Consider the following 57,671-nt stretch of genomic DNA (forward strand, 5'->3'; position numbering starts at 1 on the left):
TGAATCTAATCTACTTTCTCATCCTGAAACTTACACACGTCGCTTGCGGGATTTTTTGGGTGGGAGCGGCCGTTATGACGGCGGTATTCATGCAGCCCGCAGCGAAATCGTTGGGTCCGGACGGAGGCAAGTTTATGCAACAACTCGCTAAAACCAATTCGTATCCCTTCGTGCTCAATGCGGCTTCCACGTTAACCGTCGCTTCCGGCTTTCTGTTGTATTGGAAAATATCGGACGGTTTTCGGTCGGAATGGATATTCTCCAAATACGGAATCCTACTGTGGATGGGCGGAATTTTCGCGTTAGTCGCCTATTGCATCGGTTTTACGATCACTCGTCCCTCGAATGAATGAACTCGGCGCGACCCTCCAGCGGGAAGGTCCGTCTCCGGAGCTCCTCTCCCGAATGTCTATATTAGGAAATCGGATTACTCGGAGCACTCGGTCCGTCGCGTCTTTGATCGGAACCAGCATTTTGATCATGGAAATGGCTCGTTATGTTTGACGTTTCGATCGATACGCTCCGTTCGTTTTTTCCTTTTCGAAAACGAATTGGAAAAACGAAGGATTGAAAAATTATGTTCGAGTGGAACGAAAGGGGAGCAGTAGTTCCTTCCGCTTTGAACCGATTCTTTCGGGACCAACGTATTGTTTTTAGCCGTAGTCTGATTTTTGTTTTTTTTCGATTCGTTGTTTTTGTTTGCGGGTTTGGGAAACCTAGGAAGATTCGGTGATCACACGGACGTTTATCGATCGATTCAAACTACGATCGCGAAGGTAGATTCGGTTTAAAATAAAAGCGCTTCCGGTCCACGATTTGGACGAGGATACGAAAAAGAAAATCCGCGCTCCTATCGTTTGAATGTGTACTGGTATAAGAAACATATCCTCGGTCAATTTTCGAACACCTCCTTCCCGATCGATATGATTGGAAGGGAAAAATCCGTTCGACGTAAAAAGATTCGGTCGAGCAAGGGACGGTTTCTTTCAAGAAAATTGCGAATATGTTTTTCCGGCTCCGGTGGGAAACACAGATACGAATTCAAATTTTTCAATCATGGGGGAAAACGCCCGCAACGAAAGCGGGCCATTTTTCCAAAAAGTCAATCTACCTCCCGATCATTCGATCCGTTTAAACGTCATTCGCTCTGAACCCTCGTATCCGCTTCCGACGAATTGGCTGCACAAAATGGAGAACGGGAATCGGCCGGAATACGAGATCGTAGTTACCGTGAAGCCGAATCCCGTCGAGGGAAGGGAGAAACTTTGTTCTCAGTGACGCGGCGTCTGTTCTTTTACGATATGAATCATGAAGTTGTCCATACCCGTCAACACGGCGTTCCAACCGGCCCAAAGCGAAAGTGGGAAACCTTGTCCCGCCAGGAACGGTCCTCCGTACAGCCCTTGTACGATCGAGTTGTTTCCTCCCGCGTTTCTTCCCGAACCTCCGGATCCACCACCGTAGAACGCGAACCAACGAGCATGGCCGTCGGAGGAAAGTTGTGCGATCATCGTATTTCTGCTCGAACCGCTAAAAGCTACCGCCGGAGAGATTCCTTCCAAATCGGAGAACGCAACGTCCGCGGCGGCCGTAAGCCAATACGTATTGTCCCCGTGTGTGATTCCCGTCTTACCCGCTAAGCCCGTTTCTGCCCGAGGACAGGTAAACCAGTTTACGTGTCCGTTGGAATCGAATTCCAATACAAGCGAGAGATTGTTCGTAGCGGGACGCAGACAAGGGAGAATCGGCGTTTTCCCTTCCAGAGTATTGAGTGTGCCGAATTTGATTCGTCCGGCTATACCCACGCCGCTAAGTCCGTTCGGACTGGGTGTGATCGATTCCAAATACGTGTCGTTCGCCACGCTGTCCGTACTTCCGATCCAGTTAAACCAAAGCGGATATCCGTCCGAACTCAACTTTACGATTCTTGCATCTTTTGCAGTCGAGCTTGCGGGAGGGAAGACGGGATTCGTCAGTCCGACGGGAGCGGGTCCGTTACCGACTACGTAGATTCCGTCCGAACCGTTCTGCGTCATCGCCGCCGCGCTTCCGTTCATAAACGTATACCAGACGGGAGTTGCAACGGGACTTGCACTGATTCTATATTTGATCGTAAGAATGTTGTTGGATCCGGCGGTAAACGGTTGCAGAGGAGCGTCTCCTAAGGAAACGTTCTGACTCACGTTGCCGGTTAGAATCAATTCGTATTTTCCTTGCGGATCTTCGACGGGTCGAGAGATGTTCACGACGTTATCGTCGCCCGCTCCCCCGATGTAGGTCCACCAAACGATTCTACCCAAGGCACAACTACTGACGGTGCAAGGACTTTGCGGAGAAAGTTTCATCAGAAACATGTCGGTTCCGCCGGAATACGCGCGGAGAGGAGCGACGTAGTCGAGCGAATAAGGGGCCAACAGTTCGTTCGTGTTGCCAGCGATCAAAATCCCCCCGTCTACGTCCCTTTCTATGTCCACGATTTCTATGACCGCATTGGTGTTGAATACGTCGTTCGGAGTGAGAAGTCGTACGGCTCCGCTCGAATAATTTCCGATCGTTCCCCATTGGGCCACACGCTGCAGTAAACCAGTACGAAATCCTCCGGTTCCTCCGGACTCCGGAGTCACCGGTGTTTTAGAACTTCCGGCGACCAAAAAACTTCCGTCTTCAAGTGCGCAAGTCGCCAGTTGTTTCACCTCTACCATATTACTCGGTATGTATTGTGCTCCGCCGTGAAACGTTTCGTTTCCGATCGGAGGAGGAGTAGGTAGCACCTGATTACAACGTAACGCGTTGAAGGAAGTCATCGCCGCTCCCGGAATCAGATTGGCGACGAAAGTCCATGTGCGCGGATAAACAAACGGAGATACGGGAGCTCTTCCCGCCCAAAGAGGAATGTTTCCGTTGGGAAATCCGCCCACGGCGATTCCGCCGTATAAGGTTTGTGCGATGACGTCGTTTGATCCGTCGTACGGAAAGTTAGTGACACTTCCGCCATTCGTGGAGCGTCCGTAAAACGCGAAGAAGTTTACGTTTCCGCTCCCGTCCAGACGTGTGATCATCGTCTCAGCGGTGTTAGACGGAGAATGCGGAATCGCGGGATTGATTCCCTGAAGGGAATCGATCGGCGCGTAAGCCTTACCCGTCACCAAATAACCCGCGTCCCGGTTGAAGGTTACGGCTAACGTGTCGGAGTGCACGTAGTTGCCGCCTTGAAGACAGGTGATCCATTCCGCTCGAAGATCGGCCTTTAACTTTACCACGACGGGAGTCGGCTGATTGAACGCTCCGGGTTTACACTGTGTGATCGGGTTTTGACCGTCCAGACTTGCGACCGTTCCTCCGACGATCTTTCCCGCAAGAACGACTCCTCCGTCATCTACCGCGCTTTGTGAAATTCCGCGTAACTCCATATCTCCCGGTCCGGTCGGATAACCCGGACCGAAGGGTGCACCCGGTCCGCCTACGTACGTATAGGCGATCGGTACGAGGTCCGTGGATAACTTCACGATTCGTACGTCGTCGCTTCCGGGAAGCGGAGGGAAGGCGGGAGAGGATAATCCTTGCGGGGAAGGTCCTTTTCCCGTAATAAAATATGAGTCGATTCCTTTGGCGATACCCTGTGAGGAGCCGTTGAGAAAGGTCATCGCAGCGCCGAACCTGTCTTCACCCGTCCAAACCACGGTTGCGACTACCGCGTTGGGTCCGGGACCGGAATACGGATTGATTACGACTCCGTTGGTCGGTATGGGTTGATCGGAATTTCCGGTCAATAGATGGGCTTGAAAATCCGTGATCGTAAGGCCGGTCGCTTGATCGTTTCCGGGACCTCCGAAAAAGGACCACCACTTGACGGAGCCGTTCGGTGTTATTGCGATGAGCAACATATCGTTCGCGCCTCCGGCATAACTTCTTTGCGGAGCGATTCCGTCGAGGCCTAGATTGGGATCGATCGTACCGTCCGCGTGTCCGAGTATGAGCAACCCTCCTTCCTCGTCTCGTTCCATCGCGATCAGATCGATCTTATTCGCTTGGTTCGTTTGTACGTTATAGGAACCGATTTCCTTTAACCACGACACTTTGCCGTTCGGTCCGAGTTTTGCGATCATTCCGGTTCCGGCTCTATTGTCCGATTTTCTGCCTTGTCCGGCGAGAAAAAGACTTCCGTCTTCCGTCGCACATAGCGCGTGTACGTTTTCCATGGCCCGATCCGTCGCGTCCGGTCGTTTGACGTAGGTGTGATACGAAGCGCTGTACGGAGGATTGGAACCGCCGAATTGATTACAACTGTATGATCCCGTTCTGGGAGCGACATACCGAGAAAGCACGTTATGCGTCGTTAGCGCGTCCCGTTTGAAAGGAGCGGGCGCGAGTCCGCTTAACACCTCGATGAAAGAATCTTTCGATTGCTCCCGTTGGTTGCAGGTCGGGAAAATAAGTATAAGGCTCGCTAAAACTAAGAACGATCCGATGTGTACACCGGTTTGTTTACGTTCCGAAGTTCCATACGAGTTCGGTTTGGTTTTGATCATCCTGTCGATCCTCCTGGCGCTACCAACAGAGGCGTTTGGGTTTTTCCCGTGTTTTTTCGGTGTCGGAAATGAAATTCCTCTCATTGGGAATGAAATCTGCTTTATGGGGAATAAAACCATTTTCGATCCGATTTTTTCGATAGAAAGGTCTGAGTATTTTATAATTTTTTAATATTCTTATGTTTATTCTTGTGTTTTCGTTTCGTTTCTTGCCTTTTTGCGCGTTTACGCGTTAGGGATCGAAGCGGGGTCAAGTTATTGTTTTCTCTTCGAAGCGGCGTATAACGTGCGATGCGTCAATAACTTGACCGGAGCCGAGAGCCCGCCCCGCGCAGCGGGAACGCCCGGGGTTTCGCAGTATCGATAGATAATTCGAGAGTAACGCGCGTTTGGCGGTAAATTTCGAGCGGATAAACGTGACAAACGGGATAGTTTTGCTTTCGGTAAAGTCACGAATGGGACATGGCTTTTTTTCGGGAAGCGTGTGAGACTATGGACTCAAGGAGTTGTACATCATGGATCTTTCCCATCTATTGCTTTCTTTGAGAGTCAATCTGGCGGTTTTCAGAAGTATTTTCTTTCTGATCATTCTCGTTATCTTTTCCACTTGTAATTTCGATTCGAATCGTTTCGACGATAGAAAGCCGTCGGTTCTTTCGGGAGCTTGTTCCGGCCCGGGTTGCGGCTCCGACGGGACCAAGTCGATTCTGGATTCTTTCGTTTCGGTTTTAGGGTTTAAGGTCGGTGAAAGTAATCTGGCTATAGGAGACGCGGATCCGAAAGCCTGCAATCAGAGGGAAGACTTTTTTCATACGGAACAACCTCTTCTTTATACTTTCCTGAGCAGCGGTTTCGGTGAAATCGACTTTTTCGTCCAAGGAATCACCGCCTTGTGTATCGCAGACGTTCCCGATTCCGGAAGTACGGAATACGTCCTTACCAGTCAGGAACTTCCCGCTTTTCCGGGCGCCGGTCCGAACATCATGATCCAAAGGGTGAACCGTTTCGGTCATTTGGTGAAAAGCAGATTGATTTCCGGAGTCGGCACACAAACGGTAATCGCCATCGAACGCGACGTTACGGGTGACGGTGGTTTTATCATCGCCGGCACTTCGGACGCGGACATCCCCGAAATCGACGGGATCTCACCTATTCTGCGTTATGCGGGAGGCGTGGACGGTATCGTTGTTAAACTCAATCGCAACTTCGACGTACAGTGGTACACGTTTTTGGGCGGATCCGGAAACGAAAACCTAAGAGGTCTGATGCAGACTTCCTGGTACGGTTATATCTTGGTGGGAGACGGAAATTCGGACGTCACTCTAGGAGACATCAAACCGGTTCAGCTTCACTCCGATCCGATTCAAACCACAAACACGGACGGTTGGGTGGTATCGCTCAAGTTCGACGGCACGGTCGGTTGGCACACGTTTTTGGGCGGAGCTTATCCGGATACTTTTTATACGGTTTCGAGAGAATTCAATAGTACGAGTAACAAGTTCATCGTCGCAGGTATCGCCGGCGGCGAGATTCCCAAAATCGGAGAAATTTATACGAAGGTAAAACATTCTCCCGGAGTCAACGACGACGCTTTTTTCGCACAGTTGGATTGGGGAGGAAATCTGATCTGGTTTTCGCAATTCGGAAGCACGGGTCAGGAAAGAATTTTCGCGAGTGCGATGGGAAGCGGTAGCGAACTCAACGCTCCCGACCAAACCTACCTCGTGGGAGAATTGGCCCAGGGTTCGCTTCCTTTCGGAAATTCCTCCCTCCCTCCGGGACCCGGCAGTACCGAAAGTTTGGCTTGCAGCGATCTCACCGGTTCGGAAGCTCTGATTATGGCCGTTAACAATCACGACGGAGATCCTATGTGGTACACCTGCGTGGGAACTCCTCGCAAATTGGATCGTGCGACTTCCGTCGTGAGCAATCGATTCGGAACCTCCTTTATGGTCGCCGCGCTGATGCAGGAGAACGTCCCCGAACTCGTCAAAGACCAATGGACCACCTTACTTCCCGCGGTCCAACATTCGAACGTAAACACGAATACGAACGGTCAATTTTACTGCGACACGTTCATCGGAAATTTCAATCTCTACGGAAGAGTGGAGATGTATACTTTCTTCGGAAGTCCGTACGGTTGCGATTGGCCCATCGGAAACGACGCGATTGCGGATCATTTCGGTTCGGTCGCCTTAGGTGCGGTGGGAGCCGGTCCTTTGTATTCTTACGGTCCGGTATCGACTCCGCCCGTTCAACAATACGCCTTTCCGTATCGTAGAAATCTACTGATCAACTTGGACAGCAAGGTTCTTAAACCCTGCACGAAGGAACCGATCAACCCGGAATGCATCTCTATTTTCTGATGATTTTTTTCGCGGCTCTTCCGGCTTGGTTCCTCTCCACGTTGGAAGGTTGGATCACCGTCGATTGTACAAGGGCCGCGGTCTCTTCTCCTATGGAATGTACGGTGGGCGAACGTTTCGCTTTCTCGTCGCGTAATACACGTTATGCGACATGGAAGGCCCGTTCCGCCTCCTTACATCGACACGATCGACGGGGCAGCAGCGTTTCGTATCAGCTCGTACTTTCCACTGCTTCGGGAGAAGTTCCGGTTTTACGTTCCTCCACAGGCAGCGACAAAATCGAAAGAATCGCTCGCGATCTCAACGCGGCGATCGGGGCGGGTTCGACTCGATTTTCCGCGGAAGCGCCGCCAGATTCCCTTTTCTGGTTCGCTTCCTTTCTGGTATTCCTTTTCGCGGGCGTCGGCGCCTTGATCGCGTTAGTCGGTAAACGTTCCGGTAAATCCTAAACTTTACGGATTACAACTTCCGTCGAATTCGTAAGCGCCGATGGAAAATCCGTTGGAGCCGACGGGCACCGGATCGGGTGCGACGTTGATCGTTCTTCCTGCAAACGAGAAGTCGAATTGAGTCAAAAAGCCAGTGACCGCCGGAGGAGTTTGTCCTCCGAAAACAGAGTTACAACGCGACATCGTTCCGGGTTTGAATACGTTCCACGGGGCACTCGGGGTGACGTAGTTCGGATTGTGTCTAAAATTGGTTTGGCCTGCGTTCGTCAGAAACGTGGCGCATCCAGGAACGCTTTCGAGAGGAGCAGGTTCCGCGGCACAAAGCCCGAAGGAGCCGGTAGAGGTTCGTACGACGTCCGTACAACCGTCGAAATTATTTCCGCGAATGACCGAATTCCCTCCTACCGCGTTGGTCGTGTCGTAGTTGATACAATAACTTTGAACGGTCGCAAAACCGTTCGCGGAAATCTGGTTGTTGACCAACGTAACGTCGGTTAACGTAGCGTTCGCCTGTTGAATGATCCCCACGGATCTTTGGGTGCCGTCTCCGCCGTATATGGAGTTGTGCGCCAACACCAAATCGGGCGAATCCACTTCCAAGGCCATCACTCCGTAACTGTTCACGGCGTTTACGGGAGGGGAAGCGATGACGTGGTGGGATTGGATGAGGTTGTTCGTGATGTATACTAGTTGCGTGGCGGAGCGAACCAGATTGGAAATCCAAATGCCGACGGAAGCGTCGTTTGGGCTGACTCCCGAATGGGAACCTCCGCTGATCGCGTTGTTCGTAATGATCGCGTTTGTGTTGTTGGACAGAAGGATTCCCGCGGACATTGAATTGCCGCTTCCTCCCAAGATGTAATTTCCAAGGATATGAACCCTCGGAATCCCGATGGCCGTGATTCCCGAATTGACGCAGAGAAAACAATAACCTCCGCTGGAAGTGGAACCTAAGATGGTATTCTCGGAAATCAAAATCCGATTTCCACCCACGTTGATCGTATCGAGCAGGATGCCCGCCGAATTACTGTTAAACGGATTCGTCAGAATCGTAAATCCTTTGATCACGATGTCGAAGTTGGTGTTCAAACCCACGGTGTTGAATATGGGGGAACAGGAGGAAGCGATTCCCGTATTACCGCAGGCTCCCGCCGGGATTCGATCGCGGATGGTGGTCGTAAACGTTCTAGGATCGCGGACGGTGAACGTGTTGTTGAATCCGCCGATCAGTTGTACCCCCGAAGTCAGTTGAATTCTTTGGAACATCGCGTTAACGTCGTACGTCCCTTGTGTAACGAGGACGGAACAAACCCCTCCCGGAATACATTGACTTGCTGCGTACGTTATGGAATTACACGCGGTGCCTATCGTCGCACAGGCTCCTACCGAGTTGAGTCCGGTCGGTGTAACGTATTTTATATTTCCCGGAGAAGCCACGGTAAACGTGGCGGGTCTTGAAATTTGGAACGGTCTTCCCGTTCCGTCTTCCAAACAACCGGAAAGTTGAATACATTGATTGGAACCTCCCGGCCAACTGACCGCCGGGGAAAGGGTCACTTGATTTCCGACCGTATTGATCGCTCCCACGGCGGCTTGAAGATCTACGTTGCAGGTAGAAGGAGGAGCCGGGGTGGGAGCGGCCAAAGCGCAACTTCCGGCTTGTACCGGTTTGGAAAAAGTAACCACGATGTTGTCCGAATCCAACAACGCCGTTTGGTTCGGAGGATTGGTGGAAAGAACGCTCAAACAATTCACATTCAACGTAACTGCCGCGTTGTTCACGGTTCCGTTCGGAGGAGGGACCGCTTCCACAAAACAAGTATGACCCGCCGGACTTCCGAGCACTCGGACCGAGTATGATCCTTGATCCGGCACTTGTGCGCTGAACGTATACGCACCGTCTGCGGTGACGTTCAACGTATCCACGGCGCCGTTTCGGATGGAAAGCGATCCGGTGGAAGGTACGGCGATTCCGAATACGTTTAGATTCAACGGAAAAAAGGAGGTCCCACAATTGATCTCCACGAGGTTGGCGTTTTGTGAGATCGTCCCGGTCGGATTGGTGATCGCACAGGTCTGCGCGGGTACGGTTACGGGTTGTGTAAGGATCGACACGGTGAAGTTGGAAAACTCAGTCATCTGAGTAGGGAAAGAGTATTCACCGTTAGACGAAATTGTGATGGTTTCCGAATCCTGATTTTGGACGGTTAAGGTTCCAGGATTGTTTAGACCCAATACCTTGACCTTTAAGGAAACGGAAACGGGATCGTTGAGGGAGGTTTTAGAAAAAAGGCGGAAGAATAATGAGCTTTCCGTAATGGAAACATTCTCCGGTCTCGGAACACAAAAGAGGAATCCTAAACATAAGAATAGAGTCAGCGGTCGGGTCAAACCCGCAAAAGCGAAACTCTTTTTGGAAAACCGGAACGATTCCATTCGGTTACCTCTCTGGTTATTTTATAAAACGAACACTTTCGGAACTTAGAAAAAAACGGAATGCGTTTTTGGGTTCGGTGTTTTATAGGCTCCAAAGTTTATTTCGAAAAAGTAATTTCAAGACGAAAGATTTCCCAGTCGTTTTGGCCGAGCTCTAACTTATAAAAATCGATGTCGGCATTTGAGAGCGGAAGAGGCGAGTGTTTCCCGTTTTTTGGCGCGAATTATAATCTATGCTCTATATTAAAAATATTGAATGCCTCGCATTCGGACGCACGGTAGGAAGAGGATTGCGGTTCCGATTTTGACCGGATTGTATCGTTCTAAAAAATCCGAATATTCGTATAAAACGAGGAATTCCTTTCGTTAGAGCTCGGGAAATCCTCGTTCGAGGAGAAAACGTCCGCAGAAATTATGCGTCCGCGGAGGTAAGCGCGTCGGATTGAAGATCCAGTTCCAATACGATTTCGGATAGGTTTTCGCTTTTTGCGGTTAGGGAATCCATCGAACTCTGAAGGCTAAGGATCGAATTTACGATCGCACGTAATCCTGTTTTTTGTTCGTTGGAAGCGAGCTCTATCTCGGAAGAAAGCGATTTGAGATAATCCAAATTAGAGAAAAATTGGGAGTTGATTCTGGATTGTTCCCCGAACAAATCCGAAAAGGTTTCGAAACTGGAGACGAAATCGTTTATGATCCTATCCTGTTCTTTGACGCGTATCACCGTTGTTTCGGCCGATTTTCTGCCGGAAGATACGTGATTAGTTGAGTTTTTTATAATATTCGAAATTAGATCCGCGTTTTGCGCGCTACTTTCCGCCAGTTTGGAAACTTCCTGTGCCACGACGGCAAATCCTCTCCCGGCTTCTCCGGCCCGAGCGGCTTCGATCGACGCGTTGAGCGAAAGTAAATTGGTTCGATCCGCGACTTCGGACATGATCCTGTTCACCTCGCCTACGCTTCTAAACGAATCACCCAGTGAGTTGAGCGACTCGTATAAATTCTCAGCGAATCCGACAACGGTGGAACCGGCCGTTTTTACCCTGTTCAAGTTGTCGTCGAGTTGGACGTTGGATTCCGTGATTTTTTCTATGATCGTTTTCAGATTGCGGCTGTGATTCACCAAGGCCTCGATTTTTTGAAATTGATTTCGAACCGTTTGCGCCGAACTTTCGCTTTGTGTTTGGAATTCCTCCATCGTGGATCCTATCTCTTCGAAAGAGGACGCGTGATCCGCAACGACGTTGGTGAATTCGCTCATGAACTCTTTTAGATTCCTGGAAGAGATTTTCAAATAACGCGCCGAATCGATCATCTTCTTCGTTTTTTCATTGGTGAGTTTCTGAGATTTGGCGAGTTCGGTTTCTCTCGATTCGGAATTCACCCTCAACTTTAGGAAAAGATTCACTAAAAAACGGATGATCAAGGATGAAGAAAGAAGAAAGACTATTTTCAGAATCTGTTCCGAAAGGGAAGCGTGGCCGGTGGACGCGGCCAACACGGGATCGTCCACCATCTTCAATCCGTAAACGATCGCGACCAAGACGACGATTCCTTGAGTGATCGCGGACAAGGTTCCTATCATAGTGACGAATCGCGGTGAAAGTAATAATCCGGAACAAATGATGTATATGTAGGATACGCCGTAAAAGATCTGTCCTTTTACGATGACTCCCGAATTTTCGGGAGTGTCGGCGGCGACTACGACCATCGTTAAAAAGAGAGTCACTACGTCGAATATCATGAACGTTTTACTGAGCCGATCCGACATCCTACCGTGTTTTCTGTGTTTAAAAAAACTGAATATCGCGTAACAAAACATCCCCGTAACGCCCAAAAGATAGAACGTGTTCTGTGTCGGCGTGCTTCGTTTCCAAGAGAGTATTATGGAAACGTAAAATAAGACGATCAGAATCAAACGGATTCGATTGATATAGGCTGGTCCGGATGCGATGATCTCCCGGTCGGTAAAATTTGTTTTCGGATTTTTCTCGCGCATGATCGCGTTTTATAAATCCTCGGACAGCAAACAATATCTTTTCGGTTTGATTGGAATTCGAAAATGTTAAGTTATAAGTAGCGGCTGCGCCTTTCGGGGTAAGATACGAATTCCGGAAATAAATTATAAAAGACGGCGCGCGCCTATCGTTTTAAAATCAATACTCAAGGAAGTCGTCGGAATAGGGTGGTGTTCTCGATCTCTTCCAAAATCGATCCTCGCCGCTCTACACAAAAAGGATCTTCTTCAACCTTTTAAAGCCGCGATTCCTTTGTTACTCGAGTTTTCTAAAACGAAGGAAGAAGGTTTTGAAACCGTATATAAGGTCGCAGAACGAACGATCGTTCCGGTTCAACCGTTCGATTCCTCGGCTTCAAGGCAGGATCGAGCCTCGTCTCTTCATAGATTCCAATCCTTGGCTCAAACCCTTTCTAGTTTCGTCCTCTCAGAAACTTCTGCCGATGGCGAAGAAGACGGTAGCTTTCGCTTTGGATCGGGAAGCAAATAAGACTTTGTATTATCGTAGGCACGGCGGATCCAAAATCGAGGACCTATCCGCGGTCGTTCCAGACCGAGCGGAGGTTTATTTTTCCGTGTTCGATAAAAGTTCGCCCGGGTTGTATCGATTCCGATGTCTTTCTTTTCCCGTAACGGAATCAAGGCCTCGAAACATTCAGGGGAGAAACAGGGTTGAAAGGATTGTCCTGATTTTCGTTTTATCGGGACTCGGTTCGTGTTTCCGCGGATCTCCGGAAAAGGAATCCGAAAATCTAAATCCGTTTCGAAAAAGTTTCCTTTATGCTCCGGATCGACTGTTTTTCGTATCAAAATTAGAATATGATGCAATATATTAAAATATAATAAATTTTTAATTTATTAATATAAAAACTCCGGGGAAAAGTTTTTAACCCCGGAGCAAAAACCGATAAAATCCCGTCCTCAACTTCCTCGAGGGGAGGGATTTTTTAGAGGTTAGTTTAATTTGCGGACTCGTCCACGGCCGAAACGGCTTCCACACGTTTGCGCATTTCCCGGAGATAGGACTTGTCCGATCCGCTCAGATTCATCGCGGCTTCGTATAATTTGATCGCGCTTTCGTAGTCGCCGGAGGAGAAAAAATAAGTGGCAAGGTTTGCCTTGGCCGCCCAGGATTTTCCGCCCGATTTTTGATCCGCTTTTTCCCAAGCGATCTTCGCCTTTTTGAAGCTAGGCGTTTCTCCTTTGATTTCCTCGTAACCTTCCGTTAAAAGTTCCTTAACTTCCAGATCGTCGGACTCGACGAAAACTTTGATCTTTTCGGTTTTCACTTTCGGAGAAAGTCGGCTTTTAACGTACTGCGCCGCTTCTTCCAAACCTTGTCCGAACGAATCCAGAACGGAAGGACAACGCAGGTTCCCGACGGAGTTGAAAACTTTTGCGGGATTGGAAACGACCGCCTTTTTGACTTCGCCGGTTTCAACGTTGATCAGAGTTGCGTCCAAAGGAATGAGCATATAACGTACTCCCGTCGGTTTAGAAACGGGTTCGTTCGAAGAGGAGGATCTCGTTCCTTGTTTGTCCATCATGGAAGCCGCGATTCCAGCGACTTTACGTCCCGCCGCGACGAAATCGATTTTGTTTTCGGTTCCGCATTCGGTGTAGGGCTTTTGATAGCCGATGTACAGGATCGCTTCCGCTCCGATCAACTTACCGATGTTAGCTCTCGATTCGGTCACGCCCGTAAGGGAAAACGTCGCTTCGTTTAATATATCCGCCCTTTTGCTGAGATCGGTGAGACGAAAATACGATTCCTTGTCGAAGGCTTCGAATACTTTCGCCGGCATTTGATCGATAAAGCTGGAACCGCTTCCGAAAATACTTTCGAACAGACTTTTTTTAGGTTTTTCCACTGCGATTCCTACGTTTCGGATCTGACCTAAGAATTTTTGCAACGCCCTTCCTTCTTTATCTTTTGGGAATACCGGATACTCCACGTCGATGGTTTCCGCACATTGGAAGTGGAATAAAACCAAAATCGTGAAAATAAGTTTTTTACTTAACATACTTAATACTTAACCTGTTGATGAATATGCGCTCATTTTGATTTTAAGCCGGGGGAATCAACGATAAAACGAACGAAAGAATGATCGCTTCCGAAAAAGGAAATACGCGTTCTTATGAGGGAAGAAAAAATAAAAATGCGCTTAACAAAAATGAAATACGGAAATAAATTCGCACGGAAAATCGGATCGATGGGAAAAATTCTTGGATCTAACCGGATTATTCCGGTTTTTAGCTAGTTCGAAACGATCGAATCGGTATTTTGGATCTAAGAGTGGAATTGTAATTAAATTATGAAAATAAAATGTAAGAATATTATAATTATATAAATTAAGTTATATGATTATCCAATAAATCCGGTTCGGGAGAGAGGTTCTTATGGGATCTATAGAGATACGAAGGTTGAAAGAGGATGAAACGGTTCGTTTTACGGAATTGATCCGCGTTTTCGAGGCGGTTTTTGAAATGAAAAATTTTCGCCTTCCTCCCATAAAACATCTTGGAAGGCTGTTGGAGCGGGATGATTTTTTCGTTTTCATCGCGCTTTCCTCGGGGAAAGTCTGCGGGGGTTTGACGGCATATACGTTGTATCAGTATTATTCCGAATCGCCTTTGGTTTACATATACGATTTAGCGGTCGCATTAAAATGGCAGAGAAAAGGAATCGGAACCGCTTTGATCAAGACAGTCAACAAATACTGCGAAGATGCGGGTGTGGAGGAGGTTTTCGTCCAAGCCGATTTGATCGACGATTACGCTCTTGATTTCTATCGTTCCACTGGCGCGACGTCCGAACAAGTCGTACATTTTTATTACCCATTGCTTCCATAAAACGGAAATCGTTTGCATTTTGAAAATCGAGGGTGAATCTATGCCGATCCCGAATACGGGACGGAGAGAATAGGAATGAAACTTTTATCAGCGACCGCGATATTATTGAGTCTCGCGGTTTTGTCGTTCACTTGTAAACAGAATCAAACGGAAAAAAAGAACGGGGTGCTCACCTTCGTAAACGGAGACGTTATCGTTCAACGCGGCGATCAAAAAATCAAAGCCTCGGTTTCACAGGAAGTCCAAAACGGAGACGTGTTGATCACCGGAGCGAAATCGGCCGCCGCTATTGTTTTCGGGGAGAACGCGTCCGTTATCGAAATCCAATCCGAGTCCCAATTCCGTTTTCAAGAGGACGGAAAAGGAAAAAACTTTTTTCAAGAAAAGGGAAGCTCTTGGATTCTTACCAACAAACTGAATAAGGACGAAACCTTGACCTTGCGTACGCCAACGACGACTGCGGGGGTAAGAGGAACCAAGTTTTTTACTGCTCTGCGGGAAGGTATGACGTTTACCTGTTTTTGCCAAGGCCAGGTTGAATTGGAAAATACGGTAGATCATTCCAAAAAGGTGAACGACTCCGACTATTTGGCCGTTACGAAAGGGGATAAGACGATATACGTCACGTCAGCGGATCTTCATAAGGAAAATCTAAAATATTTACACGATCACAGCGAGATCGAAAATTCTCCCGTAGGAGGGCAGAACAGAATGTCTCCGGATGATTTTCAAAAACTCTTTAAGATCGTAAAAAACAAGTTCGAAGAAAAATAATCGCCGTTATACGATCTCCTAAAAAAAAGAACGGCCTTTATCCACCAACCAGATCCGGATCAGCCGTTCTATGTCCTTTTTCGAATACGGTTTTCCCAAAAAATCGGACATACCCGCAGCGGCGCATTTCATTTTGTCCCCTTCCAAAACGTCCGCCGTAACCGCGATGATAATCGGCTTTTTCGGCAAATCCAGATCGTTTAGGATGACCTGTGCCGCGTTGATTCCGTCCAGACGAGGCATATTCACGTCCATGAATATGAGATCGTAAAATACGTTTTTGGCTTTTTCTATCGTTTCTAAACCGTCGTGAGTAACGTCGTGATATATATTCAATTTTTTGAGTATATTGGACAAAAGGAAAACGTTCGTCGAATCGTCCTCGGCGATCAAAATTCTTACGTCGGACGGGAGTCCGGATAGATCGATCTCGCCGCTGAAAGCGGAGGATCGAGAAGGTCCGGATTCGGAAAGGGAGATTACGACTTCGAATACGGAACCTCCGTCCGGATTCGCGAACGCGCGTATGGAACCTTGCATCAGTTCCACCAATTTCTGCGAAATTGCGAGCCCTAACCCTGTGCCTCCGTATTTTCTCGAAATGCTCGAATCGAGCTGGTGGAACTTTTGGAATAACAGGGAAAATTTCTCCTTCGGAATCCCTACGCCCGTATCCTTTACGGAAATAGAATATTCAATTTTATTTATGTCATTAATCCTTTTGGAGGAAAGGTCGATTTCTATCTTTCCCGTTTCGGTGAACTTGACGGCGTTTGAAATAAGATTGGCGAGAATCTGTTTTATTTTGTGTTCGTCACCGGCTGCTTCGTAGACGAAGTCCGGCGAAAAACGAACCTGTAATTCCAAACCTTTCCGTTTGGTCTGATAAAGAAACACACCTTCCAAATCCCCGATCAGCGATTCCCAGGAGAAATTTTCGATTTCCAATTCTATTTTGTCGGCCTCCAACTTGGAAAAGTCGAGTATGTCGTTTATTATTTTAAGAAGAGTGTTTCCGCTTCCTTGGATCAGTTGGAGCAGATGGGTTTGGTTTTTATCCAGCGAGGTGGATTTGAATTCTTCCGTAAGCCCTAAAATCCCGTTTAACGGAGTTCTAATTTCGTGACTCATTGCGGCTAAAAATTGGGATTTTATTTTGTTGGCTTGTTCAGCTTCGGTTCTCGCTTTTTCCAATTCGACCGTTCTCAAGGAAACCTCCGTCTCTAGAAGATTTTTTTGTCCTTCTTTGAGTTCCAAAATCCTTTGATGTGCGAGATTATTCTGTTCCAAGGTCGATTGTAATGCGACTCGAAGGTTTTCGGAATCACGAATCGTTTCGGTCAATTTTTTGGCCAAAACGATCGCCTGTAAAAGTATGAACGTCACGATTCCGACCTGGGAAACGTATCCCGTTGAGATATATCCTAAAACGAATAGGATATCGTTGATCACCGTCGCAGTGAAAATCGAATATGCAAAAAGAATAATCAACGCTCCGGCCCTTCCTTTGTTTTTTGCACGTGCAAAAAACGGAGCGAAACCCAAAGGCAAAAACGCGAATAAAGCGTACGCGATGAAGAAAAAACCGGTAAATTCGCGGACCGGCAGTAAAAGTAAAAAACCGAAACAGATAAATGCGGATATGACCGCGCCGATAAAAGCGGAGGGAATGTCCTCTGGGAACAGGCTTTTTAGGAACAAACACATGAAAATCCCGTTTGAAAGGACAACGGCATGGATAAAACGTATATAGACGTCGAATCCTATTTCAGGAAATAACATTAGAAAAATATGATTTTCTAAACTAAGTTGACGAGCCGCCATGAATACGCAGAAAAGTCCGAAGTAAAGATATTCCAGGGATTTCCGTCTAAATAGAAAAACAACCAGATGATAAAGGCCCATCAAAAATACCGCGGAGAATCCGCCCGCCTCGGTCAGGAGTTTTTCGGACTGTTTTTTTCTGAGCGTTTCCCAGTCTCCGAAGTAGATCGGCTGCCAGATTCCGTGGTTTTCGTGGTTGAAATTGGAAATTCTCAAAACGAGGACAAGTTCCCGTTTTTCGATTCCGATGTAGGCCAATCCGGGTTTTAATTCCGGTATCATGGTTTGGTATGAATCGCCTAACGTGCCCACTGCGACGATCGGCCGGTTGTTCGCGGAGATTTCAAACGCGGAAAGGATTTCCGTCCAAAAAATTCCGTAGGGATTGGGATAGGATTCCGGAAGTAGAATCCTAAGTCGATAGGTCGCCTTTCCGAACGGAGGAAGTTTTTTACCGTTTATCTCGTAGAATTTCCAGTAACTGGGCACCGGAAAATAACCGTTGCAATTTTTTTTCCAAACGCTTTCGTCCGCGTCGGAAGGGATCAAAACGTCCCAACAAAACTCCCAGTTCCCTTTCAGTTCGACGGGGCCTAGGGAAGGATTCCAATTCCCGAGGTCGATCCTTCCGTTTCGTATCGGTGCGGGCATGGGTCCGCTCGTTTCGCAGCTTAAACCGAATCCGAGGATGAAAATTAAAACAGTCGTAAATTTTATATGATCGAAATTCATACAATTCGGCCGAATTTTTTGCGGATCTATTTATGACTCGAAAATCGGAATGAAATTTTCATCGATTTTATGAAAAGATCCAATCGTTTTTTAAAATTCTAATATATGTCCCCGGCTCTTCAAAACGGTATGAAAATCCGTATGTCCGACTTCCGTTCGGAATTTCGGTAGTATACGCAGACAGAATAAACTCGGTTTCGAAGGCTATTTCACCGTAAAACGAACGTTTTAGATCAAAGACATCGAAATCCCAAGAAAACTCGTATTTTAGATTTTTTGAAACTATCAATCTCTGTTCCACCTCTTTCCACAATAGAATTAGAAAAAACGAATACGGAATTCCTTAATATTGTAAAAATCAATTGAAATTCGTCCAAGAATTGTATAACTTAATGTTTTTCAAAATATAATCAAACTGTTTGTCATGGATTCATTTCAACTACAAGAGGGCGCATATCGACTGATTTTTGAATCCTTACCCGGCTTGTATCTGATTCTTCTGCCCGATTTTCGTATCGCAGCAGTCAGTGATTCCTATCTTCAAGCCACGAAAACGAAACGAGACGAGATTTTAGGAAGGAAAATCTTCGACGTTTTTCCGGACAATCCCTCCGATCCAGATGCGACCGGAGTGCGTAACCTCAGGGATTCTTTGGAGTCCGTCCTTAAAAATAAAATTCCCGACGCAATGGCGGTACAAAAATACGACGTTCGTCGCCCGGAATCCGAAGGCGGAGGGTTCGAGGAAAAATACTGGAGCCCGATGAATTCTCCGCTTTTCGACGATAAAGGAGAAATAATTTTTATCATTCACCGCGCCGAGGAAGTGACAGAATTCGTCCGTTTAAAACAGGCAGGTAAGGAACAGGATAAGGCTGCGGAGGAATTGCGAAATCTCACCTCATCGATGGAAACCGAAATCTATCAAAGGGCGCAAGAGATTCAAACCTCCAATAAAAAACTTTTACGTCTCAACGAGGAAGCGATCCAACGGGAAAACGAACTCAAACAGGTTTATCAAAAACTTTTTGACATGGATCGTATAAAAACCCGTTTTTTTACCAATTTAAGTCACGAGTTGCGTACTCCGCTGACGTTGATACTCGGTCCCGTAAGAACGTTGTTGAAAGGGGAAAATGTGGATCCTTCCAAACGTTCCCTCTTGGAGACGATCGAAAGAAATGCGTATACTTTGCTCAAACACGTAAACGATCTCCTCGACGTTTCCAAGTTGGAGGCCGGAAAAATTAAGTTAGAATATTCTAATGTAATTCTTTCCGATTTGATCCTGTCTCTGGCGGCTCATTTCGATTCCGTGGTCGAAGAAAGAGGTTTGGAGTTCCGGTTGGAAATCGAGAAGGATTGTAAGATTCAAATCGACGCCTCAAAAATCGAACGAGTCCTGCTGAATCTATTTTCCAACGCCTTTAAGTTCGTCCCGAACGGTGGAAAAATACTTTGTAGTCTCCGTACCGAAGGCGCTTATGCCCTGTTATCCGTGGCTGATAACGGTCCCGGAGTGCCGCCCGAGTTGAGAGAACTGATCTTCGAAAAATTCAGACAAGGGGAAGAGGGTGACGCTCGCTCGCACGGAGGAACCGGTCTTGGCCTTGCGATCGTTAAGGAATTCGTCGGACTTCATAAAGGATCCGTATGGGTCGCAAAATCTTCGTTAGGTGGTGCGGAGTTTACGGTCAAACTTCCGCTACAAACCTCCGCTGCAGCCGAGCTGATTCGCGAAAGAAAAAACGATCCGAAAGAAAACGATCCCGCGTTAAAAGCCGCGTTGCACGAAGCGGAGCTGATCCGAAAAAAAGCGGACGAGGAGACACACGTTTCCTTTGCGAATCGTCCGAAAATCCTGATCGTCGAGGACAATCGGGAAATGCGGGCGTATATATCGAATACGTTGTCAAGGGACTTTAATATCGTCACCGCTTTTGACGGACAACAAGGATTAGAGGCCGCAATCCGGGAACAACCGGACGTGATCGTGACCGATCTTATGATGCCGGTTTTGAGCGGTGATCGGATGGTCAAAGAGATCAGAAAAGTGCCGCGATTGGCCAACGTCCCTATCCTGTTTTTGAGCGCCAAGGCGGATCAGGATCTCAGAATCAGGCTTTTGGAGGAGGGGGCTCAGGATTATCTGATCAAACCGTTCGCCTCCGAGGAATTATCGGCAAAGGTTAATAATTTTATAATATTAAGAAAATTGATTGAAAGTCTTGAAATCGCAAACAAGGACTTGGAAGCATTCAGTTATTCGGTGTCTCACGATTTACGGGCTCCGATCAGAGGTATAGAGGGTTTTATCCAAATTCTTTTGGAAGATTACGGAAAAACCTTCGAACCGGAAGCGCTGCGTTTGTTGGATGTCATCCGAAAAAGCGCGGCTTTGATGAATAAACTCGTTCAGGACCTCCTTCATTTCCACAAATACGCAAGATTGGATCCGTCAAACTCCGTGATCGATATGGAGTTGATGGCGCGCGAAACGGCGGAAGCGGTTATGGAGGAATATCCGGGAAAAAATTTTTCCATCGAAGTTGAACCACTCCCTTTAGCATATGGGGATCGGGCCGCGATAAAACAAGTATGGGTCAATCTGATTTCCAACGCTGTAAAATACTCCTCGACAAAAGAGGATCCGCGGATCCGAATCAGTTGTTCGACTAACGACGGTTATAACACGTATACGGTTCGTGACAACGGCGTCGGATTCGAAAACAAATATTCGAATCGATTGTTTAAGGTGTTTCAGAGGCTGCATGTACAGGAGGATTTCGAAGGAACCGGAGTCGGCCTTGCGATCGTCGCAAGAATCATACAACGTCACGGAGGAAAAGTTTATGCGGAAGGCGAGACCGATCGAGGTTCCTCCTTTTTCTTTTCCCTTCCTATATCCGCCGAAAACGTTCAAAACGAAAGGAGTCTTTCGTGATAGTGGACGACCCGAGAATGTTCTGTGATCGGATTATCCATCGAAACCGGACGATACGATACTATGGCTAAGTGGAAGTTTCTTTTTTTGGAGGATTCTATCGTGGATCTGGAACTCATCCAGAGACAGATAAAAAAAGCCCGTATAGAATACGATCCGATTCACGTAATCGATAGTGAAGGTTTCATGCGTGCGATCGTCGAACAAAAGCCCGATCTTATACTTTCCGATTTTAAACTGCCTAAGTACGACGGCTTCTCGGCTTTGATGGACGCCAAACGTATGTGTCCGGAAACCCCGTTCATATTCGTATCCGGAACCTACGGAGAGGAGGCCGCTATACAAACCTTGACTATGGGAGCCACGGATTACGTTCTCAAAGATAAGATAGAAAAATTATTGCCCGCGGTCCAGAGGGCGCTCAACGAATTGGAAGATCACGAGCTGCGGAGAAAAGCGGAGCTGGAGCGTTACGAACTGGAGGAACAACTGAGACAAAGTCAAAAAATGGAGGCGATGGGTTTGATGGCGGGAACGCTCGCTCACGAGATCAACAATCCTCTTCTCGCGATTTCGGAATACGCCGCCATGATCGCCAAAGGCGAGGTCGGTCAAGACGCTTCCAAACGATTGGCGAAGAAAATTCGGGACGAAAGTGACCGTATCTCCAGAATCATGAAGGACTTGTTGCGTTTTTCCAGAGAGGAAAAAGGAAAGTTCGATTCCGTAGATGTAAGCGAGATCTTCGCGAAACTCAGTACGATTGCAGGACAAATATTTAAGATGAATCGTGTGGAAGTGGAATGGCAAAATCGATTGAACGACGTTTGTACGATTCAATGCAGGGAAGGACAGATCCTCCAGATTTTATTGAATTTGATCAACAACTCCGTGGACAGTCTCAATCAAAAATATCCGGAATACGATGAGCGCAAAAAGATGATCGTTTCCGTCGGAATCAAAGAATCGGAGAATGGAGCAACGGTTCAGTTCGAGATTATGGATTTCGGATTGGGAATTCCGCGCGAGATTCAAAATTCGGTTTTTAAAACGTTCTTCACCACGAAACCTCCCGAACGAGGAACGGGTTTAGGTCTTTCCGTCAGTTTAGGGATCGCTAAGGAACACGGAGGAAATTTATATTTCGAAAGCGAGCCAGGTGAGTTTACCCGTTTCTTTTTGGAAATTCCCGTTCGACCACTTCCGACTTCCGATTAATCAATGTTAAACGAGATTCTAACTTTGTTTTCGTAACTTTTGTAAGAATATAAGATCCATGCTTTTTATAAAATAACCAGTATTTAAATTTATATTTCGATAGTTTGATTGTTTTCGTTTTTACAGAATCTTTGATTGAGAAAGAATTCCTGCCCACTGGAAATCTAATTCCGAACGATTTTTCTTACAATGAATTTATCCGTAGGCATTATTTGTAGAAGAAATTCACGAAAAAAGTAGGTTCTTGCCACAAAACATGCGATCTTCTAATCGAACATTTGTTTTACAATCGTCCCGAGCGTCGATTTTGTCTTTTTATCATTCTCCAATGTGTATTTATGCAATGATATCTCGAAGAAACAGGACATTTAAATTAAGATTTGTTTTTCTTTCCGCCGATTCGACTAATCTACAGGGAGAAAATCGTCGAAGGCTCGATCGGTTGTATAGTTCCGTTTATGGAAAGTATTTTCAAAGAAGCAAGACTCAAACGCAGGATTTTATTTCCGGCTATAGGAATAATTCCGATTTTAATGATCGGAACTTTCGTGTACGAGTCCTGGCAATTACAAAACGAAATTCGACAAGTGGTCCAAATGCGCGCTCGTGTTCTCAAGGATTATTTCAGTCGGGTCAGCAGTCAGGCGAAGGCCCTCGGTTTTTCCATGTCGGATTATCTTTCCAGACACGAACGTTCCGTTTCGGAGATTCGGATTCGGGAGAGAATTCGTTCGTATCCGGATCGGAATTTTTTCGAAGTGGCCGACCGGGAGCAGGACACGGATCCGTATCGATTTATTTCCGGTTCTCTTACCGGGGAAGGATCGGGTACATCCCTTCCTGAAACCTCGATTCGGGAAATGGAAGCCGCCTTGAGTTTAGAAGGTCAATTTCAAGCGCTTACGGATTCGGAAAGTGAAGTGCTCTGGGCGTATTATATGTCCATTCAAAAGTTTATTTATCTCGCGCCGAAGACCGACGTTTTGAAGGTTCACTTTCAGGAAACGTTTTTTCAAGCTCCGTTTTGGGTTTCCGCTTCTCCTGAAAAAAATCCGGAACGAAAACAGGTGATCACGGATCTTTATGACGATCTCGCCGGAAAAGGTTTTTTGATTTCGGTCTCTCAGCCCGTTTACTTTCGAAATCGTTTCGTAGGCGTTGCCGCAATCGACATCGGACTCAACGCGATGCGCAGAATTTTGGAAACGGGTGATTGTCTCGGAGAAAGTATGCTCATCGCCGAAAACGGCAATATAGTCGCGAAGGCAGGAGATTTGATGTTGGGGGATCGCCCGTTTCCGTTCGCGATCGACGGCTCGTTCGAAGTAGGCGACATCGTCAGAAAGGATTGGGCGTATTGGACCTTGTACGAGGTTCGTGAAGGAGAAATTCACCTCGTTCACAAAATTCAATTGTCGGAATATATTAAATTTATAATAGAGAGACTCCTTCCTTTTTGGGGGTTGGTGCTTACGCTCGCAGCGGTTTGTCTTTTATACGTAAAACTCAGAGCCTCTATGTATCAGGTTTATCAATTGAGTCACACCGATCCTCTTACCGGAATCACGAATCGGAGGGGATTTTTGAAATCCACTCAACGATCGCTCTCCGCGGGAAAACGTCGCGGAAAAGCCTGGAGCGTATTGATGATCGATATCGATCATTTCAAACAAGTAAACGATCGTTACGGCCATGGAACCGGGGACAGAATCCTGAAGGAAGTCGCGGATACTCTTTTCAAAAGCGTCCGCAAAACGGATTTCGTTTGCCGTTGGGGAGGAGAGGAGTTCGCCGTTTTTCTTTCCGGAACGGCACAGGAAAGCGCCCGTGAAATCGCGGATCATCTTCGTACGGAAATCCAAGGGCGCGTCCGTTTGGAAGACGACGTTTCGATCACGATCAGCGTGGGCGTCGCCCAAGGAAGAGGAAACGATCAATGTATCGAATCGGCTTTGGGACGTGCAGACGAAGCCTTATATCAAGCCAAAGCGGGCGGTAGAAACAAGGTCTGCGAATACGAGTTGGTAAATTTCTGATTGGATCGGTTCCGATTTTCGCCGACTTTCCGAACGAATTCCTAGAGAAATACAAGCGTTTTGTTACAACGGTCCGAGACGGAGGGATGCTTAGGATCTTGAATTCATCCGCGTTTCGTTTTTTCATAAATTCAAAAACCGTAATATCTCACCCAAGACACGGAGCTCGACCGATCACCTTATAGATTGGAGGGACTTACTTCCCTTTCCGGTTTAAGATCTTTTTTGTAGAAGGGAACCACTCTATTACATTGAATCTATCTGGTCCGATTGGCTCTCATCGACCAGATAGACGTTTTTCTTTCGTTTACCTTAATGTTATGAAATTCGAATTTTAAAAATTCGGAATAAACGAAAGTAAAAACGAGACTTCGGTTTCCGGAAACGTTTCCGATTAAAACGCTCCTATATCTCCATGACACTGGGTCTATTTGGTTAATCTGCATTCGTTAACCAAGTAGATTTTTTTTTGATTTCGTCGCGTTCGATTTTATGCGATTCAAAAAAGAAGGGCAGGTTGCCCTGCCCTTTAAACGAAGGGAGTCATTGAGGATAAAAGCCGCTGGATCGTTTGCTCTTATTTTGCGCCTGTTGACCGTATTCGCGAGGATCCGCGGGTCTTCGCCATTCATTCCTCCGTAGAGATCCATTTGCGGAATTCTCTCGGGGATTTTCCCGTAAATTTTACGCAAGCCCGATGAAAGGAAGAAGCGGAATTGAATCCGCTTTCGAAAGCGATTTGTAGCAGGTTCATATTCGTTCTGTTTTTCAGATTTCGTTTTACGTCTTCGATACGATTCATGTTCAGAAAATCCGCGAATTTCAAGGACATGTGTTTGTTTAGATAATACGAAGCCTGATGCGTCGATAAACCTAAGTAAGAAGCGAAATCGGGAAGCCTCAACTCTTCGTCCGCGTAACCTCTCACCTGAAGAAAAGCGTTGATCCTTTCTTCGATTCTTGCCAATTCGATTCCTTCCAAAATGTTTCTTCCGGATTCAGATTCGATTTTTTCCTCATCCTCCGAAAGAATCGTCTGAGAAACCGGAGGAACGATTTCTTCGATTCGTTTTTCATTGGTAGAAGGTTGGAATAAAAAGGGATAGATCCTTTCCAATACGGATACGTACCCGATCATAATTCCCGGAATCAATTCCGAGATCAAAAGTAGTCGGGTTTGGTTCTGGATCGTCCCGATCAGATCCAAAATCAGGGAAACACAAATCATAAACGTAATGAACGAGAAGTTATAATACAATTTCTGTTTTCCTAAAATTTGAATCGTACGTACGGACCAAATTAAGGTGAATACCATAAGAAGAATTCCCAGAGAATCGCATAAACTGATAAAGACGGTGCCCGGTATAAGATACGAGACCGCGATCGTAATCGGCAACACGGGTAGTTGTCGTTTGCAGTATTGCCAGGGATTCCGCAAGTTTTCCAGAACATAAAGATTGCAGATGAGAAGAGCAAAACACGCGTATAACACCAGACCGAAATAAACTCCTAAAAACAGAGGATTTTGTAACGGTCTCGGATCGATTTCTTGAGGGAAAAACATCCGGTTGTTAAACAACAAAAAGATGCTGACGCTCAAAAGTATCGTCGCGTAGGCTTTGTTGAACTCGTGATTTCTACTTTCATAAAGTCTGGAAATCGCCATGACGATGCCGGTTCCCACTCCGGTTGCGTGTGCGTACAAAAGATTAAAGTCCGAAAATACGGAGTAAGAGAGAACTTCGCCCACTGTGATGAGATCCTGCATGACGTTCTCCTTAATTGGATTCGGAAACTTTAGATACGAACGTCCGTAACATTCTGATTCGGCCTGAAGACTGGAGACCGGTACGACGGAAAAAATTTCTAAAACTTGGAAGAATCATGATTTGATATATACTCCTCATTATTTTTTTGCTTATCAAATCATATCGTATCATTCTCCGCTTTTCGCGTCGTCGGCATATATAATTGGAATTCGTAAAATTATAATTTTACGACATTCTATTTTGGGATATTTATTTAAAACGAAATTCCGGCATCGAAACGGATCTTCTATTCTTTAAGATGAGGAACTAGGATCGGTCGCATTGTCCGCGCTTCTTTGCAGACACGTTGTTACTTTTGAATATAAATTATTTGTAGGAACAATCAAAGAATTCGAAGTCCATTCCCCTTCGGAACGGAGATTCTTTTGTACGATTTTTACGTTAGCTTGCGTTTTCTTGCGGAGGATGACCCGTGTCGGTCGGACGCCGGAATAACTTCGGATAGGATTCTCGAAAGTGTTTCGGGGACATTCCTGTTTCTTTTAAGAACGCTTTATAAAAAGAAGAGTTTGAATTAAAGCCAACTGCAATTCCCACGGAAATAATGGATCGACTCGTATCTTGCACCAACATCGTCTTCGCTTCTTTGATACGAAAACAATTGATGTAATTGTTGAAGTTCATTCCCAGATGATTGTTGAGAAAATGAGAAAGCTGATGAACCGAAATTCCCAATTCGTCCGAAACGTCCTTGAGACGGATTTCCTCGTCCAAATAGATCCGTTCTTCTTTGACTACTTTCTCCAATTTCTTTGTGAGTTTGTCCGTATCGATATCGTGCAAAATAGAACGTTTTAACGCGCGTTTTACGGGCGGTTTGGCGGGGGGAAGGGAGAGAAAATCCAGCATATCCGGATAAACAAGAGTCATAAAATAATAGTAAATTACTACAAAGGTGGTGTGGACCCCCGAGAAAAGCGTCAAAACGGGCTTTTGAAGGACGATTCCCAAAATTTCAAACGGAGCGCAAATCGAAATCAGAGCGATCAAAATCAGGAGAATGCGCACCCGAAATTTGAAAAATTCGTCCGGTTTGGCGATAAACGCGTCGCAAACTACGATTACAACGTAAACGAAAACATACAAATCCGAAACAAATAAAAAGAAATCGAATTCTTTTCGATCGGACGCTTCATAAAAGGTTAAGATCGGAATCGTCAAAATCAAAGGCCCGAGTAAATGCCAATAATAGATCCGCGGTAGAGTAGGATAACGCCGGAAAACCATCGTAGAAACGAGGAAAACCAACGTGCCGCTGGTCGTCAGAGCCACTGTGTCCAATACGAAAAGAATTTTACGCAGCCAAAGGATCGATATCAAGTTCAGACTGTATACATCGATCGACTGAAATACGGCCGCGCAAAGCAAAATCAAAGCAGCGAAGTAATCGATCTGTTTTTTCGCTTTGATCAGACTCCCGATCCCGAGAATGAATGCGAAAACTGCTCCAAACCGAATCATCAGAAGGAGCATATCTTCATTGATTATGAATTCTAAATTATTCCACATACAATCAGATTTCGTTTTGAAACGGAACGTTCGGTTCGAACGAATTCAAAAAACTAATTTTAGTAAAATCAAAATACTTTGATTTTCTATTTTTGCAAATCATAAAATTTATACGATGATGATTTCTAACCAAAGACAGAGAAATCAAAATTATAAGTGTGTAACTTACGTATATAGAATTGTTTTCGCTCATACGAAACGAATTTGATCCTTGATAAAACGGTTTTCACTTCCTTCGGATTAAAAAATTTGCAAAGAGTGTTCTTGTTTGTCGTTAAAATGAAATCTTCGCTTTCGTTTTTATGAATATTAAAAGATATATAAACGTGAATTTGACCTGAAATGTTTCTGTTTATAATTTAAAACTAGCTAGTTTTAAATTATATGAATCATTCTTTTTATTTTATGCGAACGGATCTATTGATTCCGACATACGCGTTTGTGAAGTTTCGATTCTTCGTTTTCAATTTAGGAATCTACGAATCCTCAATTTTTCCGAAGCGGTTTCGGAGCGCTCTTCTTCTAAATCTTGTTTTAAAGAGAAAGGTTCGTTTTAAAAATTGAAAGGAAGCACCTCGAAAGACGAATTCGATAACAAAATCAACAGTTAAATCGGGGAAACCGTTCGAAAACGGAGACTAACGTTTCGGGGATGGTCGTTTTGCGTTCGTTAGGCGGGGGAGATGGAGGCGTGGCTGCGATTCCGTTCGAATTCATTTCGTATCGGAAAGGATTCGTTTCCGTTTCTATTTTTGGTTTCGGTCGTGTTTTTCCCCGTCGCGGAGAAAAGGGATTTCTCCTTTTTTGAGATTCTACTTTTATTTTCTCCGTTCTTCAGATTTTTCCGTTCGTAAAAAGTTCCTAGAAATTCAGTAGAATGTTATATTCAAAAATTTTTACATACTAAAAAATACAAAGATCATACCTTTCTATAAATTAAACGGAATCAAAAATTATGAAAGTTATTTAGGTTATAAAATGAAAAGAAACATAAGAAAGATCTATTACAATAGTCACATGCTTTTTCAATTTCAAGATCTTTCAATTGAGACTGATTCCGGAGCGGCTCCTAATTTCAGTTACGCGTTGTACAGTTTTGAAGGGCTTTGTCTTTATGCAGAGCAAAATTATCTCAGTTTGTTGAATTCAGATATCAAATTGAAAAAGTCCGTGGATCGTTTTATCGACTACGGAAATATCCATTCCAGCGTTTCGGGTCATAAAAAAAACAAAAAAGACAAACGTGTTCAGCTCATTGTACGGGCACAAAAACGTAAAATTTATAAAATCGATTTCGAAATGAACCACCGGAGCCGCATTTTTTTGGTCCACATTGAATTGATTCCGGAAGACCCGATTCAAGACGAAGGATATCCGACGCAAAAATTCGGTTCTTTGAAAGACGCTTTGCTTCGTTCTTTAAAACTCGAACGGACGTATTTTTATCTTTTGAACGTAGATATCTACAATCATCCGTTTTTGTATCGATTTGAAAATCGGATTTATGAAGCGGTTTTTTTGGATCTTAGAACCGAATTTCTTACGATCACCAACCGTCAGAACGCCTGTTTTCGAGTTTCACCCAATCAGATTTTTTTCTCTTATCAGATCAATAAACCCGATGTGGATATCAACTGGATTCCTTCGAGTTTAATTTCTTATATGAAAAATACGGTTCGAGTAGGGGAATACGAATTCAATCTCAAACTTTCCATCGGGGGTTATCATACTCCGGAGGCGGACACGAGTCCGAGAAAAATTCTAAAGGAACTCAAATTGAATCTGGAAAAAGCGAGGGCGTATCCGTTCAGTCGTTACTCGACACAATCCCACAACGATTCTTCCAATATGATTTCGATCTATTTGGCTCTACGGAATTCGGTTCAGAAAAAAGAATTAGAAATGTATTATCAACCGATTCTTTCCGCGAAACATAGAACGGTTCATTCCTGCGAGGCATTGACCCGATGGAGAAGTCCGGAACAATCCATGGTCAGTCCGGAAATATTCATTCCTCTTGCGGAGGAATCCGGGTTGATCAGTTCGATCGGTGCCTGGGCGATTCAAAATGCACTTAAGGATCTGATTTATATAAAACATCACCGTCTTTTGGACCCCGATCTTTTGATGTCGATCAACCTTTCTCCGTTTCAATTGAAAAATCCGGAATTTGCGGATAACTTCATCGCGTATTTTTTACAGCTCAATTTGAATCCTCATTCGGTGGTTCTGGAGTTAACGGAAAGTCGTTTTGAAGAAACTCCTCCGATCATCGAACAGATGCGGATTTTGAAACAGTTCGGGTTTCAGATCGCGATCGATGATTTCGGAATCGGTAATTCCAATTTTTCCAGAGTGGAAAAGATCGAAAGCGATTACGTAAAGTTGGATAAAAGTCTGATTTTGGGGGCGGATACGAACCATTCCAAACGGGGGGTTTTGAAAGCGATTTCGAAAGTGCTTTCCTCTTTGGGAAAACAAACGGTTTTTGAGGGAATCGAAAATTCTATCTTAGAAAAAATCGCTCTGGATTGCGGCGCCGATTTTCTCCAAGGGTTCCATTATGGAAAACCGATGAGTTTGACGGAATTAAAGGAATCCTATTCTTCCCGATTGCACTGATCGTTCTTGTTTGCGGAGAATTCGTTTTTCGGACGAAACACCGAACTCGAAATCGAAGGAACCTCCGGAATGAAATCGTTCTTCCCTTTGGATCGTTTTTCTTCGTTTAGAAGATTCGAACAGATTTCAATTCGACGACCCGGCGCAGATAAATCTTCGATCCACGGATAAAGAAAGTATTTTCCGTACATTCTGTTTCGTATCTGTACTATCGATTTGTAATACGATCGAATTGGGATCGATTTGTCTCGGTTATCGGATTGGGAAAGAAAATCATTTTTCTACGTCACATCGGTTGAAATTCCCGTTTTTGGAACTCTGTTTGATTGAATTCATATCGAAAAACTACTCTGACGAATAAACTGTTCCTTTTATAGAATGGATGGAACGATTTTTCGAATTCGATAGAATCATCGTATGCTTAGGATCGTTTCCGGATCGATTGAATTCAGAAAATCGTATATTCTAAAAATATGGATTACTGCAATCGTTTGTTTCTGGATTTCGAATTGTGCCCGTCCGAAAGAGCTTCCTATAGATTCCTCCACAAACGGTTTGTTTTTGAATCTGATCGCTTCCGAAACGAGTCGGATGTTTGCGGATTCTTTTGAGCAGGTTCCCGTTTCCGTAGAAGAGGGAGTCTCTCAAAATCTTTCGATCGATACTTCTACCTTTTCTCCGTTCCATGGAATTTTATATATTTCCGAAGAAATCGTTTCGCCGATGAGCCCGCTTCAATTTGATACGCAGGTTTCTTCTACATCTTCTTCCACGATCCAAGTGAACGTGTTTGCCGCGTCCGATCCGAATTGTGACGAAGAGGAACACATTCTCCGTTTGACGAATGAATTTCATTCCTTGGTGGGAAAAATTCGTGTTCGAGTTTTGGAAACGGATCGCTGTGTTTTTTTCGCAGACGCAGAACATTCCGGATATTCGGGGGACTTAGGCGGAATCGCAGGAGCCGACGAAATCTGCGAAAGAGAGAAGAGCGAGTTTTTACCCGGATCCGCTTCGGAATACAAGGCATTGTTGCGGATCAATCTTCCCGATACGAGAAGACCGGCGAACGCGGCTTCTTCCCAAACAAGCGTGGATTGGCCGATCCGAAAGAATACGCGTTACTTTTTACATTCGAATGACCAGGACCGAATCGAATTTTTATTATCCACCGCTTCCGAAGCGATTCCCGGCGACGCCTCCGGAATTTTTGCGATTCCTTTTACCGCTTCGATTCCCGAGGCGCTTGCTCCGAATCCGAACACTCTTTGGTCCGGTTTTGAAAGCCCTAATTTCGCAAACGGAAGTTGCTGTAATACTTGGACGAGTGGAAGCGGGAGTAGCACAGGGCTTTTTCTAAACGCGACGTTTACGAGTTATCATTCGTACTGTTCTATTCGTCGTTCGATTTTGTGTATTCGGTTATAAGGAAAAAAATATGGGTAAGCAAATGCAGGTCAGTAATCAATTCGTGACGTATCACATAAACGGAAACGAAATCAAAGCGATGCTGATTAACCTTTCGGGTTTGATCGACAATCGTTCGATTCTCAGCGTGCGGGATATCATCCTTTCGATTTTGGATGATTTTTCTGGAATTTACGTTTTGGATCTGAATAAGATCGAAAACGAAGAGTTTATCAATCTTACGAATTTCAGAAAAATGATTTCCGATGCGGTCCGAGTCAATCCACATTGTGTGATTCTTTCCGAATCCAGAAAGTTGGAACTGTGGATCGAAAACTATTCCATATTCAACGGAACGTATTTGGCAAAAAGCGAATCCGATCTTTTGCAGGTTTTCCAAGAAAAATTATCGAACGATCCCATCTCGGAGAGTTCTTTGCATATTTCTGGAGAAGCGGATATTCGTTTGCATTTGGATTATCTTGTGGAAGACAAACGTTGAAGCCGGGAAGATTCGTCTTTTCGGCGGGGGTTTCGGTCGGTGCTCCCTGATTTTGCGATCGAACTCGATTCGATTTTCTTTTGCGAAGAAATCAACAGCCGCTTCCCCGGAACTTCTTTGTTTTCATTTCAAAAACTCCGATCCTTTCGAGGAATTTTAATTTCTCTTTTTTGCCCGCATCGAACTTCGTGTACGCCGATCGTCCTCCTAAGACTCGATACGATCGGCGTTTTTTGTTGTGGGGAAAACGGAATGTTTTCCGTAAACGCAGTTTAGTAAGTCAATCCCTTATCCGCTGCCGCGTCCAAATCGATCATCATCGGAATCAGTTTATCCAAACGGGTCAGCTCGAATATTTTCGCGATCGACTGAGGTATGGAATAGACGATCAATGCTCCTTTTGCTTCCTTCATCAATCTTGCCTGAGTACTGATCAATACGGCCAGCCCGGAAGAATCGATATGCGTAGTGGAAGAAAGATCCAAAAGTAAAACCCGGCTTCCGTCGTCGATCTTCTGGTTGAATAAATCCTTCAACTTTTTAGACGAGAAGATGGTGATCTCGCCGGTCGTTTTGACGATCGATATATGCGGTTTTAGAAGATGATTTACGTGAGAATTCGAAATACTTTCGATCGATAAATCGTTTGCGGATGTGTTGTTTTCCATTGTATTTTCCTAAAAATTGATATTCATTTTCATTTCGATTTTTTGACCCCTTTCCGAGTTTCGATGGTAGTCGGGAGGAACGGTACCGGAAGACGGCGCAATGCCGGAATCCTGTAGAAAATAGGAAATCGTGACGGGAAAGCTAACGAAAACGGCGTTGAGCGCATAGCTAAAAAACAACGAAATCAAAAACATCTGATTCAGCGTTTTGTGTTTTTCGAATTCTCCGGTGTCGCTTTGGGACCAAAGCAAGGATCCGTCGTTTTGCGGTATGAGAACGGGGGCTCCGCTTTCTGCGCGTTTTGCCTCCATAAATTCGTAGACGGCTCCTGCCGCGAAGAACGCAGATACTCCCAAATGTGTATATCCCGTTTTAGAATGTCCTAACTTGGTCAAATAATATCCGGGTATCAAATAATCCCAAAATTCAAGCTGGATCTTCGGTTTGATTTCTTCCGGCCCATTGTCGTAGGTGATCGATTCGATTTCTTTTATATCTAAAAGGGAAGGGCCGTCTTCCGATTTTTTTTTCATCAGAAGGGAGGTTTCATCCTGAATGGAAATTCCCTCTCGAAAGGTTTCACCTTGTGTGGATCGGATCGTAAACGTAAATCCGCTGGCGGACAACTGCCCTAAAAGTTTTTGTGAAGCGGATCGGATCCTGATTTTTTTGAATTCGTTTTTAGACATACGTAGGTATCTGTTTCCCGCGTCCATGTAATAGACGGTATTCGGATTGAATTTCAACAGTTTGAATCCGCAGACTTCCTCGTTCCCGTTCTGAAATTGGATACAAAGTTCGTTTCCGGATTCTTCCAAGAATATCTCCGCGATTTCCTTTTTGGAAATCTTTTGATCCCGACCGTTCGTCACAACCGTGATATGATCCGCGAGAGGATCGTTTTCCTTGAGATCCCCGTCCACTACTTCTCCGTTTTTGAGAAGAATTCTATGGGGTCGTATTTCCGTCGCGAGAAGGAAACATAACAAAACGGGAATCAAAATTCGTTTCATGGGCTTAACTCGATGCTTACGGAGGAAGTCAGTTTGATTTTTTTTCGATTTTGTTTTTCGATCAACGTTATGGATTGATCCTCTTCTATAATAGCCTTGGAAAATCGGATTTTCTGCGTTCCGGTTACGAAATACAAGTTCGCGTTTCGAGTTGAGTTTTTGGACAAAGAGATCGATTCGATCGTATAAGTGGCCAACGTGATCGGGAAATGTGAGGAAAAAATTTTGGTTTGATCCCCGTCGATTACGATTCGTTTTCCGTAAGCGGGAAGATCATTTCCGGTTCGGATTTCTATGAAATTTCTCGCCTGCGCCTTGATTTCGTCCTCCGCCTTTTTTAAAAACGCGTTCGACTGATCGAGGACCGATCGAAGGTTCGGATCCGTAATCGGAGTTTTTTCCTCACTCGTTTTGGAGATCGAATCGCCGTTTTCCGAAATCGGTTTTAACTTTTCGGCGGAGGCTCGGATTTCCCGCGCTTCTGAGACGTCTCCGAGTCGTTCCGCGTTCCGATCCGAAATTCTCGCAACTTCACTTCCCGCGTTGTAGTAATGTCCCAACATCAAAAGTCTTCGATTGGCTTTGATCGCGATTTCCTTGTCGATTTCGGAAAACGCAAGGGCCGCGTATTCGGTGATGGCGTTTTTTTGATTTCCCGTTTTTTCCATCGAATACGCGCGGATGTATTTCATTTCCGCGGTATCGATCGGCGTTTTGGAGAATTCCTCCAAAACCTTCGCGTAATTTCCTTTGGCGAAATACGCTTTGATTCTTGCCTCGGGGGAATTGAAATTTTTTTCGATCTCCTGCGCGTTTAACTTCGATCTCCGGATGATTTCTTTGAGAATTTCCGCGTCTCCGGCAAAGCCGCCGTTGGGATTTTGTTTTTGTAAGATTTCCAAATCGGAGAGTGCGAGATCGAATTCTCCCTGGGCCGCGAGACAAAATGCCTGGTGCAACAGAATGAATCCGCTTTCTTCGCTTCCTTTCGAAAAGAGCGGAAGGGCTTCCGCATACGACTGATAGGCTTCCTTGTAGATTTGATTCCGTTCGAGTTGAAACGAACGTTCGAGGATTCCGATTTTAGAGGAATCGATTTCGAATCGGATCGGCGGTTTGCCCGTGGCCAGTCGAACCCCGTTGATGAGAGCGCCTCCCAGGTTTTGTAGAAAATTCGTTTGAAATACGTTGCGACGTCCGGAATCGATGAGGGAACTTTGTAGATTGTTCAGACTCATCTCCGCTTTGAGATTGTCCTTGTTGGAAAGAATACTTTCGAATTTCGTGCGCAAAACCTCGCTGGAAAAGGAGAAGTTGAGCACCTTTCGTTTTTCGAGAATCACCTTGAGCTCGAATAACTTCGTATCGAGTACGATCAAACCGAACGCTACGATGAGTAGAAATCCCAGGATCGCGATCAAAAAACTTTTTTTCATTTCACCCGATCTCTAAGATTCCGAACGTGACGTCGTCGGGAAAGGCGCGGGCATACGTGTGCAATTCTTCGTCGATCGAATGCATCAGTTCGGTGGCCGGAAGTGCGCAATGTTTCTGGAATAACTCCAACAAACGATCGTCTCCGAACGGTTCGTTCCGCTCGTCGAGCGCGTCTAAAATTCCGTCCGTGTATACGAGCAGCTTATCTCCGGGTTTCGTTTTGATTTTGAGTACTTCATACGGATCGGGGATTCCGATGCCGAGTACGAATCCGGTGGAATTGAGGGTGATGATCTTTTCGGATTCTTTCCGATAGTAGTAGATCGGGTTGTGACCGGCGCTGCTAAAATACGCATAAGAAGAATGTTTTTCGAAAAGTATAAAGATGCCGGTCGCGAAAAAAGTTCCCTGTAACGTGGTAAATAAATTATCGCTCAGTTTGCCGAGGATGAGCGCGGGGTTGACGGTTTCCTTGAGTATGTTTTCGAGATTGTAGTGTATGATCGAAGTGATCAAAGCCGCGGAAACCCCGTGTCCGGTTGCGTCCGCCAAAAAAAAAGCGGTGCGGTCCTCGTTGATTTCTATGATGTCGTAGATGTCGCCGCTGACTTCCCGCATCGGTTTGTAGTGGATGTCCGCGTGGATGAGATTGTATTTCTTTCGTTTTCCCGGAAGAAAACATTCCTGTACGTTTTTTCCGATTTCGAGTTCGGTTTGTATCTGCGTATTTTTGAGTTGTAACGCATCGACTTGATTCGAGATTTTATCCGCCATTCCGTTGAACGTACTTCCGAGGATATCGAGTTCGTCCTGTGCGTCGCTTTTCCAGGAAATTCTCGCACTGAGATTTCCGGTGGCCATGGTCTCGCTGACTTCCTTGAGTTGGAACAGACGTACGAAAATTTTTCGGTAGAGAAAAATTCCGAAAAGAGTGTGGAACGCGAATCCCCAAACCAACAAAAGACCGAGCTGGAGATACAGGGATTGAAGTCGGTCCACCATTTCTTTCATACGAATTTGTGAGATCAGAAACGTTTTCGGATCTAATACGAAGATAAGATTTACGATGAATCGGGACGTGTCCAATTCGATGTCGTAGGATGTGTTGAGCGCGGCCTTGGCGTTGGCCATGTGCGACAATTTCGATTTGAGGTTTTCGACGGTCGCGGTCGTTCCGTTTCCTGCGAGTTGTTTGACTCCTTCCAACGACGCGGTTTCCGATCCTACGATGGAAAAATTCGACAGGCCGATACTCACGAGTTTGTTTTGGAAATCCTGGATTTGATCCGGGTTGTCGTAATCGATTTTATGAAAGGATTCTATCTTCTTGAGAATTTCCCGCGCGACCCGATCCGATTCCAACGTAAAATTGGAGAGAAGCAGATCGGTTTGATTTTCGAAGATCATCACCGCTACGAAGGTCAGATTGACTACGGTCAATATGGTATAAATGACTACGATCTGCAGTCGAAGCGATTTCTTCATGATCGGGATAAAGTATAGAAGAAATCGCGCCAAAAATCATTTCACGCTATAACGTGAATCGATCCGTCGTCGTTCGGATCGTGTTTTGTCAGAGGAAGGATGATTCTTTGTTTCGGAATTTTTCCTGTCTTCGTTTCCCTAAGATCCAAAAATACAACGCCGGAACCGTAAATCGGCTTAGGATCGTTGCGGCAATTTCTCCGAAGATCAGAGATACGGCCAATCCTTGGAAGATGGGATCGAAAAGCATCACGGCGCTTCCTACAACGACGGCCGCCGCGGTCAAAAGCATCGGACGAAAGCGTACCACTCCCGCATCCAATACCGCTTGGTGAAGCGATTTTCCGAGTCGTAGTTCCGACTCGATGAAATCCACGAGTAGAATGGAATTACGAACGATGATTCCCGCACCGGCGATAAAACCGATCATGGAAGTCGCCGTGAAATACGCGCCGGTCATCCAATGTCCGGGGAGAATTCCGATCAATGAAATCGGAATCGGCGCCATGATCACGAGCGGCACGGCATAACTTCCGAACCAACCTAAGATCAATACGTAGATCAGTATCATCACTAAGGCGAACGCTCCTCCTAAATCGCGGAACACTTCGTAGGTGATGAACCATTCTCCGTCCCACTTGACGAAACCGCCTTCCGTATTTCGAGGAGCCTCGAGAGTGGCGGTAGGATACGGAACTTTAGGAGTCAGATTTAAAATCCCGTAGACGGGCGCTTCCTCTTTTCCGGTGAATTCCGCGGTTACGTATTCCACGGGTCTGAGGTTTTTTCTGTATAAGGTTCGTTCCTCTCGTATATAAGATTTTTTGAATAAACTCTCGGAGGAAACCGATCCGCTCGCCAAGGATGATACGTCCAGATCTCGGAAAGGTCTGTCCGAAGACCGACGGCTGTCTACGACGGAAAGGTCCACTGTGATTTCTTCGGGATGTTCCGCTTCGGCCAGGGAGAGAATCGGCGTTTCCGAGAACAGATAACGCGCGTTTGTCGAAAAGGAGGACGAGGAAACGCCCAGTATCCCTCCCGATTCGGTATCGAACGGATATACGATCTTAGGCCTTCCCTTTCTCAACGTGGAATCCAAGTCCGCAACACCTTCCTGTTCGGAAAGTAAGGATACCAATTCGGACGCGATTCGTTTGCGTTGTGTTTCGTTCGGACCGTAGACTTCCGCGACAAAGGTCGCGAGTACGGGCGGACCGGGAGGAATTTCCAGAATCTTGGTCAGCGCGTTTTCCTTTTTGTCGAATTCGTTTAGGATCGGTCTGAGGGATTCTATGATTTCATGGCTTTTCCGGTCGCGTTCTTTTTTGGAACGTAGAACCACGTGCAAATCGGATTTCCAATCGTCGGCACGTAGATAGACGTGTTTCACCATTCCCGAAAACGAAAAGGGGGCCGCTTGTCCGGCGAAAATCTGCACCTTCTCGACGTTTTCGTTCTTGAGAATTTCCGTCGCGAGTCGTTTACTCGCCGTTAGATTTTGGGCAAGAGGAGTTGTGGGATCGTAGTCCACGAGGATTTGGAATTCGTCCTTGTCGTCGAACGGGAGCATTTTCACCTTTACCGCTTTAAACGCGACTAACGCAGAAGACAAAAGGAGAAGAGATATCACGACGACGCCGAATCGTATCGAATTGGCTTTGGATTTCAACAACCATTCCGCAAATCGAACGTAAATCCGATCGAGCGCGGTTAATTTCGTGTGTTTAGCCGCGTCGTGTGTTTCGGCTGTAGATGTTTCCCGTTTTAAAAATCGAACGCTCAGCCAAGGTGTCACGATAAAAGCCACGAACAACGACAGTATCATCGCAAGGCTTGCCCCGACCGGAATCGGTTTCATATAAGGTCCCATCAAACCGCGAACGAAAGCCATCGGTAGGATGGCCGCGATCACGGTGAAAGTCGCCAGAATCGTCGGGTTTCCCACTTCCGATACGGCGTCTAACGTACATTCTACGATCCCTCGTTTAGGATTTAGTTTAAGATGTCTTTCCACGTTTTCGACGACGACTATCGCGTCGTCAACGAGGATGCCGATCGAAAAGATAAGAGCGAATAACGTGACCCGATTGAGCGTATAACCCAAAAAATAATACAAAGCCAAGGTTAAGGCCAACGTTACCGGTATGGCGACCGAAACCACGAGCGAGGCCCTGACTCCCATCCACAAAGCGATTAAGATCGCGACGGAGGCGGTGGCGATCAGAAGGTGTTCTATCAATTCGTCCGACTTCGCTTTGGCCGTGGTTCCGAAATCACGAAGAACGGACATCTTAACGTCTTCGGGCAGAGTCCTTCCGAAACGTTCCGCTCGTTCCAAAAGTTCCCGCGAAAGAGGCACAACGTTCGTTCCTTTACGTTTGGAAAATCCGATCGTAACCGCGGGATCGGCTTGTGCGTTATGCGTCTTGTCGTATAGCAGCGACTCTTTCGTTTTTTCCTGAGGTCCTTCCGATAGATCCGCCACGTCGTAAACACGGACTATTTGCCCGCCGCGTTGTGCGACCGGGAGATCCGCTACGTTTTTAAGAGAGTTTAAGGGAACGCCCGCTTCCACGTCGTATTTTTTTTCGCGCCCCCAGTTCTGACCGGACGGAAGAAAGCTGCCGTTGGCGCGTAGAGCTCCGGCGAGGTCGGAGAGGGAAATTCCGAATCGATTTAATCGGATAGGATCCGCGATAACACGAACTGACTTTTTCCTTCCTCCGAAAAATTCAACGCGTGAAAGATCCGGCGTTCCCGACAATTCGCGCGCTAAAGGAGCGACTAACGTTCTTAACTCGAAATCGTTCCTGCGATTCGAACTGAACGTCAACGCAAGAAAGGGGACGTCGTCAACGGTTAGGGATCGTACCGAAGCCGGAGCCACGTTAGGCGGAAGCTGAGACGCGATTTCCAATAGTTTGTGATGAACTTTGACCAGGGAAGGTTCCAAAGGGCTTCCTACTTCGAAACGTGCGGTTACGACGGCACCGTGATCGCCGACGGCCGAGTAAACGTATTCAGTTCCTTCCAGACCCCATACGGCTCTTTCCACCGGTTCTACCACCTTGCGCTCCACTTCGTAAGCGTTCATACCCGGTGCGGAAAGTCGGATATCGATCATAGGGACCGAAATCTGCGGTTCCTCTTCCTTTGGGGTCAGATAAACGGAGATCAATCCCAAGAACAAACTGGAAACTATCAATACCGGAGTCAGTTTGGAATGGACGAAAGCGGCCGCGATTTTTCCCGAAAATCCGAATTTATTCCGTATATTAGAATCCGATAATGTTTTTGAAGAATCAGTTTTCATGACGGGCTCCTCGTTTGTTGTAAAGCGAAAGTTGCGCTCTCGTTTTGAGATATTCCGATTCCGAATCGGATTTCATCCGCAATAATTCCGCCGATTTCGAAAACGAAGTCGCCATTTGCGGCGCGGAGAGCGTACCTTCGCGGAAAAGTTTCGAGGAAATGCGGAGTTGTTCCTCCTGGATTCTCATGGAATCGTAAATTGAATTCAAATTTTCTAATATATTTCGCTCTTTTACGATCAGGATCCGGAAGTGACTTTCCTCTCTTAGTTTGGTTTCCTCCGCTTTTTTCCTGACAACGTCGAGGTCCGCCTTCGCCTGATCGACCGCGCCAAGATCGGAAGGATCCAAAAGGTTCATCCGTAAAAACAAACCCGCGTTATACGCGTTTGCCCGATCCCTGCTTCCGTCGTACGTGTAGGACTCGGCGAACGCGGCGATTTTAGGAAGGAATTTGGCGCGTTCCACTTTGACCGCCTCTTTTGCCTCTTCGGAACGAAGTCGATACACCTCGGATAAGTCCGTATTCCCTGAGTTTTGCGGATTAGGAAGCGGAAGAAACTCGTCCGCAAATTTGAGGAGAGGAGTCTTCGAAGGTCTAAAGTCCTCGGGTAGGTCTTCGGTCATGAATCGAAGTTGCTCCTCTGCGGCGGATCGTAACGTTTCCTGTTCCTTTTTGGATATTTCCAATAGGTTCTGAAGGGTTTTGAGCGAAAGAAATCCCGAAAATCCGACCGGATTAGAACGGTTCGCCAGACGATAGTTCGAAAGAAAGTATTTTATTTCTGCGAGGAGCGATTGGGTTTTGGATAGATTATCTTCCGCTAGAGAAAGAGTCTGATACGCGGCTGCAGAATTAGAATATTCTAAATTAATAAAATATTGTTCCTCTGATTTTGCGGCTAAAAGTCGGTTCTCCAAAAGCGAGTAGGCGGCGGTTTTTCCCCCACCCTCGAAAAGCGGAAGTTCGATCCCGAGAGTTCCCCTCGAATAGGTATGACTGCCCGGATGATTGAGCGTATCTTTAGCGAATAATTCCGCGTTATTCACATTCGGTTCCGTATACGGTCGGTTGTCCGAGCCGATAAAGTTGGAAGGCTGATAACGGAGGCTTTCGGTGGAAAAGTCGGATGCAGTCGCGGAACGTTGTCCCAATTTTCCCGTGAAGTTCAAAGTTGGATCGTCGGTTCTATACGAACGTATGTCCGTATAAACTTTCGGAAGCCAGTGTTTTCCGGCGCGATCTTTTCCGATTTCGGCTGCTTTCACTTCGGCAGCTTTCGCACGAAGCCCGGCGGATCTCTGACGGACTTTTATCCAAATTTCCGGAAAATCGATTTTCGTTTCCGATTTGATTTCGTTAGACAGAAACGTGAGGGTCAAAATCAGAATCGATAAAAACCGAAAGCGCTTCATCTTGCGTTTCCGTTCCCATCCTTTAGAGAACGGACCCCAAGTTTTTGTAACAGATAGGCGACCGGGCAAAAATCCGTAAGGGAAAAAAGTATCAGATTTATGCTCACCAAAAGATTCAAAACGAACCCCCAGGAATTCACCAAAGAACCCAACGCCAGGCCGATCGAAGATACGGTTCCGGCGATGAGAAACAGATAACGTTCCAGATACCAAGATTTCATATTCCCTCCAATATACCCACCAGGGTATACAATATTTACTATACCCCGTAGGGTATATAATAAAAGCAACTATTTTTGTGTCGCCCGTTAAAAAAGGACCACCGGTCGGCTTTTCGAAATCGGGGTGCGGGTCGGAAAAGTTGTTTCTAAATGCCGACCGCTTGAGGAGGGGGTGTTACGTTTAGGGGATAAACGGCGGAAATCGGATACCGGGACGACGATTTAAAGAAAAAAGGCCGCCTTGATTGCCGTTCGAATGTGTTCCACATCGGGTTTCCTTTTGTTTTCGGAAAAACAACGATCCATGTATTCTTGCACGTATGCTTCGCCGAATTTTTTGATCGCCTGGCTGGCCGCCTTTAACAATAAAAGGGTTTTTTCGCAATCCATAGAATCTTCTTTAAGGCCTTTTTCGACGGCGTCCAATTGACCTTTGATTCGGTGAATACGGTTGACGAGTAGTTTGGTGGTTTCCTCGGTTTTCATAGATACATACTATACCGGGTATACTAAGTGGTCAACGTAGAAAACGATATCGTAGTAGTTTTCGCTTTTGTCTTCAGGGATTGGCGAAAACGGCCTCCACTAAAATGGGAAGATCGTCCAGCGCGGATATTTTTCCAGTGAGTTTCCAAGTGTGTAACACTCCTTCGTAACAACTGAAAATTCTGCGAGCGAGTATTTTACAATCCGCGTTTTGTCCGAGAAGTCCTTCCGTTTGCCATTCCGCCAAATATCCGGAAAGGATATCGATCGTACGAAGGGAAACTTTTTTCGCCTCCTCCGAAATGGAATGGGAGTTGGACGCGATTTGTGCGACCGTATTTGCCATCGGACAACCCGCGAACTGGCTATTTTTCGTTTGTCGTTTTAATATCTGAGTCCATGCGCGGATGAACTCTTGGGGTTCCGATGATCTCGATTTCAATTTCTCTAAAAGGATGAGTTGCTCCTCTCCGTAAAAGGAAATATACGCCCTTCCTAAATCGTCCTTCGAAGGAAAATGATCGTAAAAACTGGCCTTTGCCGTTTTCGATTCCTGGATGATTTGATTGATTCCCGTATTTCCGTATCCTTGTGTTTGAAATAAACGGACTGCGGTTTCTAAAATTCTCGCTTTGGGCCCAGAATCTGTGCTTGACATTTTTCGTCCTTTAGGATTCAGTAACAGACAGACTTGTCTGTCCTGGATCTTTCTACTTTCATTAAGCCTGAAAAAGGAAGAAATTGCAAGTCCTTTTGGAGTTTTTATGACCTCAACGGAATACGATTTCGTCGATATCACCGGCGTCGCGAGCAGTGTCGCAGAAGCGGTTCGAACCCGTCACAGCGTCCGCGACTTCGAATCCAAACCGGTGGATGAGAAAATTCTTACCGAATTGTTTTCACAGGCTTTGCGTGCGCCCAGTTGGAAGAACAGTCAACCTTGGAAAATTCACGTAGTGAGCGGTGAAAGAAAAAATAGGATGGCTCGGCTTTTGACGGAACGGGCTAAACAAGCCGAGCCGTCTCCCGATACGATTTGGCCGAGCGGTTTTCCTTCCGACGCAAAACGCAGAATGTTCGATCTCGGCATGAAAATTTACGGAGTGGCCGGAATCGAACGCAAAGACAAGGAGGCTCGAGACGGGTTCATGCTTAGGAATTTCGAATTTTTCGGCGCTCCCACCGCGGTTTTTATCACCACGGAGTTCGAATTGAATTTTTACATCGCTTTGGATATCGGTTGTTTACTGAATACGGTGATGTTGCTGGCTCGAAGTTACGGGCTCGGCTCCGTTCCTCAAGCTGCGTTATCCGCCTTTCCTGAAACGGTTCGTGCTGAATTGGGTCTTTCCGAATCGGAGAAGGTGGTCTGCGGTTTGAGTTTGGGATATCCGAAGGCGGATTCCGATCTCAATCTTTTTCATACACCTCGCGAGCCCGTTTCGGATTTGGTGAGGTTTTATTAGAATCGTATTTTGGATCGTCACGGTTTTTTTTTCGAACTTCGTCCACTTTCCTAAACGAACGGGGAACGTCGAAGGAACTTCCGTTCGAAACGATCCGACACGATTCGTAAACGCCTATCGGTCGGTATGGATGCGTAAAATATTCTTAAATTTGAATGTATTTGGGCATTCGTACGACCGTCTTTAAGGCTCCCTATTTTTATATGTCAGAAAATCGATCAACGAAGAGACCTAGAGCCGAACTGTTAGACGCGCTTTCTTCGGCGGGCCGCAGAATGAACGACGCAAACGTTTTATATTACGAATCCTTTATGGAAAAATTCGGTCTGAACCCGACCGATCGAAAAGCTCTTGTACTTTTGGAAAAAGGTCCGATCACGGCAGGTTCGCTCGCGCAGGATCTTGATTTGACCACGGGTGCGATTACCGGAGTGATCGATCGTTTAGAGAAAGCCGGTTTGGTTCGTAGGATCGCCGATCCTACGGATCGTAGAAAGGTTTTAGTCCAATCCTTTCCCGAGGCGATCCGTGAAACTTCTCCCACATACGCAGCCCTGAGGGAAGCGATGCAGGGGTTGTTTCAAAAATACGGTGACGAGGATCTGGAATTTTTGATCCGGTTTCAGGAGGATTTTGCGGCGATTCTAATCCGGGAATCCGTCGCTCTCCGTGATCGGAGACCGGCATTGAATGAAGTTATCGCTTTTGGAATATAATAATTTCATTAATTTGTATGGGTGAAACGCCGATTTTGGCCCATTTATCGTAAAACCGATCCGTTTTACAGGCTCCCGTTTTTTATCCGCCGAATAGATTCCGTTTCCTTAATTTTATTCCGTTTTTCGCTTTTCTTTATATCGAACGTTTGCAATCGGATCGAAGTCGAGTCTGTTTCGATCGACAATTTTTTTATTCTAAGATCGGTTTCGTAAAACATGGATCAAAATTTAATAAAAAATTTATTTACTAATTACTTAATTTAAGTATAATTTTATAAAATTATAAATTAAAAAACGTTAAGATGTTATTTTAGAGACGGTTGTGTAGTCAGTATATTTAGTTTTCAAAATTCTCGTTCGGTTCGGACGAATTCCATTCATTCGACTAGTTGTTGGAGCCCAGGAGATGGTTTTTTTTGAGAGAAAAAAAAGAAATCCGTGTCGAATGTTTTACGCAATCTTCTGGTATTCTTTCCCACTTTTTTTATTCTCCTCCTGCGCCGCGTGGCCCGTTTTTACGGGCGCTGCCGGATTGACCGCGGGTAAACAGGGGGCAGGGGTCGGCGACGCCTTGTTATTGTTTTTTTTGGGCGGTTCTAATCAGGCGGAATTGGACAGAGTTGAAATTTCCGCCCCCGCGGACAGCTTTGCGCGAGGAACGACTCTCGATTTGAGAGCCACCGCGGTTTATTCGGACGATACCCACAAGGATATCACCTCGGAAGCGTCTTGGTCTTCCGAGGATCAAAACATTCTCCGGGTGGTTACACACGCGCAAGTGAAAGGTATGAATTTGGGCTCCGGCAGCGTCGGCGTCTCGTTCGAATCCAAAAACGCTGAAGCTACGTTAACCGTCACCGCGGCTACACTTGCCGAATTATCGATTACCTGTATCAATCAAGGAACGCTTTTGCCGGCGGGAACCGATAGACAATGTTCGTTGGAAGGGATTTTTTCGGACGGATCCGTTCAGGTTCTTACGAACGATCCGGATACGGTTTGGAATACGACTCAGATCTCCGTCGTCTCCATCGATTCGAACGGTTTGGCGAACGGGGTCGCTCCGGGGACGGCCAATATTACGGCTTCTTATCAAGGTAAAAACGCAAGTCTGGGAATTTCCGTCAGCGCGGCAACACTTTCCTCCATCGAAGTGATTCCGGTCAACGGTTCGTTTCCTTTGGGTAAAACCCAACAATACTCCGCGACAGGCGTTTATAGCGATCAAGGAACTCAAGACATTACGTCACAGGTTTCCTGGGCTTCTTTGAATACCGGAGTTGCTACGGTTTCAAATACGGCCGGCTCCAAAGGTTTCGTTTCCACACAAGGCACGGGGAACGCTACGATTACGGCCACGTTAGGCGCGATTAACGGACAATCTACGTTAACCGTTACATCGGCGATTCTAACGAGCATCTCGATCACGCCGGCCAACCCGCGCGTTGTTATAGGCAGGAATTTTAATTTAACTGCGACCGGTGTTTTTTCGGACGGAACCGTTGCAGATATCACTCATCAAGTCACTTGGTCCAGCCTTGTGCCTTCGGTCGCGACCGTGGATAACTCCGGCGGTTCGGAGGGGAAAGTCGAAGGAGTGGCTGCAGGTTCGACCGATATCACCGCGGGAATCGGAGGTGTTGATTCGACCGTCGTTCTTCAAGTGACCGACGCGGTTCTGGATTCCATTCAAGTGATCGCGGATCAGACTTCGATCGCGAGAGGAACATCCACGTTTTTGGTCGCCATCGGCGTTTATTCGGATGGGACTTCGCAAAACATCAGCGATCAGGTCGCGTGGTCTTCCTCGAATTCCTCCGTTCTTCAAATCGCGAATCTTACTTCCGTTCCGAAGCGGGAAATCCAATCACCCGTTAACGGTTCGCTCGGTACTGCGAGAATTACGGCGGCTTTGGAAGCCGTGGACTACTTCGTGGAAGTCTCCGTAACCTCGGCCGCGTTAGTCGCCATTGAGGTTTCACCTACGAATCCTTCCGTTTCCGTAGGTCTCACGAAATCCTTCGTCGCAACGGGAATTTATTCGGATGCGAGTACGCAGGACCTTACCTCCCAAGTTACCTGGAGTTCCTCCGATACGGCTAAGGCGACGATTTCCAATTCGAACGGACACAGAGGTCATGCGACCGGTATCGCGATTGGAAACACGGACATCGTCGCGACCTTAGGATCAATTTCGTCTAACGCGTCAATCTTGTCGATCACGGGCGCCACGCTAAATTCGATAGACATCACCCCCGCTTTACCCAACATCGCCGTCGGCAGAAACATCGGTTTGACCGCTATGGGAACGTATTCCGACGGAAGCGTTTCGGATTTGACCACCTCCGTCGCTTGGACGAGCGACGATACTTCGATCGCGTCCGTGGACAACACGATCGGTCGGCAAGGTTTAACATCCGGTATTTCCCAGGGGATAGTTCCGATACGTGCCTCCCTAGGCGGGGTGAACGGTTCGATTTCGCTTAACGTGACTGCGGCCGTTCTGGATTCGATCCAGGTTACTTTGGAGACCACGACGATCGCCAAAGGAACGTCTACACGCGCGGAAGCGAGAGGAATCTTTTCGGACGGAAGCAATCTAAACCTCTCCGATCAGGTCCTCTGGTCCAGTTCCAGCGACTCGGTCGTTCAAATCGGGGTTTTGGACTCGGGTCCGAATCGGATGATCCTTCTTAACTCTCCTTCGAACGGGCACGTCGGTGTTGCGAGAATCACGGCCTCTCTTTCTTCCGTAAGCGGTTTCGCCGATTTGACGGTCACTTCGCCTACGTTAGTCTCTCTTCAGGTGGATCCGTCTCATCGTTCCGTTTCCAACGGCTTGTCTCAGAATTTCACCGCGACAGGAATTTATACGGACGGAAGTTCGCAGAATCTGACGACGCAGGTCGTTTGGGCATCCTCGAACACTTCTGTGGCCGCGATCGATAACGCGTCCGGAAACCAAGGGAAAGTGACGACCTTACAACCGGGAGCCGTGAACATCACCGCAAGTTTCGGCACGGTCGTTTCGGATCCGAGTATTTTGACGGTGACCGCGGCTGCGTTAACCGAAATTTCGATCGCACCGACTCCTTCGCTTAACATCGCCAAAGGTTTGTCCAGTAATTTCACTGCGACCGGGTATTACACGGACGGAACTTCCGAAAATTTGACATCGCAGGTCGTCTGGATTTCCTCGGACACTTCGGTGGCGACGGCGAGTAACGCGTCCGGGATGAACGGCAAGGTGACCGCCGTTCAAAACGGAACGGCGCAGATTTCCGCGTCTTGGGGCGGGATTCAAAGTCCGAACACCGCTGTTACCGTAAGCGCAGCGGTTCTCGATTCGATCGAAATCTCTCCTGCGAATTTCAGCATGGCGAAAGGGAATACGAAACGTTTTACCGCGACCGGTATCTATTCCGATACGACCACGTTGGATCTTACGACACAGGTTACTTGGACTTCGAACGACACTTCCAAAGCTACGATCAGCAACGCGTCCGGAACGGAGGGATACGCGACGGGTATGGGCACCGGAGCCGTGACCGTCACTGCTACGTTAGGCGGAACATCGGGATCGACAGTTCTTACGATCACGTCCGCGGTTCTGGTTTCCCTATCCGTCGGACCTACCAATCCGTTCGTTTACACTTCCCAGACCAGGGATTTTATCGCGACGGGAACATACTCGGACGGTTCGTTGCAGAATTTGACGACCCAGGTTACTTGGACTTCGAACGACAGTTCCAAAGCGACCGTAAGCAACGCGAACGGAACGGAAGGAAGGGCGACCGGAATATCCGCAGGAAACGTTTCGATCACGGCCGCTTTGGGATCGATCAGCGGTAACACCGATTTAACGGTAGTTTTCCTGGATTCTACTCCTCCTACGGTCGTGAACGTTATGCCACTGACTCCGACCACGATTCGTGTTACGTATTCGGAAGCGATGAACGAAACACAAGCCAAAAACGCGGCCAATTATAAACTCGCGTTGACGGCCGGTTTGACGGGTTCGTGTTCGGATAACACCAATTTTACGACAAGCGTTTCCGTGATCGCCGTTTCGTCCGTCAGCGGAAGCGGTTCGGTTTACGTTCTTACTCTGGGATCGGCACAAACGTCTAACGCCGGTTATACGCTTCTCGTCGATAAATCGGGAGTTGCGGATCTTTCGACGGCTCCTAACTCCTTGGATTGCGCCAACTACGGCGATTTCCTCGGACAAGAACAGATCAAAGTCGTTTCGGCTTATTGTGCGACTTCCAATTCGTTCGTTCTTAATTTTTCAAAGGCCCCGAAGACGGGAAACAACACCGTAGGCTCGGCGGAATGCGCGGGTTCCACCGAATGCGGATATCGTTATCGACTGACCGGAGCGAGCGATTTAGGTGCGATCACGAGCGCGAAAATTTTGGACGGAATCGTATGTAACGGAGCCGGGGCAGACTCCGCTAAAGTCTGTGTGGTCCACAATCTGGTGCAGACCGGCGCACAATATTCGATTTCGATCGCCAACGCGACCGACGGAGACGGATTCGACAATTCGAGTTGGGGATCGATACGCGATTCCTTGGATACGGAGAATCTTCAATCTTCTCCGAGAGACCGCGCTTCCTTTTTGGGATGCGGCACTTCGCCGGTAAATTTCTCGGACGGTCCGATATCGATTGATTCGAACGCGTCCACGTTCGGTTATCTCGCGGATTTTAAATCCAAAATCTATTCGGGTCCGAGTAACACCGGAAACGGGGCCCTTCGATTCAACTACGACGGAAGTTCGCCCGAGTCGATCCAATTCGCATTCGAAAAAGATAATATTTCTCAGGACGGAGATGCGACTAACGTGAGTTCTAATACCGCCGTCACGCGCGAAAATTCGATCGTCGTTCCTCCTTATCCTACGATAGGACGTTCCGGTTGTACGGCCAATAACGCGACCTTGGCCTCCGGTTGCGGACCGGACAACGAAAGCGGAAGGGGAGTTTTTTCCACCGGGAGTCTCGGCGGCGATCCGTATCTTTTTCTCGCGGGCGCTAAGACTGTCCCGAACGGTTTCGGAGAATATCTTTTCGATTATCTTTATTATTCCTCGGATCCTTCTTCCAACGTGAACTTCAAATACGTCGATCTCGGATCGATCACGGGTTCTTTGACCGCGGGGACTTCTTCTCTCGTCGTGTTGAACGATCGTGTGTTCGCCGGATTCGCAAAATCGAGCAACGACGGCATAGGACTTTTCGGGGGATTGAACGCGCCCGACTTCGGGTTCGTTACGTTCAACGTTTCGGACGCGGCTCTCGGCTTCTGCACTGCCGGTTCCAACTGCGACGCGTTCGACGGAAGTAAAGGAAGAAGAATCAGAATCGATTTTCTTCCTTATTTCGGAGGGCCTTCCACGGGAATACTCGGAGCCAACAACAATTCCCATCCGAATTGGGCCTATTATATCGGTGTGGATTCGTTGTTCACGTTTAAAAATCGGATCTACGCCGCCAACGGAGGATTACACGCCGTCGGTCACAACGGTTCGATCATACGTTCCACAAGCGCCGATCCTACGACGGCTTGTTCAGGAGCGAACACTTGCGCGGCATGGACCGAAATCGGACCGAGGAACAATTCGAAGTGGCACAACAGTCCGACGAACAACTTCTTCTCTCTGGAATTGAATAAGTTCTACGATCTGATTCCCGGAGATCGCGCGTTCGCGCAGTTCGCCGAATTCAACGGAAATTTATACGTTACGCGAAACGTCTGCGTACAAAGTTCCCAGGCTTCGGGAATCCGGAGCGCGCCCGGTAACGTTACGGGATGTACGGACGGAACGAACACGAACCGGAGGGCACAACTCTGGAAATGCGATCCTACAATTTCGTCTAACGCGACAGAATGCGACGCGTTGGATTGGTCGGTAGTGGGGGACGACGGGGGAGGAATTACGAACATGGGAGATTCCACGAATCGAACGATCACGATGGTGGTAAAAAACGGTTCGTATCTTTATATCGGATACGATCATCCCGCCGGAATCCGGATCTACAGAACCAACGCGGTTAATCCCGGTTCTTCCTCTTCTTCCTGGACGCAGGTCGCGGGCAACGGACTCACCGACGCGACGAACATACAACAGATTTTCTCCGCGGTTTCGGTTCCTTCGGGAGGGATTCATTATCTCTACGTGAGTGCGGGAAAAAACGGAGTTCCGGTTCGGACCTATAGACAGCAAAACTAATAAGATTAAAAATGAAGAATATAAGAAAAACAAATAGTTTTAAACTAGAGTTCCGATTCCCTTTCGAGACCCAAGGTCTGGGTTTGTATCAATGTCTGATCCGTATATTCGTGTTGTCCGCTTTCTGCATCTTCTTCTTCGAGGAATGTAGACACGCCTGGGTCCGGTTTCCACAGAATCCTCCGCAAGCCTGTCGGATTTATCAACAATCCAACGAATGCAAACGCGCATTGGAAGAGCAGAAATCTAAACAGGGAGAACTCGGAAAAATCCATACGATCCGTCAGAAATATTATTTTTTCGGATTGTATCCGAAGGAACAGATCGTGGACGCTTCCAAGTTTTGTCCGGAAGGACCTAAATCCGCGCATCAGTTCACTTCGTTTTGGGACGCGTTGTGGGAACAGGTTACTTTCACCGTTTATTCTCCGCAAACTTTGGAGTTGGAATGTTATCCGTAAATCGGATTCCGATCCGATTCTTCGTTTGCGCGTTCGAGTTTTCGTGTGCGATACTGCTCGTATACGGATGTCATTCGACCGTGATCGTACATAAGGAAACCGTAAAGCCGCTTTCGGGTTCGCACGCTCCTACGGCTCCGGATCGACGGGCGGTCCAAGCCAATACTTTGTTCGGAATTTATTCCTTATCCGACAGCGAGATGGCTTCTTGTCAGGATCTTCCCGGAGAAGTGAAGATGTTCCGTACGATTCGGGATTCTCTCGTCCACTTTATGATCGGACCGTTTTACACTACGAAAACCGTAGAAGTGTATTGTGCTCCGGGCAAAAAGAAGGAAGAGAAGGAAGACAAAACGATCGAATCCAAAACGACTCAGAAAGAGGAGTCGCCGCAAAATCCTCAACCCGAAACCGCGAACAAACGGAACGAAGAAAAGGAGAAATCGGATTCTCAGGAAAACAAGGATTCGGGAAAGGACGGAAAGGAATCGAAGGACAAATCGAAGTCGAGAAAAAAACAGGGGGACTATATCTTCGATTCGCAATTTTAAACCGAACTCGCAGCGAAAGAAGAATTGATTGCTTTTCGACGCGATCCGTGAGACTGGACATAACGAAGGTACGTAGTTGCTCGGAATATCGGTCATTCTCTATCTACTCGTAACGATCTTGATCGGAGCGATCGCGTCCCGATTCGTAAGCGATTCCAAAGACTACGTTTTGGCCGGGAGAAGGCTTCCTTTGTTTTTGGCTTCCTCCGCGTTGTTTGCGACGTGGTTCGGATCCGAGACGTTACTCGGAGCTTCTTCCCGATTCGTGGACGAAGGATTACTCGGAGTAATCGAGGATCCTTTCGGCGCGGCCCTATGTCTTTTTTTAGTCGGATTATTTTTCGCCAAACCCCTTTATCGGATGAACATCCTCACCTTCGGAGATTTTTACAGGAATCGTTTCGGAAGAAGGGCGGAGGTCGTATCGAGTCTTTTTATGATACCGTCCTATTTCGGATGGATCGCGGCGCAGTTCGTCGCTTTGGGAATCATCTTACACTCGTTAACCGATCTTCCCGTTTCGACCGGAATATTATTGGGGGCCGGAGTCGTCGTGGTTTATACGACGATCGGAGGTATGTGGGCGATATCCTTGACGGATTTTTTACAGACGATCCTAATCGTATTAGGACTTGCTTATTTAGTCTGGGATTTGAGCGGAAAGGCCGGCGGATTGGAAACGGTGCTCGCCGGTACCAAGCCGGGTTTTTTCCGATTCGTGCCCGAGTTGGAATTCAAAAGCGTTTTGGTTTATATCGCGGCGTGGATGACGATCGGATTGGGATCCATTCCGCAACAGGATATCTTCCAAAGGGTGATGGCTTCCAAGTCGGAGAAGGTCGCGATTTATTCCTCCTTGTTGGGGGCGCTCTTTTATCTCAGCGTCGCGATGTTACCGCTGCTCGCCGTGTTGTGTGCAAGGAAAGTATATCCCGAAATCGCCGCCGAAGACGCGCAGATGATTCTGCCGAAAACCGTTTTGACACACACGGGATTGTTTACTCAGGTTCTGTTTTTCGGAGCGTTGTTGTCCGCCGTGATGAGCACTGCGAGCGGAGCGATCCTCGCACCCGCGTCCGTGTTGGGGGAAAACGTGGTCCGTCCTTTCCTCAAAAATCCGGACGAAAAAAAGCTGCTGCGAATCCTAAGAATATCGGTGGTAGTAATCACGTTAGTCTCTCTTGCCATGGCGGTGACGAAAAGTAATATCTACGAACTTGTATCCCAAGCCTCCGCGCTCAGTCTTGTGTCCTTGTTCGTCCCGCTCGTCGCGGGATTATTCCGCAAACGGACGACGTCCACCGGAGCGGTCGCTTCCATGATCGTAGGATTTATCGTATGGCTTTTTTGGAATATTATAGAAATTGAAACTCCTGCCTCGATCTCGGGGTTGGCCGCTAGTTGGGTCGCGTTGTATTTCGGGGACGCGTTGGAAAAGAAAGGATACGGGTTCCCTACGGAAACACCCGCAGAAAACGGGCAACAAACCGCCCCCGCAACGTCGGATTCCGGATCTTCGGTTTAAAAAAAACGGAACTTCCGAAAAATTGCGGGCGATTCGCTCACGAATCGATTCGTGTATTAGGTTCGCGACCGCGCTTTACGCTCCAATTCCTCCGGAATTTCCGCTGCAATCGCTATCGCATTCGATCATCGATGTCCGCCGAGCGATCGTCCGAATTTCTTTCGTCCAACTCCGCGGTTAAAAACTCAGAAGAAACAACGAAGGGAAAGGCAACGAAAACGAACGGAGTTCTTTACGGCGATTCGGGGTTATCTAAAACGAAGAAGGAAAATAAATTCTTTTCCTTCGAAAGAGAACGATTCAAGAATGGTAAAAAAGGGATTGATCCCGATTCGGAGAATACAATGCCCCCTGTCATAGACGATTCGACGGCCTATCGAAGAACACAAGAAACGCAGTCCAAACTCGGAGGCGCCTTCCAAGGTCTTTGGCTTGAAAACGAAATTTGTTTTGCGATCGCGGGCGGGGGATGTAAGGCCTTTTACGGACTCGGCTTCGGGCACGAAATGAAATCCTGGGGATTGAAGTTCCGGGAGGTTTCCGGAGTTTCTGCGGGTGCGGCGATGGTTCTTTGTCTGTTGTGCGGCGACGAGGAAGAATGTGTCTCCTTCTTCGAAAACATCGTCCGCAAAAATCCGGCCAATTTCTATCTAAGCCGTCTTTTCAAAGGAGAACGCGCTTTCCCCCACGAGGAAATGTACCGAAAGACAATACGTTTCGGAATGGATTTTCGCAAGATCGTAGAATCGGGAACGAAGGTGTTCATTCACACGTTACGCGCCATTCCTAGGGAAAATTCCTTGAAGAATAAATTCCGTTTGGCGAGGTTGATCGCGGAAACGGCGAAGGCTTTTCTGGAAGACGAAAGGGATCGTCTGAGGGGATTGAACACGGAACGTATGCAAAGAGTACTCAGAAATTGGAATATGAAAGAAGTCTTATTTACGGAAAAAGATTTCGAAAACTCCGATATCGTGGAACAAATCATACTCAACTCCTCCTCGGTCCCTCCCGTCGTGTCCGTGCAAAGTTTAGGGGAGGAATACTATTTGGACGGGGGTTTGACCAATAACCTTTTGTTGGAGGCGTTTCCCCCGGATCGAAAAACGATCGGAATCTACTACGAAAACACGACCGTCGTGGGTAAGGATCCAAAATTATTGGAACGATGTTATCTTCAAATGCCTTCCGAACCGTTGCCGATCACTTCCTTCGATTACACCGATCCGGTCGGGGTGCGTCGCGCCTACGAACTCGGAAAACAGGACGCTCGCATCCACAAGGAGAAAATCTTCGAATATCTCAAACGCGATTGGGCCAAAGCTGTCTCTTCGTTTCGACAGAAATAAATTATTTCCTTTTTTTATTTCCCTTCTTCTTTCTAACTCCAGCGTTTCTCCGAAAAAACACGGAAACGTCATGCCTTATTTTTCGTATGCGACTTCGTTCGCAGAAATTCCGTTCTAAAGAAACAAAGGCGATGAAAGTAGTATATTTATGAAAAAAGGAAAAAAAGAATGGTAAAATGACGGGAAATTCCTTGACGTATACTACCTGGCGTTGCGTTTTTTAAACCCGATGGGACTTATGGGGCGAAGCTATAGATAACCCCTATCGAATTTTACTATACATTTATTTAGTATTTCTTATTCTTTCCCTATGCACTTCCGTTTAGAGCGAAGGGGAAGATTCCTCTTAATCCGTTTTCGGTACGATACAGTAGCCTATAACTTTGTTCGAACTTTTCCGAAGGTAAAATGGGATCCGGATCAAAGACTTTGGGTGCTTCCTTTTTCGGAACAGGTTTTGGACCGGTTTCTCGGTTTAAAAAATTCTACGATTGAGTTGGAGGGTGAACTTGCCCTTCGACCTTGGATTCGGAAATTAAAACTGGGGAATTTTTCGAGGAGCACAATCCGTTCTTATTATTCGAATTTGCTTTCTCTTCTAAAATGGGCGCGTAAGGGACCCGAAAAAATTTCGAAAGAGGATATCCATTCTTTTATAGAATTTTCATTTTTGGAAAAACGTTTGAGTGCCGCTACCGTCGTCGCGAGAATTCAATCGCTCAATTCCTATTTCGGCGTTTTTCTCGGTAAGCCGTGGTTGACGGATATTCCACGTCCTAAAAAGACCCAAAAACTTCCGGACATTCTATCTACTTTAGAAGTTTCTAAAATTCTAAACTCTTTGGAAAACGAAAAACACAGGATGTTGCTTTCCTTTTGTTATGCAAGCGGGCTTCGTGTGAGCGAGTTGGTGCGTCTTAAACCGGGTGACATCGACCTAACGAGAAAAACGGTGAAAATTCGAGAAGGCAAAGGTAAAAAAGACAGATTTACGATGCTTTCTCAAACCTGCCAATCTCTTTGGGAGAATTTCAGAAACGCACATCCCTATGAAGATTGGGTTTTTCCGGGACAGGATCCTTCCCATCCGCTTCATATTCGTACTGCTGAGAAAATTTTCGAGAACGCGAAAAAGAAAGCGGGAATTAAAAAAAACGCGAGTATCCACAGTTTAAGGCACGCTTTCGCGACACATCTGCTCGAAGCGGGGGCTCACATCAAACACATTCAGTTCCTTCTCGGTCACAAAAGCGTTCGAACCACCGAAATTTACGCCCGAGTCAGTCAAGTGCGCGTGACCCAAATCGAAAGTCCACTCGACATTCTAAACAGAAAATCCGACTAGCGTTTATACGCCGTTCTACTTTCTCTGGTTTTTTGCGGTTTACAAGCCACTCGCCTTTTACTTTCTTATATGCCATACGGCGAGTTGGAGTTAGACGCCATTGACAATGTTTACTGAACCTGAAGAAAATACAACACTCTGGCGATATTTGGACTTACCGAAATTCTGCTCAATGTTGCAGCGAAAGGAGGTATATTTTTCAAATCCAAATGAATTTTCGGATAAACGAGAAGGCAAACTACTTAAATCACATGAGATAAGTATGGACCGAATGATGAATGTGGCATCATCCATTTTTGAAAAACCTTATCAAACACTTAATAAACTTTATTTTCCCGATAACTCTTCAAGATATCAGTACATTGCGCGTGTGGCAGCAGTGTATGCTTCAAAAGCTGGCTATGAAAATAGTGAATATATTGAGAAATATATCTATAATCTAGAAAGATTGTTAATCCATTCTGATCAAAAAGCAATATCAGAATTAGGAACTCTCGAATCCAAGGTGAATCATCATATACTAGCTTCAAAGCTCCCTGGTCTTCTGGTAAAACCAATTTCAATATATTGTTGGCATGAAAATTCTGGTGAGTCTGAGAGCATGTGGAGAATATACGGCAATAAAGGGTTAGCGTTAAAGAGCACGCCGGCAAAGCTAAAATCCAGTCTTACATTACCGATTAGTAACGAAACACATAGTTATATTTCGGCTCTTAATCATGTTAAATATATTGATGATCCGATTAGTATTGCGAGAAATTTAATGATGGCGGCTGACGGAAATTCTAAACCTTCACCAGATGTTGATTGGTTTCTTCGGCACGTTCTTAAAGCAGAAATTTATAAATCATATCTTTTAAAACACAGCGCTTATCGTTACGAAAATGAAGTGCGTTATATTTTACAAGAAACAGAAAATAAACCGCCAGATGTGATGAATATGCAAGCTACATTTAATGGTAAGTATATTAAAGCTGATATTGAACAAATGATCACGGAAATCGTGGTTTCACCATATGCTGAAGATTGGTTTATTGAGGTAGTATTTGGAGTAATTGAAAAGGAAGGCGTTAAGCTTAAGCTTGAAAAATCGTCTCTGAATGTTTAAATCGTCAACGGCGTCTAACTTCGTCTCCTCACTCCGTTCGAGATCGCTAATGCGACTCTCACTCCGGGCTAAAGCCACATTGCTTTGCCACTTCGGTTCGCAAGACGCGTCTAAGGACGCTCGAACCTCGTGCCAACTCCTTCGCGCACAGGCGCTCGGAGACGCAACGTCGAGGAGACTCTTTCGTTAAGCGCCATTTGCAAAAATATGATCAAACTTAGAGTATCAGGCTTTTCAGAGAAATTTTCTCATCTTAATAATAAGGTGGATTTAAAATTTTCATATTTGTCTTTTTTAAGATGTTACGTTACTGCTTCTTATTCGAAAAAAGAACAAGGACTTCTTCGATATATTGAGCTAGGCGCTCAGGCTCTAAATTATTTACATTTAAAGGAAGATTATTTAAAATATACGGAACGGTACGAAACTTTAGAAAAAAGTGATAAAGATAACATTTCTTATAGAACCGGAGAAGCCTTATTGAAAATATATTCCGAACAGGAGTTGAAAATTGAAACAATTATTAAACTTAAAAAGAATGCTAATCTTCAAATTAGCAAAAACAAATCATTAAACCATACAATTAAACCAAATGTTGGAATAACTACGAAAAAAGCCAGGGAGCCCGATTTTATCGGAATAGATACGAATGGTTTATATCATGTGCTAGAAACAAAATGTAGAAGCCAATATTCGACAAGTGAACATCAGCATGCAATCAATCAAGTTAATACAATTGATAAAATTAATAGCAAGACCCCTGAGACTAAAACAGCCTGCCTTTTCGTAATTGGAAATAAATCGGAGGGCAATATCATTGA

Annotated in this window: 38 protein-coding genes (2 of these 38 running past the window's edge); 22 read left to right on the plus strand and 16 right to left on the minus strand. The window is 46.3% G+C overall.

The window, feature by feature from the left end; genetic code table 11:
• Nucleotides 1-353, plus strand: partial view of a hypothetical protein gene (locus EHQ17_RS02005; protein WP_135594986.1) — the 3' portion only. Its footprint begins 7 nt before the window's first position; only the last 353 of its 360 coding nucleotides appear in the window; its start codon lies beyond the left edge, outside the window; it ends in the stop codon at nt 351-353.
• Entirely contained in the window at nt 346-504 is a 159-nt protein-coding gene (locus EHQ17_RS19700) for a hypothetical protein (protein ID WP_167881114.1), read from the plus strand. The genes EHQ17_RS02005 and EHQ17_RS19700 overlap by 8 nt, the downstream gene beginning before the upstream one ends.
• A 767-nt stretch (nt 505-1,271) precedes the next feature.
• On the opposite strand, the gene EHQ17_RS02010 is transcribed toward EHQ17_RS19700, so the two are convergent.
• Nucleotides 1,272-4,529: a hypothetical protein gene (locus EHQ17_RS02010; RefSeq protein WP_135594988.1), complete on the minus strand. Its 3,258-nt coding sequence runs from the start codon at nt 4,527-4,529 to the stop codon at nt 1,272-1,274.
• 515 nt (nt 4,530-5,044) lie between these two features.
• On the opposite strand from EHQ17_RS02010, the gene EHQ17_RS02015 reads away from it, so the two are divergent.
• Nucleotides 5,045-6,895, plus strand: coding sequence for a hypothetical protein (locus tag EHQ17_RS02015; protein WP_135594990.1), 1,851 nt, complete (start codon nt 5,045-5,047; stop codon nt 6,893-6,895).
• A complete protein-coding gene (locus EHQ17_RS02020; protein ID WP_135594992.1) occupies nt 6,877-7,344 on the plus strand; it encodes a hypothetical protein in 468 nt (155 codons plus the stop codon). Before EHQ17_RS02015 ends, EHQ17_RS02020 begins: the two co-directional genes overlap by 19 nt.
• A gap of 3 nt (nt 7,345-7,347) precedes the next feature.
• On the opposite strand, the gene EHQ17_RS02025 is transcribed toward EHQ17_RS02020, so the two are convergent.
• The 3 genes from EHQ17_RS02025 to EHQ17_RS02035 form a co-directional block, all read right to left on the minus strand.
• The gene (locus EHQ17_RS02025) at nt 7,348-9,780 is read right to left on the minus strand and encodes a hypothetical protein (protein ID WP_135594994.1); all 2,433 of its coding nucleotides are present in this window, start codon (nt 9,778-9,780) and stop codon (nt 7,348-7,350) included.
• 412 nt (nt 9,781-10,192) lie between these two features.
• Nucleotides 10,193-11,779 (minus strand): methyl-accepting chemotaxis protein, encoded by a 1,587-nt coding sequence (locus EHQ17_RS02030; RefSeq protein ID WP_135594996.1) that lies wholly within the window; start codon nt 11,777-11,779, stop codon nt 10,193-10,195.
• Between the two features lie 977 nt (nt 11,780-12,756).
• Complete coding sequence (locus tag EHQ17_RS02035) at nt 12,757-13,821, minus strand: lipoprotein LipL41 (RefSeq protein ID WP_135594998.1); 1,065 nt, start codon at nt 13,819-13,821, stop codon at nt 12,757-12,759.
• Between the two features lie 376 nt (nt 13,822-14,197).
• On the opposite strand from EHQ17_RS02035, the gene EHQ17_RS02040 reads away from it, so the two are divergent.
• Together EHQ17_RS02040 and EHQ17_RS02045 are read left to right on the plus strand one after the other, a co-directional pair.
• Nucleotides 14,198-14,650 (plus strand): GNAT family N-acetyltransferase, encoded by a 453-nt coding sequence (locus EHQ17_RS02040; protein ID WP_135595000.1) that lies wholly within the window; start codon nt 14,198-14,200, stop codon nt 14,648-14,650.
• Between the two features lie 75 nt (nt 14,651-14,725).
• Entirely contained in the window at nt 14,726-15,424 is a 699-nt protein-coding gene (locus EHQ17_RS02045; RefSeq protein WP_135595002.1) for a FecR domain-containing protein, read from the plus strand.
• A gap of 18 nt (nt 15,425-15,442) precedes the next feature.
• Here the strand turns inward: EHQ17_RS02045 and EHQ17_RS02050 are convergent, their stop codons facing one another.
• The gene (locus EHQ17_RS02050; protein ID WP_425460665.1) at nt 15,443-17,980 is read right to left on the minus strand and encodes an ATP-binding protein; all 2,538 of its coding nucleotides are present in this window, start codon (nt 17,978-17,980) and stop codon (nt 15,443-15,445) included.
• Nucleotides 17,981-18,404: 424 nt separating this feature from the next.
• Here EHQ17_RS02050 and lvrA point away from each other — a divergent pair, with 424 nt between their 5' ends.
• The 3 genes from lvrA to EHQ17_RS02065 all read left to right on the plus strand — a co-directional run bounded on the left by lvrA (nt 18,405) and on the right by EHQ17_RS02065 (nt 24,178).
• Nucleotides 18,405-20,924, plus strand: coding sequence for a hybrid histidine kinase/response regulator LvrA (gene lvrA, locus EHQ17_RS02055; protein WP_135595006.1), 2,520 nt, complete (start codon nt 18,405-18,407; stop codon nt 20,922-20,924).
• 63 nt (nt 20,925-20,987) lie between these two features.
• Nucleotides 20,988-22,142, plus strand: coding sequence for a hybrid histidine kinase/response regulator LvrB (lvrB, locus tag EHQ17_RS02060; RefSeq protein ID WP_135595118.1), 1,155 nt, complete (start codon nt 20,988-20,990; stop codon nt 22,140-22,142).
• Between the two features lie 533 nt (nt 22,143-22,675).
• Nucleotides 22,676-24,178 (plus strand): sensor domain-containing diguanylate cyclase, encoded by a 1,503-nt coding sequence (locus EHQ17_RS02065; protein ID WP_425460666.1) that lies wholly within the window; start codon nt 22,676-22,678, stop codon nt 24,176-24,178.
• Between the two features lie 628 nt (nt 24,179-24,806).
• Here EHQ17_RS02065 and EHQ17_RS02070 read toward each other — a convergent pair.
• Together EHQ17_RS02070 and EHQ17_RS02075 are read right to left on the minus strand one after the other, a co-directional pair.
• Nucleotides 24,807-25,946 carry a helix-turn-helix domain-containing protein gene (locus tag EHQ17_RS02070; RefSeq protein ID WP_135595008.1) on the minus strand — a complete coding sequence of 380 codons (1,140 nt, stop codon included), beginning with the start codon at nt 25,944-25,946 and terminating at the stop codon, nt 24,807-24,809.
• 442 nt (nt 25,947-26,388) lie between these two features.
• Nucleotides 26,389-27,516: a helix-turn-helix domain-containing protein gene (locus EHQ17_RS02075; RefSeq protein ID WP_135595010.1), complete on the minus strand. Its 1,128-nt coding sequence runs from the start codon at nt 27,514-27,516 to the stop codon at nt 26,389-26,391.
• Nucleotides 27,517-28,533: 1,017 nt separating this feature from the next.
• On the opposite strand from EHQ17_RS02075, the gene EHQ17_RS02080 reads away from it, so the two are divergent.
• The 3 genes from EHQ17_RS02080 (at nt 28,534) to EHQ17_RS02090 (ending at nt 32,047) form a co-directional block, all read left to right on the plus strand.
• Complete coding sequence (locus tag EHQ17_RS02080; RefSeq protein ID WP_135595122.1) at nt 28,534-30,138, plus strand: EAL domain-containing protein; 1,605 nt, start codon at nt 28,534-28,536, stop codon at nt 30,136-30,138.
• A gap of 417 nt (nt 30,139-30,555) precedes the next feature.
• Entirely contained in the window at nt 30,556-31,566 is a 1,011-nt protein-coding gene (locus EHQ17_RS02085; RefSeq protein ID WP_135595012.1) for a DUF1554 domain-containing protein, read from the plus strand.
• Nucleotides 31,567-31,645: 79 nt separating this feature from the next.
• The gene (locus tag EHQ17_RS02090; protein ID WP_135595124.1) at nt 31,646-32,047 is read left to right on the plus strand and encodes a hypothetical protein; all 402 of its coding nucleotides are present in this window, start codon (nt 31,646-31,648) and stop codon (nt 32,045-32,047) included.
• A gap of 272 nt (nt 32,048-32,319) precedes the next feature.
• Here the strand turns inward: EHQ17_RS02090 and EHQ17_RS02095 are convergent, their stop codons facing one another.
• The 9 genes from EHQ17_RS02095 to EHQ17_RS02135 form a co-directional block, all read right to left on the minus strand.
• Nucleotides 32,320-32,715: an STAS domain-containing protein gene (locus tag EHQ17_RS02095; protein WP_135595014.1), complete on the minus strand. Its 396-nt coding sequence runs from the start codon at nt 32,713-32,715 to the stop codon at nt 32,320-32,322.
• A gap of 9 nt (nt 32,716-32,724) precedes the next feature.
• On the minus strand, nt 32,725-33,729 hold the full coding sequence (locus EHQ17_RS20055) for an LB_137 family protein (RefSeq protein ID WP_135595016.1): 1,005 nt from the start codon (nt 33,727-33,729) through the stop codon (nt 32,725-32,727).
• Nucleotides 33,726-35,165: a hypothetical protein gene (locus EHQ17_RS02105; RefSeq protein WP_135595018.1), complete on the minus strand. Its 1,440-nt coding sequence runs from the start codon at nt 35,163-35,165 to the stop codon at nt 33,726-33,728. Before EHQ17_RS02105 ends, EHQ17_RS20055 begins: the two co-directional genes overlap by 4 nt.
• A 1-nt stretch (nt 35,166) precedes the next feature.
• Nucleotides 35,167-36,651 (minus strand): SpoIIE family protein phosphatase, encoded by a 1,485-nt coding sequence (locus EHQ17_RS02110; protein ID WP_135595020.1) that lies wholly within the window; start codon nt 36,649-36,651, stop codon nt 35,167-35,169.
• 88 nt (nt 36,652-36,739) lie between these two features.
• Nucleotides 36,740-39,967, minus strand: coding sequence for an efflux RND transporter permease subunit (locus tag EHQ17_RS02115; protein WP_135595022.1), 3,228 nt, complete (start codon nt 39,965-39,967; stop codon nt 36,740-36,742).
• The gene (locus tag EHQ17_RS02120) at nt 39,957-41,381 is read right to left on the minus strand and encodes a TolC family protein (RefSeq protein WP_135595024.1); all 1,425 of its coding nucleotides are present in this window, start codon (nt 41,379-41,381) and stop codon (nt 39,957-39,959) included. Before EHQ17_RS02120 ends, EHQ17_RS02115 begins: the two co-directional genes overlap by 11 nt.
• Nucleotides 41,378-41,602 (minus strand): YgaP-like transmembrane domain, encoded by a 225-nt coding sequence (locus EHQ17_RS02125; protein WP_135595026.1) that lies wholly within the window; start codon nt 41,600-41,602, stop codon nt 41,378-41,380. Before EHQ17_RS02125 ends, EHQ17_RS02120 begins: the two co-directional genes overlap by 4 nt.
• A 222-nt stretch (nt 41,603-41,824) precedes the next feature.
• Complete coding sequence (locus EHQ17_RS02130) at nt 41,825-42,088, minus strand: metal-sensitive transcriptional regulator (protein ID WP_135595028.1); 264 nt, start codon at nt 42,086-42,088, stop codon at nt 41,825-41,827.
• Between the two features lie 73 nt (nt 42,089-42,161).
• Nucleotides 42,162-42,746 (minus strand): TetR/AcrR family transcriptional regulator, encoded by a 585-nt coding sequence (locus EHQ17_RS02135; protein ID WP_135595031.1) that lies wholly within the window; start codon nt 42,744-42,746, stop codon nt 42,162-42,164.
• 106 nt (nt 42,747-42,852) lie between these two features.
• Between EHQ17_RS02135 and EHQ17_RS02140 the strand changes: the two genes are divergently transcribed.
• The 10 genes from EHQ17_RS02140 to EHQ17_RS02190 all read left to right on the plus strand — a co-directional run.
• Nucleotides 42,853-43,554 (plus strand): nitroreductase, encoded by a 702-nt coding sequence (locus EHQ17_RS02140; protein WP_135595033.1) that lies wholly within the window; start codon nt 42,853-42,855, stop codon nt 43,552-43,554.
• Between the two features lie 275 nt (nt 43,555-43,829).
• Nucleotides 43,830-44,270 carry a MarR family transcriptional regulator gene (locus EHQ17_RS02145; RefSeq protein WP_167881225.1) on the plus strand — a complete coding sequence of 147 codons (441 nt, stop codon included), beginning with the start codon at nt 43,830-43,832 and terminating at the stop codon, nt 44,268-44,270.
• A gap of 409 nt (nt 44,271-44,679) precedes the next feature.
• Entirely contained in the window at nt 44,680-50,511 is a 5,832-nt protein-coding gene (locus EHQ17_RS02150; protein ID WP_135595037.1) for a beta strand repeat-containing protein, read from the plus strand.
• Nucleotides 50,512-50,522: 11 nt separating this feature from the next.
• Nucleotides 50,523-50,972 carry a Bor/Iss family lipoprotein gene (locus EHQ17_RS02155; RefSeq protein ID WP_167881226.1) on the plus strand — a complete coding sequence of 150 codons (450 nt, stop codon included), beginning with the start codon at nt 50,523-50,525 and terminating at the stop codon, nt 50,970-50,972.
• Complete coding sequence (locus EHQ17_RS02160; RefSeq protein ID WP_246057322.1) at nt 50,960-51,523, plus strand: LIC_10461 domain-containing protein; 564 nt, start codon at nt 50,960-50,962, stop codon at nt 51,521-51,523. The genes EHQ17_RS02155 and EHQ17_RS02160 overlap by 13 nt, the downstream gene beginning before the upstream one ends.
• 76 nt (nt 51,524-51,599) lie before the next feature.
• Nucleotides 51,600-53,048 carry a high affinity choline transporter 1 gene (locus EHQ17_RS02165; RefSeq protein WP_135595039.1) on the plus strand — a complete coding sequence of 483 codons (1,449 nt, stop codon included), beginning with the start codon at nt 51,600-51,602 and terminating at the stop codon, nt 53,046-53,048.
• A gap of 344 nt (nt 53,049-53,392) precedes the next feature.
• Nucleotides 53,393-54,397 carry a patatin-like phospholipase family protein gene (locus EHQ17_RS02170; RefSeq protein WP_135595041.1) on the plus strand — a complete coding sequence of 335 codons (1,005 nt, stop codon included), beginning with the start codon at nt 53,393-53,395 and terminating at the stop codon, nt 54,395-54,397.
• 457 nt (nt 54,398-54,854) lie between these two features.
• Nucleotides 54,855-55,742, plus strand: coding sequence for a tyrosine-type recombinase/integrase (locus EHQ17_RS02175; RefSeq protein ID WP_246057323.1), 888 nt, complete (start codon nt 54,855-54,857; stop codon nt 55,740-55,742).
• A gap of 106 nt (nt 55,743-55,848) precedes the next feature.
• A complete protein-coding gene (locus EHQ17_RS02180; RefSeq protein WP_135595046.1) occupies nt 55,849-56,850 on the plus strand; it encodes a DUF2971 domain-containing protein in 1,002 nt (333 codons plus the stop codon).
• A gap of 207 nt (nt 56,851-57,057) precedes the next feature.
• Nucleotides 57,058-57,671: the 5' portion of a hypothetical protein gene (locus EHQ17_RS02190; RefSeq protein WP_135736125.1), read on the plus strand. 394 nt of this gene lie beyond the right edge of the window; only the first 614 of its 1,008 coding nucleotides appear in the window; the start codon lies at nt 57,058-57,060; the stop codon falls past the right edge of the window.

This window comes from Leptospira gomenensis (assembly GCF_004770155.1).
Classification (GTDB): domain Bacteria; phylum Spirochaetota; class Leptospiria; order Leptospirales; family Leptospiraceae; genus Leptospira; species Leptospira gomenensis.

What these genes read in the sequence shown, in the direction of transcription:
- EHQ17_RS19700 (WP_167881114.1), top strand. Translation starts at nt 346, where the DNA reads ATGAATGAACTCGGCGCGACCCTCCAGCGGGAAGGTCCGTCTCCGGAG.
- EHQ17_RS02010 (WP_135594988.1), bottom strand. Translation starts at nt 4,529, where the DNA reads ATGATCAAAACCAAACCGAACTCGTATGGAACTTCGGAACGTAAACAA.
- EHQ17_RS02015 (WP_135594990.1), top strand. Translation starts at nt 5,045, where the DNA reads ATGGATCTTTCCCATCTATTGCTTTCTTTGAGAGTCAATCTGGCGGTT.
- EHQ17_RS02020 (WP_135594992.1), top strand. Translation starts at nt 6,877, where the DNA reads ATGCATCTCTATTTTCTGATGATTTTTTTCGCGGCTCTTCCGGCTTGG.
- EHQ17_RS02025 (WP_135594994.1), bottom strand. Translation starts at nt 9,780, where the DNA reads ATGGAATCGTTCCGGTTTTCCAAAAAGAGTTTCGCTTTTGCGGGTTTG.
- EHQ17_RS02030 (WP_135594996.1), bottom strand. Translation starts at nt 11,779, where the DNA reads ATGCGCGAGAAAAATCCGAAAACAAATTTTACCGACCGGGAGATCATC.
- EHQ17_RS02035 (WP_135594998.1), bottom strand. Translation starts at nt 13,821, where the DNA reads ATGTTAAGTAAAAAACTTATTTTCACGATTTTGGTTTTATTCCACTTC.
- EHQ17_RS02040 (WP_135595000.1), top strand. Translation starts at nt 14,198, where the DNA reads ATGGGATCTATAGAGATACGAAGGTTGAAAGAGGATGAAACGGTTCGT.
- EHQ17_RS02045 (WP_135595002.1), top strand. Translation starts at nt 14,726, where the DNA reads ATGAAACTTTTATCAGCGACCGCGATATTATTGAGTCTCGCGGTTTTG.
- EHQ17_RS02050 (WP_425460665.1), bottom strand. Translation starts at nt 17,980, where the DNA reads ATGAATTTCGATCATATAAAATTTACGACTGTTTTAATTTTCATCCTC.
- lvrA (WP_135595006.1), top strand. Translation starts at nt 18,405, where the DNA reads ATGGATTCATTTCAACTACAAGAGGGCGCATATCGACTGATTTTTGAA.
- lvrB (WP_135595118.1), top strand. Translation starts at nt 20,988, where the DNA reads ATGGCTAAGTGGAAGTTTCTTTTTTTGGAGGATTCTATCGTGGATCTG.
- EHQ17_RS02065 (WP_425460666.1), top strand. Translation starts at nt 22,676, where the DNA reads ATGATCGGAACTTTCGTGTACGAGTCCTGGCAATTACAAAACGAAATT.
- EHQ17_RS02070 (WP_135595008.1), bottom strand. Translation starts at nt 25,946, where the DNA reads ATGCAGGATCTCATCACAGTGGGCGAAGTTCTCTCTTACTCCGTATTT.
- EHQ17_RS02075 (WP_135595010.1), bottom strand. Translation starts at nt 27,516, where the DNA reads ATGTGGAATAATTTAGAATTCATAATCAATGAAGATATGCTCCTTCTG.
- EHQ17_RS02080 (WP_135595122.1), top strand. Translation starts at nt 28,534, where the DNA reads ATGCTTTTTCAATTTCAAGATCTTTCAATTGAGACTGATTCCGGAGCG.
- EHQ17_RS02085 (WP_135595012.1), top strand. Translation starts at nt 30,556, where the DNA reads ATGCTTAGGATCGTTTCCGGATCGATTGAATTCAGAAAATCGTATATT.
- EHQ17_RS02090 (WP_135595124.1), top strand. Translation starts at nt 31,646, where the DNA reads ATGCTGATTAACCTTTCGGGTTTGATCGACAATCGTTCGATTCTCAGC.
- EHQ17_RS02095 (WP_135595014.1), bottom strand. Translation starts at nt 32,715, where the DNA reads ATGGAAAACAACACATCCGCAAACGATTTATCGATCGAAAGTATTTCG.
- EHQ17_RS20055 (WP_135595016.1), bottom strand. Translation starts at nt 33,729, where the DNA reads ATGAAACGAATTTTGATTCCCGTTTTGTTATGTTTCCTTCTCGCGACG.
- EHQ17_RS02105 (WP_135595018.1), bottom strand. Translation starts at nt 35,165, where the DNA reads ATGAAAAAAAGTTTTTTGATCGCGATCCTGGGATTTCTACTCATCGTA.
- EHQ17_RS02110 (WP_135595020.1), bottom strand. Translation starts at nt 36,651, where the DNA reads ATGAAGAAATCGCTTCGACTGCAGATCGTAGTCATTTATACCATATTG.
- EHQ17_RS02115 (WP_135595022.1), bottom strand. Translation starts at nt 39,967, where the DNA reads ATGAAAACTGATTCTTCAAAAACATTATCGGATTCTAATATACGGAAT.
- EHQ17_RS02120 (WP_135595024.1), bottom strand. Translation starts at nt 41,381, where the DNA reads ATGAAGCGCTTTCGGTTTTTATCGATTCTGATTTTGACCCTCACGTTT.
- EHQ17_RS02125 (WP_135595026.1), bottom strand. Translation starts at nt 41,602, where the DNA reads ATGAAATCTTGGTATCTGGAACGTTATCTGTTTCTCATCGCCGGAACC.
- EHQ17_RS02130 (WP_135595028.1), bottom strand. Translation starts at nt 42,088, where the DNA reads ATGAAAACCGAGGAAACCACCAAACTACTCGTCAACCGTATTCACCGA.
- EHQ17_RS02135 (WP_135595031.1), bottom strand. Translation starts at nt 42,746, where the DNA reads ATGTCAAGCACAGATTCTGGGCCCAAAGCGAGAATTTTAGAAACCGCA.
- EHQ17_RS02140 (WP_135595033.1), top strand. Translation starts at nt 42,853, where the DNA reads ATGACCTCAACGGAATACGATTTCGTCGATATCACCGGCGTCGCGAGC.
- EHQ17_RS02145 (WP_167881225.1), top strand. Translation starts at nt 43,830, where the DNA reads ATGAACGACGCAAACGTTTTATATTACGAATCCTTTATGGAAAAATTC.
- EHQ17_RS02150 (WP_135595037.1), top strand. Translation starts at nt 44,680, where the DNA reads ATGGTTTTTTTTGAGAGAAAAAAAAGAAATCCGTGTCGAATGTTTTAC.
- EHQ17_RS02155 (WP_167881226.1), top strand. Translation starts at nt 50,523, where the DNA reads ATGAAGAATATAAGAAAAACAAATAGTTTTAAACTAGAGTTCCGATTC.
- EHQ17_RS02160 (WP_246057322.1), top strand. Translation starts at nt 50,960, where the DNA reads ATGTTATCCGTAAATCGGATTCCGATCCGATTCTTCGTTTGCGCGTTC.
- EHQ17_RS02170 (WP_135595041.1), top strand. Translation starts at nt 53,393, where the DNA reads ATGCCCCCTGTCATAGACGATTCGACGGCCTATCGAAGAACACAAGAA.
- EHQ17_RS02180 (WP_135595046.1), top strand. Translation starts at nt 55,849, where the DNA reads ATGTTTACTGAACCTGAAGAAAATACAACACTCTGGCGATATTTGGAC.